Source organism: Lactobacillus sp. UMNPBX6 (assembly GCF_002553975.1).
Taxonomy (GTDB): Bacteria; Bacillota; Bacilli; order Lactobacillales; family Lactobacillaceae; genus Lactobacillus; species Lactobacillus gallinarum.
Window position 1 is genome coordinate 1 of sequence record NZ_PCZD01000001.1, and the last position, 57,671, is coordinate 57,671.

Below are 57,671 nucleotides of genomic sequence, written 5' to 3' on the forward strand. Positions count from 1 at the left end.
AATGGACTTTTTTTAATATTTGAACGAAGTGTTCAATTTGATTTTACAATCCGCCAAAATAAAAATTAAAATTAATTTCATAAAACTATTGAAAAACTAATATATCGTGGTATTATTTAATCATCAACTTGATTCAAAGATTATTAATAAAAAACATAAAAGATGTCCTAGATGGAGAAATAATTATATGAAATTAGCAAAGATTTTAGGTTCTGTAGGAGTAGTTTCCGCAGCCGCATTAGCATTGGCTGCTTGTGGTCAAAGCGGTAGCAGTAATAACCAAGGAGCAAAGGATGCTAAGAAGTTTCCAGATTCAACTCCTAAGAAAGCTACCAAGCAAGGTGGTACCGTTTCTGTAGCATTGGAAACTGATACTCCATTTACTGGAATCTTTTCAGATGAATTATCAACCTCCGCACTTGACTCAAGTGTAGCTGCACCTGGTGAATAATCATTATTCGATACTGATGATTATTACAGAATTAACAATAAAGGTGCCGCAACTATGAAACTTGACCGTAAGGCCAAGACAGTAACCATCACTGTTAAGAAGGGTGTTAAGTGGTCAGACGGTAAGCAAGTAAATGCTAAAGACCTTGAATATCCATACGAAATCTTGGCAAACAAGAAGACTCAAGCACAACGTTACGATTCAACTCTTGAATCAATTCAAGGTATGAAAGAATACCACGAAGGCAAGGCTAAGACTATTTCCGGTATTGAAATGCCAGATGGTGAAAATGGCCGTACAATTGTAATTCACTACAAACAAATGAGACCAGGTATGTACTTCTCAGGTAACGGCTACTTCTGGGAATCAGCTGCACCATACCACTACTTAAAGAATATTCCATTTAACAAGCTTCAATCATGTGACCAAATCAGAAAGAAGCCATTATACTTTGGTCCATTTAAGCTTGATAAGCTTGTTCGTGGTCAATCAGTAACTTGGGTACCAAACAAGTACTACTGGAGAGGTAAACCAAAGTTAAACAAGGTTGTAATCCAAGTAGTTAGCCCTAACTCAGCTTCACAAGCTATTAAGAGTCACAAGTTCGATATCACTGGCGTAATTAACTCACAATGGGATCAAGTTAAGAACACCAAGGGTGTTAACTGGGTTGCTCAAGTTCCATTGGCATACAGCTACGTTGGTTTTAAGATGGGTAAATGGGACGCTAAGACTGGCAAGAATGTCATGGATAAGAACTCCAAGGTTGCCAACAAGTCATTGCGTCAAGCTATTGGTTACGCAATGAACATTGATGCCGTTAACAAGCGTTACACCCAAGGCTTGAGCTTCAGAGTTAATACTTTAATTCCTTCAGGCTTCGGTGCATACCACGACAGCAGCATCAAGGGCTACAACTACAACTTGAAGAAGGCTAACCAATTATTGGACAAGGCTGGCTACAAGAAGAAGGGTAAGTGGCGTGTACAACCTAACGGTAAGCCATTAGTACTTCACTTTGCTACTATGTCAGGTTCACCAAACGCTGAAGCTATTGCTCAAAACTACTTACAACAATGGCACAAGATCGGTTTGAACGTTAAGCTTACTGGTGGTCGTTTGATGGAATTCAACTCATTCTACGACAAGGTTCAACACGATTCTAAGGATATCGACTTCTTCCAAGCAGGTTGGAGCTTAGCTTCTGAACCATCACAAGGAAGCATGTACGGTGAAACTTCACCAATGAACTACGAACGTTTCGTAACTCCAGAAAACAACAAGTTGCTTGCTGAAATGGACTCAGAGAAGTCATTTGACACTAAGTACCGCGTAAAGGTCTTCCACCAATGGCAAAAGTACATGTACGATGAAGCCTTTGTAATCCCAACCAGCAACTCATACAGTATCAATGCTGTAAACAACAAGATCACCGGTTACTCAACTAAGCCATCACAAAACAACAACGGGCACCAATTATGGTACCAAGTAGGTTACGCTAAGTAATTAGGCACACTAGTAAAAATCTCCAAAATTCTAAACAATAAATAATCCTTTACATAAACTTTCATATTATAAAATCTAATAACTAACATAAAAAAGCGACAGATATCTTAAAAAAGATACCTGCCGTTTTCATGCTGTTGTAACTTTTTTGTAATAGTGATATTATGGATAAGTCAACTTGTTCCAAGTTATGGAGGATTTTTACTAATGAAAAAGGCAAAAGTTTTTGCTGGCATTACACTTTTATCAGGTGTTGCCCTTACACTAGCAGCTTGTGGTAAATCTGGCTCTAATGCCAATGAAGCTTCTAACGCCGCTAAATTTAGCCAAGCTGTTCCAACTAAAGCCACTAAAAATGGTGGTACAGTAAAGGTTGCGGTTGAAACTGATACACCATTTACTGGAATTTTTAATGATGAACTTTCAACTTCTAATACTGATAGTGAAGTTATGCAATATGGTGCTGAGAGTCTTTTTGGTACCGATGATCACTATGTGTTCAACAATAAGGGTGCAGCTACTATTAAGATTGATCAAAAGGCTAAGACTGCAACTATTAACATTAAGAAGGGTGTTAAGTGGTCAGATGGTAAGCAAGTAACCGCTAAAGACTATGAATATGCTTACGAAATCATTGCTAACAAGGATTCTAAGTCACAACGTTACACTGCAAGTTTAGCTGACTTGGTAGGTTTGAAAGAATACCACGAAGGCAAGGCAAGCACTATTTCTGGTCTTGAAATGCCAGATGGTGAAAATGGTCGTAAGGTTGTTCTTCACTTTAAGACTATGAAGCCAGGCATGAACACTAGTGGTAACGGCTATATTTGGGAAGCAGCTGCACCATACCACTACTTAAAAGATGTTAAATTCAAAGACTTAATGTCTAGTGATAAGATTCGTAAGAGACCGTTGTTCTTTGGTCCATACAAGTTACAAAAACTTGTTCGTGGTCAATCAACCACTTGGGTTCCTAACGAATATTACTACAAGGGCAAGCCAAAGATTACTAAGATTACCGCTACTGTAATCAACCCTAACTCAGTTGCTCAAAGTATTAAGTCAAACAAGTTTGACGTTATCCAAGTTATCAACTCACAATGGCCAAACGTTAAGAATACTAAGGGCGTTAACTTCATTGCTACTGTTCCACTTTCATACTCATACCTTGGCTTTAAGGTAGGTAAGTGGGACGCTAAGAAGGGCGAAAACGTAATGAACCCTAAGTCCAAGATGAACAACAAGGCTCTTCGTCAAGCCATTGGTTACGGTATGAACGTTAACCAAGTTGCTAAGCGTTACTCATACGGCTTAAGCTTTAGAATTCCTACTTTGATTCCTAAGCAATTCGGTGATTACTTCGATAAGGATGTAAAGGGCTACACTTACAACCTTAAGAAGGGTAACGAAATTTTGGACAAGGCAGGCTTTAAGAAGAAGGGCAAGTATCGTGTACAACCAAATGGTAAGCCTTTAACTATCCGTCTTGCAGCTATGACTGGTACTTCAAACCAAGAACCAATCGTTCAAAATTACATTCAACAATGGAAGAAGATGGGCTTGAATGTTAAGTTGACCGGTGGTCGTTTAATTGAATTCAACTCATTCTACGATAAGGTTCAACATGATGATCCATCAGTAGATATGTTTATCGGTGCCTGGTCACTTTCAAGTGAACCATCACCAAACGACCTTTACGGTGAAAAGTCACCAATGAACTATTCTCGTTTCGTAACTAAGAAGAATACTCAACTTCTTGATGAAATGGACTCACAAAAGGCATTTAATCACAAGTACCGTGTAGATAAGTTCCACGAATGGCAAAAGTACATGGATGACGAAGCTTACGTTCTTCCTGTATCAAACAGTTACACTATTACTGCAGTTAACAAGAAACTTACTGGCTACTCACTTAAGCCATCAGCTTCAATGGGTAACGGTTTCCCTAACTGGTACAATGTTGCTTATACTAAGTAAAATTAAGCTTAAAAACGAAAAGTCACTTCTAATTCTAGAAGTGACTTTTTTGCATTCAAAATATAGCACTAAAACTGGTATAATTTAAAGGTATAAAAGGGGCAATTTTATGGTAAGTACAAAATTTCTAAAAAAATTAAAAGATGAATATAATATTGAATTTAATAATGAAAAGCTATTAGAAGAAGCATTTACGCATTCCTCATATTCAAATGAGCATCCTAACGATGGAATTCGTGATTATGAAAAGTTGGAATTTTTAGGTGATGCCGTTCTTGAATTGGCTGTTTCTGATTATTTATACCGTCATTATCCTAAATTAAATGAAGGAGAATTAACACGGTTAAGATCTAATATTGTTAGAACTGAAGGATTCTCTGAATTTGCGATTGAATGTGGTTTTCAAAATGAAATTCATTTAGGTAATGGTGAGGAAAAAGCTGGTGCTCGTAATCGTAAAACATTGTTGGAAGACGTTTTTGAAGCATTCAATGGCGCTTTATTCCTTGACCAAGGGATGCCAGCAGTTGAACATTTTTTGCATTTAACTGTTTATCCATTGATTGATAAAGGCGAATTTGATGATTCACGTGATTATAAGACCGATTTGCAGGAGTTATTACAACAAAATGGTCCAGTAAATATTGAATATTCGGTACTTAGTGAATCACAATTGCCATCACATTTTGTAGTTGAATTAAAGATTAATGATCAAGTTCAAGCACAAGGTGAAGGTCATAACAAGAAAGCTGCAGAACAACAAGCCGCTAAAGCAGCTTTACAAAAATTAGAGTAAGGGGATTTAAAAAGGTGCCATTAACAGAATTAGTGCTCGATGGTTTTAAATCATTTGCTGACAGAACAACTATTCATTTTAATGATGGAATAACTGGTATTGTTGGTCCTAATGGGAGTGGTAAAAGTAATATTACAGAAGCTATTCGTTGGGTAATGGGTGAATCCAGCGCTAAGTCTCTTCGTGGAACAAACATGAAGGACGTCATTTTTGCTGGTAGTCAATATCGTAAGCCATTAAATAAAGCTGAAGTTACCTTAATTTTTGATAATCGCAAACGTGAATTAGCATTTGATACGGACGAAGTTTCAATTACTAGAAATATTTTACGTTCTGGCGATAGTGAGTTTTTGATTAATGGACAGCAAGTCCGCATGCGTGATGTACGGACGCTTTTTCTTGATTCTGGTATATCGCAAAATAGCTTAGCCATTATTTCTCAGGGACGAGTTGATCAAATCTTAAATTCACGTCCGGAACAGCGCCGCGTAATTTTTGAAGAAGCTGCGGGTGTGCTTCACTTTAAACAGCAAAAAGAAGCAGCTCAAGGGCAACTTAATAAGACTCAAGATAATTTGATTCGAATTAATGATTTAGTAAAAGAACTTGAGGGCCGCTTAGAGCCGCTGCATGAACAAAGTTCGCTAGCCAAAGAATATAAGTTTCAAAAGGCTGGTTTAGATAAAGAACTAAAGAGTTTATTAGCATTTGAAATCGAAGATATTAATAAGCAAAAAGAAACTATTCAAAAATCAGCTGATAAGAATAAGATTTTATTATCAAAATTAGATGCTGAAGTTAAAGAATCTCAAAATGCGGTCTCAGAAAAAAGAGCAGAGTACCAAAAAATTCGGGATGAACGAGAAAAAGTTCAAAATGAATTATTAAAATTAAGTCAGCAATTATCAGATTTGAATGCTAACTTGCAAATGGCTGAACAATCACGTCAATTTGATGATGCTACTAAGATCGAATATCAAAATCAAGTTGAAACGCTGAAGAAGAGCCTGGTACAACTGAACGCTCATTTGGAAAGTTTACAAAAAGATCAAGCTAGCCTTAAGAAGCAACAATCGGTTTTACAAGAAAAGCGGGATAAGCTTACAGGTGAATTGAGTGAAAATCCAGAAGAACTCAATAAGAAACTGGAGGATTGTCGTAACGACTACATTCAATTATTGCAAGATCAAGCTGCGGTTAACAATCAAGTAATTAACTTGAATACTGAGCTAAAACGTAGTAAGGCTGACACCACTTATCAAAGCAATGATGTGGGTAAACAACTATCTGAAGCTAAAGCAGAACTGGAAAAATTACGAGCCGAAGGTAAAGATCTAACTGCTAAACGTAAAGACAAAAATGCGGCTTTTGCTGAAGCCAGTGATCAAAGTAATGACTTGAATGATCAAATTAGGCGTCTGCAGCAAACAGTTAATGATGAGCGGAATAAACTGGAAAAGATCGAAGCCCGTCATGAAGCTTTAATTAATATTCAAAAACGTCATGAAGGTTATTACTACGGTGTCCGTAACGTCTTGAATCATTTAAATGATTTCCTTGGCGTAATTGGTGCCGTAGGTGAGTTGCTTACTTTCCCAGCTGAACTTGAAGCAGCGATGACTACAGCTCTTGGTGGCGGCGTTCAAGATTTGATTACAGATAGCCGTAATAGTGCTAAAAATGCAATTAATCAGTTAAAACGCAGTAGAGCTGGTCGTGCCACATTTTTGCCATTAGATGGGTTACGCCAATATACCATTCCACAATCTACAGTAACTACCTTGAAGTCCTTTAATGGATTCAAGGGAATTGCCAGTGAGCTAGTAGAAAGCAAAACGGATCATAATATTACTGCCGCAATTAATTACTTGTTAGGCAGTGTTGTGATTGTCGATACAATCGAAAACGCAATGGCAATTTCTCAACGAATTGGACGTTACCGAATAGTTACTTTAGATGGGGATGTTGTTTCACCGGGTGGTTCTATGACCGGTGGACAAAAGAACCTGCGCAATAATTCACCATTGCAAACGGCAACTGAAATTAATCAGTTAGAAAAGCAAATCAGTAGTTTAACTAGATCATTTAAGGAAGACCAAGCACAATTAAAAGATTTGGTTGATCAAAGCGTTAAAGTAGAAAATAAGTTGCAAAAATTGCATGATTCTTTGCAAGAAATTAATCAAACGATTAATGAAGCAGCTATTTCTTTCCAAAATCAAGAAAAAGAGGTTAAGCGACTTCAAGATGCTAATACTTTATATGAATCACGTGTGAAGCAGCGGAATGATCATATAGTTGAATTGCAAAAGCAGATTGCAGAAGCAAATGATAAGCAGGCTCTTTTATCTAAACAAGGTGAAGAGAAAAAGAGCCAAATGAATGAATTGCAATCGCGTATTAAGAACTTTAATAATTTAAGTCAACGTGTGCAAAGTGAATTATCCAAGCTTGATCCACAAATTGCAGTTTTTGCAAATAAATTAGAAAATCTAGCTGTTCAAGAAAAAGATAAACGCAATCAAATTGATAATAATAAAAAGCAGGCTGCTGATTTAAAGGAGAAATTAACAGATCTTAATCAAAATGGAGAACTTTCTGTTAAGAAGAACACCGATTTAAAGAAGCAGAAGGAAAAAATTAAACAAAAGAACGAACAACTGCAAAATAAATTAAATGAGCTTAGTTCACAACTTGGACAATTTGATGCGCAAATTAATCAGTTAGATCAAGTTGCTAGCCGAAATTATGATTTGCGTAAGGATGCGGCAATCGAACAGGAAGATTATTCTGTTAAAATTGCAAAGTTTAATAGTTTGATTGATCAACGCTTAGAAACTTTGCGTGATGATTATGCATTAACATTTGAAGCCGCTATTGCTCAAGCTGAAGGTCAAAATGATCAAGAAACTCGAGAAAAATTAGCTAAAAGTGTTAAACTGCATCGAATGTCACTTGAAGACATTGGCCCAGTTAATTTGGATTCTATTCAAGAATATGAAGATGTTAAAAAGCGTTATGACTTCTTGAATGGTCAACAAAATGACTTGCTTAAAGCTCGTGATGACCTTGAAAAATCAATGAATGAATTAGATGAAGAGGTTAAGAGTCGATTTAAAGCAACATTTGAGGCAGTGGCTGAAAGCTTTAAGCGGATTTTCCCACTTGTCTTTGGCGGTGGAAAGGCTAAGCTTGAATTAACTGAACCAAATAATTTATTAGAAACAGGAATTGAGATTATCGCTCAGCCACCTGGCAAGAAGTTACAGCGTTTAAGTTTGCTCTCTGGTGGTGAACGGGCATTAACTGCGATAACATTATTATTTGCAATGTTGCAGGTAAATCCAGTACCATTTTGTTTACTTGATGAGGTTGAAGCAGCGCTTGATGATGCAAATGTCACACGTTTTGCTCAATTTTTGCTTAAATATAATTTAAAGACACAGTTTATTGTGATTACTCATAGACGAGGAACAATGAAGCAAGCTGATCAATTGTATGGTGTGGTAATGCAAGAATCTGGTATATCTCAAGTATTGTCAGTATCATTAAAAGAAATGAAAAAGAAAAACGGGGTGAAATAATTGGGATTATTTGATCGAATTAAAAAGTCTCTCTTTGGTAAAAAAGATGACGAAGAAGAGAAAAAAGAAGAGCAGGAAAAACAAGAAGAAGTAGAGCAAAAACAGGACGATAGTGAAGCAGTTGCTCAAGAGGAACAATCTGAAGAATCTGCTGAATCTGACAAGCAAGAAGAAACAGAACCCATTGAAGAGGATAACGAGTCTGAAGCTTCAGGAGAAGTAGCAGAGGATGAAGAAAAGCCTGAATCTGAAGAAACCGCTGAAATTGAAGAGGAACAGGAAACAGAACCTCAAGAATCTGAAACTACTGAAGAGGCGGAAACCGAAACAGACGAGGAAGAACCTGAAACTGAAGAACTAGAAGAAGATGAAGATTCCTCACAAGAAGAACTTTATGAAAAAGGTTTGGAAAAAACCAATAAAGGTTTTGGTGCTCGACTTAATGCATTCTTTGCTAAATTTAGAACTGTTGATGAGGACTTCTTTGATGATTTGGAAGATTTATTGATTGAATCTGATGTAGGTTATGAGACAGCAGAACAATTAACCGATGAACTTCGTGAAGAAGCCAAATTGCAAAATGCCAAATCTCGTGATGATCTGAAAAAGGTTATTGTTGAAAAATTGGTTGACTTGTATGACAAGGGTGGCAACAGTGAAGATGAAAAGTTAATTTATCACCCTGAAGATAAGCCTAATGTTTATCTCTTTGTCGGCGTCAATGGTGCAGGTAAAACTACTACTATTGGTAAGCTTGCAAAACGCTTTAAAGATGAAGGTAAGTCAGTTATCATGGCTGCAGCTGATACCTTCAGAGCCGGTGCCGTAGAACAATTAGTTGAGTGGGGCAAACGCGTTGATGTTCCTGTAGTAACTGGAAAAGAAAAAGCTGATCCTGCTTCTGTTGTTTATGATGCAACTGAACGTGCAATTAATGAAAAAACTGATTACTTGTTAGTTGATACTGCTGGCCGTTTGCAAAACAAAAAGAACCTCATGGCTGAGCTAGAAAAGATTCAAAGAACTATTAAAAAGCTTCTGCCTGACCAACCAACTGAAACATTATTGGTTCTTGACGGTTCAACCGGACAAAATGCCTTGCTCCAAGCTAAAGATTTTGATAAGACAACCAAATTAACGGGTCTGGTTTTAACTAAGCTTGATGGTTCATCTAAAGGTGGGGTAGTCTTGGCTATCCGTAATGAGATGAACTTACCGGTTAAATTGGTTGGACTTGGTGAAAAAGCTGAAGATTTGGCTGATTTTGATGCCGCAAATTATGCAATTGGTCTTTTCCATGGCTTAGTCTAGTGATAAAGTTTAAGTGTATATAGTTTTATAAGGAGAATTTTATGAAAGAATATAGTGCATGTACTACTATCTTGGTAGGTAAAAAAGCCTCAATCGATGGTACTACTATGATTGCTCGTAATGATGATACATTCCGTCCAATCACCCCACAAAAGTTTATTATCGAACCAGCTCGTCATGGTGAAAAGAAACACATTAAGTCATGGCTTAACAAGTTTGAAATGGATTTACCAGAAGACGCTCAACGTGTTCCAGCTGTTCCAAACGTTGATTACAAGCATCGCGGTTATTACGACGAAAGTGGTATTAACGAAGAAAACGTTGCTATGTCATGTACTGAATCAACATATGGTAATGAACGTACTTTAGCATTTGATCCACTTGTTAAAGATGGTTTGGATGAAGACTGTATGCAAACTTCAGTTTTGCCATATATTCATTCCGCTAGAGACGGTGTTAGATACTTAGGTAAGTTGATTGCTAAGTATGGTTCACCAGCTGGTAATTCAGTTCTTTTCAGTGATAAAGACGAAATTTGGTACATGGAAATTGTTACTGGTCACCATTGGGTTGCAGAACGTATCCCAGATGATTGTTATGCAGCTACTGGTAACCGTGTGGCAATTGAACAAGTTGATTTTGATAATCCTGATTACTTCATGTGGAGTGAAGGAATTCAAGAATTTGTTGAAGAACATCATTTAAATCCTGATCATGAGGGCTGGAACTTCCGCCACATTTTTGGTACTTACACCGAACAAGACCGTCACTACAACACTAATCGTCAATGGTACATTCAAAAGTTGTTTAACCCAGAAATTGAACAAGATCCACAAGATGGTGATATTCCATTCATTCGTAAGGCTGCTAAAAAGATCACTAAAGAAGATATTCAATTTGCTTTGGGTTCACACTACCAAGACACTCCATATGATCCATTTGGCAAAGGTACTGAAGAAGAAAAGCACCGCTATCGTCCAATTGGTTTGAACCGTACCCAAAATGCCCACATTTTGCAAATTAGAAGTGATGTGCCAGAAGATCGTGCAGCTATTATGTGGCTATGTATTGGTGGTCCAACCTTTACTCCATTTGTTCCATTCTTTGCTAATATGAATGATACTGATCCTTCATATAACAATACTTCAATGGATTACAACATGAATGATGCATGGTGGTACTACAAGTCATTTGCTGCACTTGTTGAAAGTCATTACCCACAATTTGTTCAACTTGACACTACATACTTAACTGAACTTAACCGTTACTTCAGAGATCGTGTTGAAGAAATTATTAAGGGTGCTGATGGCAAATCAGGTGAAGAATTAACTGATTACTTGACTAAGGAAAACCAAAAGACAGTTGCTCATACTCGTGAGGAAACTGAAAAGCTTTGGGGTCAAATGATGATTGATTCAATTAACATGTCTAAGTTAACCTTCAACATGGATGAGAACCTTTAATTTAAAATTCAAAAAACAGTTCAACATTGTTGAGCTGTTTTTTCTTCGGCTAGTATAATTGAGTTAATGAATTGAAAGAATCTGAAATGATGACAGAAAGTACTATTGGATCATTTTTTACTAGAATTAGCAATGAAGTAGAAAAGCAAATGGATGCTGATTTAAAGAGTTTTAATATCAGTGCAAATGAATTAGAAGTTTTGATTGAATTGGAACACCATAAGCATGGCAAGACATATGACAAATTAGCCAAGGAGCTTCATGTAACTAAGGATAAAGTTGAAGAATTAGTAAAAAGTTTAGTTGCTAAAGATTTAGTTACTGATGATAATGCCACCGTGATTTCTACTGAAGATGGTAAGGAAGTTTGCAAGAAAGTAGAGAAGCACCGCAGAGAGACTGATCAAACCATTACTCAGATGCTTAGCAAAGATGAGACTATAGGTTTAGTTAATGTTTTAAAGAAAATGCTGGAAAAAGAAGAAAATTAGGCAAAAAAAGATCAACTGCTGCAATTTACAACAGTTGATCTTTTTTATTAAAAATTATTTTTTCTTATCTAGGACTGAATGGTGAATACCATAGCAGAAATAAATAATTAAACCGAAGATAAACCAAATACCAGCGTAGAGCTTAGCTTGATAATCTAAGCCTAAGAAAACGATTAATGCAGCTAAGAAGCCTAGAGCAGGCAATACTGGATAAAATGGCATCTTGAATGATGGATCATCAATATCTTTACCTTCACGTGGACGTAATTTATAGATACCAAGTGATACAAACATGAATGCGATTAAAGTACCAGCTGAAACTAATTGAGACAGCATAGAGAATGGGAAGAAAGCACCAAGCAAAATACTACCGATAGTCAAAGTCCAAAGTGCATTGTTAGGACGACGGTCAGAATTTAATTTGCCCAACCATTTAGGTAACATACCATCACGACCAAATGAGTAAATTAATCTAGATCCAGCCATTCCCATACCGATCAAGGCGGTAAACATACCTAAAACAGCAATAGTTTGAACGACGACAGCAACTATTGGGTGCCCAGCATAACGTAAAGCCAAACCAACAGGTTCTGCAGAGTTAGCATACATCTTGTAAGGCATCATACCGATCAATACCAAACTAACACCTACAAAAAGTGTAACGGCAATTGCTAATGAGCCTAAAATTCCACGAGGCATTGTCTTTTGCGGATTAATAGCTTCTGCCGAATTAGCAGCAATTGAATCAAAACCGATGTAGGATAAGAAAATCATTGATACACCAGCATAAATTCCTTGCCAGCCACCAAATGGTCCGTGAGTAGTAGGACGATATTTAGGAATAAATGGTGTAAAGTTAGCGCTTTTAATGGCTGTTAATCCAACTACGATAAAGATCAAGATGGCTAAAACTTTAAGTATAACTAATCCATTTTCTACTCGAGCAGCTCTTGAGACCCCATGCCCAATTAAAAGAGCGACTAATAAAATAGAAACAAGTGAAATTGCATCAATAACTCCACCATTAGTACCAAAAGCGTTGGACAAAGAAGCAGGTAATTTTAATCCTATAGGTGCAATTAATGCCCTGAAGTTAGCAGAAAGTCCAGATCCTACGAATGCTAAAGCAATAAAGTATTCAGCTAAAAGAGCCCATCCGGCTACCCATCCCCAAAATTCGCCGAATACCACATTGATCCATGAATAAGCGGATCCTGCAAATGGCATGGCAGCGGCCATTTCGGCATAAGCAAATGCTACTAAACCGGCAGCAATTGCAGCTAAAATAAATGAAATTGCAACCGTTGGTCCAGTATGTAATGCAGCAACTTCACCGGGCAAGGTAAAGATTGAAGCTGAGACGATCGTCCCAACCCCTAAGGCTAAGAAATCTTTAACCTTTAATGATCGAACCAGGTGTCCATCTTTATTTTCATAAACACGTGGATCTTCTTTTTTGTTCATTCGTTGCCAAAGATTCACAATACAATTCCCCTTTATGTTAAAAATAAGATTACTTAATTATAATTAAAAATACGTTAAAAAATCAACCGTAAGTAGTTCAAATTTCGTATTTTTAATGAGAAAAAAGATAGATTTTGTCTTCATGATTTAAATGATAATTAACATTTTTGGTAGTATCATTTTTTTGATATACTAAAGACTGGTGAAAATTAATGGATGAATTAACTAAAAATGAAGAATTAGGCGACCTATATGCCTATTATGGTTCTTTATTAACTAAAGGACAGCAATCTTATTTTGAAGATTATTATTATAATGATCTATCATTAGGAGAGATTGCGGTTAATCATAATGTATCTCGGCAAGCTATTTATGATAATTTAAAACGCTCCACTAAAATTTTGAAAAATTATGAAGCCAAATTACATATGCGGCGTGATAATAATCATATTGAAGATGTGCTAGCAGATGCACTTTTGTCGATAGATAATAATGATAGTCAAACTGCTAAAAAAGAAATAACCAATTTATTAAATCAATTGAGGGGAGAGTAAACCCATGGCTTTTGAAAATTTAAGTGAAAGAATTCAAAAAGCATTAAAAAATTTAACTGGTAAAGGTAAAGTTTCAGAAGAGGATATTAATAAGGCTAGTCGTGAAATTCGACTTGCATTGTTAGAAGCCGATGTTAACTTCAAGGTTGTTAAGGACTTTATCAAGACTATTAAAAAAGAGGCCCTTGGCAAAGAAGTTCAAGAAAGTTTAAATCCGGGCCAACAAGTAATTAAAATCGTTAATGAACAATTAACGAAGATGATGGGTGAAGAAGCAGTTCCTTTAAACAAGTCTAAGCATATTCCAACTATTATTATGATGGTTGGTTTGCAAGGTACTGGTAAGACTACCACTGTTGGTAAATTAGCATATCATTTACAAAAGACGCAAAAGGCTCGTCCGCTTTTGATTGCTGGAGATATTTATCGTCCTGCCGCTGTTGACCAATTAAAGCAAATTGGTGAACAATTAAAGGTGCCTGTCTTTAGCGAAGATGGTGAAAAAGATGTTGCTAAGATTGTACAGGATGGTTTAGCTGAAGCTGATAAAAACAAGAATGATTATGTTTTAATCGATACTGCCGGTCGTTTAGAAATAGACGAACCATTAATGGAAGAATTGGAACGTGTTAAGAAAGTTGCACAGCCAGATAACATCCTTTTAGTAGTTGATGCCATGACTGGTCAAGCAGCTACAGACGTTGCTAAAGGCTTTGATGAGCGACTTGATGTTACCGGAGTAATTTTAACTAAGTTAGACGGTGATACTCGTGGTGGTGCTGCACTTTCAATTCGTGCAGTTACTGGTAAGCCAATTCTATTTACTGGTCAAGGTGAAAAACTAAGTGATTTGGATGTCTTCCACCCAGATCGAATGGCTTCCAGAATTCTTGGGATGGGTGATATGCTTTCCTTAATTGAGAAGGCACAACAAGATTACGATGCCAAGGAAGCTGAAAAAGTCGCTGAAAAGATGCGAGAAAATACTTTTGACTTCAATGACTTTGTTGATCAAATGAAGCAAGTGCAAAAAATGGGTCCGCTTGATCAAATTATGAAGATGATTCCTGGGATGGCAAATAATCCACAGTTGAAGAACTTAAATGTTGATCAAAAGCAAATTGATCATACAATTGCCATTGTTTATTCAATGACTGAAGCAGAACGTGAGGATCCAGATTTGTTGAATCCAAGTCGCAGAAGAAGAATTGCTGCCGGTTCTGGTCGCCCCGTTGTCGAAGTTAACCGTATGATTAAACAATTTAAACAAATGCGGGAAATGATGAGCAAGATGACTAAGGGCAATATGAAGGGATTAAGCAACTTGCCAGGGATGGATTCACCAATGGCCAAGATGGCTATGCGTCGTTTAAATAAGAACTTTAAGAAGAACAAAAAGAAGCGTATGCGTAAGATTAAGAGATTCCATTCTTAAAAAAATAAAGGTGTTAAGGAAAAACACTTTACACCCATTTATTTTGGTGGTATATTATTAATCGTTAAGTTTTAGGAGGAAATTAATTTATGTCAGTTAAAATTCGTATGCACCGTGCTGGTGCCAAGAGAAAGCCATTCTACAGAATCGTTGTTGCAGACTCACGTATGCCACGTGATGGTCGTTTCATCGAACAAGTTGGTTACTACAACCCAGTTTCACAACCAAAGGAATTGAAGCTTGATGAAGACAAGATCTTTGATTGGTTACAAAAGGGTGCACAACCTTCAGACACTGTTAGATCACTTCTTTCAGGTGCTGGCTTGATGGCTAAGTTGCACGATGCAAAATACAACAAGTAATTTTGCGATTATTTAAAAGCTTGATGCCAAGTGCTTCAAGCTTTTTTTATTACTTAAAAAGGAGCATGCATGGAATATTTTGACGTTGCACGAATTTTAACAACTCATGGATTGAATGGTGAAGTCAAAGTTAACGTGATTACGGACTTCCCAGAAGAGCGTTTTGCTGAAGGGATGCATTTATCACTTAGAAGCGATACTAAACGTGTATTGACTATTGAAAAAAGCCGTCCATTTAAACAATTTTGGTTAATTCAATTTAAAGAAATTACAGATATTGATCAAGCAGAAAAATTACGAGGCCAAATCCTGGTAGTAAGCGAAGAAGATCGTGGCGAATTACCTGACGGTGTTTATTATTATAAAGACATCTTTGATTGCGATGTGATTGATGAAGAAACTGGTAAAAATATCGGTAAAATCGTTGATATCCAATCTCCAGGTGCAAATGATATTTGGCTTGTACGTGAAGATAGTGGCAAGGAATATTGGATTCCAAACATTGCCGATGTTGTTAAAAAAGTTGATGTAGCTGCCAAAAAAGTTTATGTAGAATTAATGGAGGGGTTACGAGATGAAGATTAATGTATTGACGCTTTTTCCCGACATGTTTACACCTTTGAAAGTATCGATGTTAGGACGTGGTTTAGAAGATGGTAAGTGGGATCTCAATTTAGTTAATTTCCGTGATTTCACAACAGATGTACATCACCACGTAGATGATACTCCTTATGGCGGCGGCGCTGGTATGGTACTCCAAATCATGCCAATTAAAAAAGCACTTAATTCTTTATCTTCTACTGGTAAAGTTATTATTACCGCTCCACAAGGAAAAACTTTTAATGAACAAATGGCACAAGACTGGGCAAAAGAAGATGAATTAACTTTTATTTGTGGTCACTATGAAGGCTTTGATCAAAGAGTCTATGACTTAGCCGATGAAACTGTTTCAATTGGAGATTATGTGCTAACTGGTGGGGAATTACCAACTATGAGTATGATTGATGCTACTGTTCGACTTTTGCCTGGTATTTTAGGTAACGCTGCTAGTCCAGTAGAAGAAAGCTTTTCACATGGCTTATTAGAATATCCGCAATATACTCGCCCAGCTGATTTTGAAGGTCAAAAAGTGCCTGAAGTATTAACTAGTGGCAATCACCAAAAAATAGCTGAGTGGCGACACAAAGAAGCGCTTAAAGCAACTTATCTTCATCGTCCTGATATGTTAAAAGATCGTCAGTTGACTATTGAAGAAAAGAAAATGCTAGAAGAAATCAAATCAGAGCTTGATTAAGCTGGCTTGATTTGTTAAACTATTCATCGTGGCAAGTGTCACTAATTAAAGTTATGGGTGTTCCGCTGACGCTGGTGCGTGGATGAATGCCGAAGAAGGAGAAAAATATATTATGGATCCATTAATTCAAGAATTGACTAAAGAACAAATTCGTGACGATATTCCTGCTTTCCGTGCAGGTGATACTGTTACTGTTCACGTACGTGTTGTTGAAGGTACTCACGAACGTATTCAGTTGTTCGAAGGTGTTGTAATTAAGAAGAAGGGTACTGGCATCGGTGCTACTTACACTGTTCGTAAGATTGCTTCAGGTGTTGGTGTTGAAAGAACCTTCCCAGTTAACGACCCACGTGTTGCTAAGGTTGAAGTTAAGCGTCATGGTCGTGTGCGTCGTGCTAAGCTTTACTACTTACGTGAACGTCACGGTAAGTCAGCAAGAATTGCTGAAGCACGTCGTTAATCATAACGTCGATATAGAAAAGCTAGTTCCAAACGGAACTAGCTTTTTTGTTTTGATAAATATTTTTAAAGTAATTTATATATAAGTGACAATCATTTAATAATATATTCGTAGTTTGTGAATAATAATATCGTGGAACTCATGTGAAACTGCAAATTAAAATCACAAAGTCACTTTAATATGCAGTGATAGCATTGATAATATAATAAATCTGAATTGTGAAGTAAATTTCACAAACAGAGATATTGAGTGTGGAATTAAAGCGAAAGCCGCCATTTATCCACAATGGCGGCTTTTAATTGATATTAAATTGATTACATTATACTATATTTAATTTAGATGTAAAATAATTTTGACTAATATTATAATTAATATATCAGAAATAGAAACAGGTGAGATGATTGAATTATCCTAAAGAATTACTGGCAGAAGTAAAAGAGAGATCAAAGGGCATGCGTTTAGAAGGAATTAATTCAGGAAGTGGCCCAAGACATCCCTTGCTAATGATCGTAGGCGAAGCGCCAGGACGCAATGAAATCGTTAATAATATTCCATTTAGTGGTGACGCCGGAAAGGAACTGGATAAATCACTAAAGCAAATTGGTTTATCACGAGATCAAGTTTATATTACTAGTGCTGTTCGTAGCCGCCCTTTTAGTGTGAAAAAAGTTTTTAGTAAACGAGAAAATAAAGAAGTAATTAAAAGACCAAATCGTAAACCTACTAAGAAAGAAGTGTTAGCACATGCTCCTTTTTTAGACTATGAAATGCATTACGCAGATCCACAAGTCATTGTTGCTTTAGGTAACACCGGATTAGAGCGACTGCTTGGCCCAGGTCATAAGATTTCTGCTGAACATGGTAAGGTTATTGAGAATACACCAATTCTTGAACTTAATGAAGCTAAAGATGGATATGTTTGCTCGAAAAAGAAATATACGGTTATTCCAGAATATCATCCTGCGGCTGTATTTTATAATCGTAAATTAAGTGATGATATTGTAAAAGATTGGGAAGCAATAAAACCTTACATCGATAAAGAAAGAGAAAATAATGAGTAATGAAACTTTTTTAATCCCTATTAGACAAAATAATGATTTATCCGATATTGCTCTTAATGAGTTGCGAATGGATTTGGATGAGCATCCCTTGCACCAAAGAGCTTATGCAGAGCTAGCCTATTTACCGGGTAACAGCCGTAAATATAGTCTTAACAGTGTAAAAACAATTGATAGCCCATTAAGAAATAAAAAGATCTTATTTTTAGGTTCTTCTGTCACATTTGGTTTTGGTGCATTAGGGGAATCTTTTGTAGACTACTTATGGAAAAAAGATGGCATTGCTGCTATTAAAGATGCAGAAAATGGCACTACTTTGGTAGATCAAGATGCCAGTTATCATGGTGATTCTTATGTTGTTCGTTTTAAGGAAAATCTTAAAACATCAATTGATATGTTGGTTTTGCAACTTTCTACTAATGATGCGCGTACAAACCAGAAGCTGGGAGAAATTAGTCAAAATGACCATTTTGATGTAAAAACAATTATCGGTGCGATGGAATATATTATTAGTCAAGCTCTGACTACATGGCATTGTCCAATTTTGATCTATACAAATCCTTATTTTGAAAGTGATTTGTATAATCAGATGGTAAAAGCAACACATCAATTAGCTAAAAAATGGAATATTAAAGTTCTGGATTTATATAATGATCCGAATTTTAAAGACCAACCTGCTCTTTATATGGCAGACGAAATTCATCCGACCCGTGCAGGTTATTTAGAAAAATGGCTGCCAGTTTTTGAAAATAAATTAACTGAAATTTTGACGAAAAAATAAACCCAAGCTTTTTGCTTAGGTTTAAATATTAATCGATATTATTTCTGTAAAGGCCAACTACTTTACCTAAAATACTTACTTTGGATAAGATAATTGGTGCCATTGTATCATTTTCTGGTTGTAAACGGTAGTGATCGTTCTCTTTATAAAAGCGTTTAACTGTAGCTTCATTTTCATCAGTCATGGCTACGACAATTTCGCCGTTATTAGCGGTATTTTGCTTTCTGACAATGACGCTGTCACCGTTTAAAATTCCCGCATTAATCATACTCTCACCGTGAACTTTTAACATGAAGAGTTCACCAGCATCGTTTTCAAGATCAGGTGGAAGTGGGAAATATTCATCTATGTCTTGAACTGCTAAGATAGGTTGACCAGCAGTGACCACACCAACAACTGGGATTTTCTTTGGCTTAATGCCCAATTCCTTTTTACCTTCATCGGTAATTTCAAGTGCACGAGGCTTAGTTGCATCCTTGATTAAAAGACCTTTGCGTTCTAAGCGGGCTAGATGACCGTGAACAGTAGATGTAGAAGAAAGTTTGACCGCAGCACAAATCTCTCGCACTGTTGGTGGAAAACCACGGCGTTCTACAGTATCATAAATATAGCGTAAAATTTCTAGTTGTTTAGTATCGTTGTTTTTCTTAGACATAATTTTTCTCCGTTATTGTAAAAAAGATAGTATTTATGATTATTTTAACAAATAAATAGCATAATCTCAAACAAATGTTCTATAAAAAGCATCTTTTTTTATTGTATAAAATACGGTAGACTAAAGATTGTTAATGTGAGGTGAATATAAAATGAATAAAGATGCAATGAGTAAAGAAGAAGAAAAAAAGGTAACTGATCGAATTAATGAACTTTACCATAAGAAAGAAAAGGAAGGCTTAACTCCCGAAGAGGAACAAGAACGTAAAGAACTTCACAAAAAATTCCTTGCCAACTTCAGAGCTGCATTTAAGCAAGACGTTGAAAATATGGTAATTATCGATAAAAACGGTAAAGAAGTAACCTCAGAAAGAGCAAAACGTGCTCAAAGAAGAAAAGGTCTTAGAAAAGATTAATTAAGCCTTTTAAAAAAGTGAAAAATTATGTAAGATATTATTGTTAGTTAGATGGAGGATATAATATGAATTTAGGTTTAGCAATATTTTTGATTATTATTGCACTTTTAGTTGGTGCAACAGCAGGTTTTTATGGTGCAAGAGCATACATGAAGAAATACTTTAAGGAAAATCCTCCTATTAGTGAAGATATGATCGTTGCTATGATGTCTCAAATGGGACAAAAGCCTTCTAACAAGAAGGTTCATCAAGTAATGAACATGATGAAGCATCAACAAAAGTAATTATTAGATTATTTTGTGTTGTTAAGGCGAAGGATTATTCCTTCGTCTTTTTCGGTGTTCTTTTTAAAGAATGGAGTGAGTAAATGAACATATTTAAAAAACTGGGTTGGTTTTTTAAACAAGAAAGGAAACGTTATATTATCGGAATTACTTTTCTTGCTTTAACCTCTTTGGCCAACTTAATTCCGCCAAGAGTATTAGGACTGATGGCGGATCAGCTGGATCAAGGTCACATCTCGTGGGGGCAATATGGGATGTTGATTCTAGCTGTTTTGGCTGCCGCCTTCGTTTTATATATTTTGCGCTACTTTTGGCGTAAGCAAATTTGGGGCGGGGCCGCAGAACTAGAACGACAAGTGCGTTCTAAACTGTTCGACCACTTTATGATCATGGACAGAACATTTTATCAGCGCCACCGAACCGGTGACTTGATGGCCCATGCAACTAACGATGTGACTTCTATTCAAAACGTAGCCGGTGATGGCGTTTTAACTTTAGTCGACTCTCTTGTCATGGGATTATCAACTATGATTGCCATGATCATTTTCGTTGATTGGAGACTGACTATCGTTGCTTTATTGCCACTGCCATTTTTGGCACTAGGTGCTTGGAAGCTTGGGGGTCGTTTGCATGATGCTTTTGATAAGTCACAGGCGGCTTTTTCACGTTTGAATAATAAGACCCAAGAATCCGTTTCAGGCATCAAGGTGCTGAAGACCTTTGGTCAAGGAAAAGAAGATACTCAGGCCTTTGACAAAATGGTCGATGACACAATTAATATCAATAAAAAAGTGTTTGTATGGGACTCCTTATTTGATCCATTGGGTACGGCAATTATCGGTGCAACCTATGTAATTACCATTATTTATGGTGGACTTTTAGTTACAAATAAAGTGCTATCGATTGGTCAGCTCGTTTCCTTCATTGCCTATATTGCCAACATGGTTTGGCCGATGTTTGCGATTGGTTATTTGTTCAATATTTTGGAAAGAGGTAGTGCGAGCTACGACCGTGTAGAAAAGCTACTTTATGAAAAGCCTTTAATTACTGATGCCCACGCTGATCAAAGTATTAGGGCTCAAGACTTACAAGGTGATTTGCATTTTGATATTAAGTCGTTTGCTTATCCTGATGAAAAGGATATTCCAGTATTAAAGAACATCGATTTCACCTTAAAACCTGGTCAAACTTTAGGTTTAGTAGGTCGTGTAGGTGCTGGTAAAACGACAATCATTCAGCTGCTATTGAGAGAATTCGACCAATATGACGGTGAAATCACCTTAAATGGCATCAATATCAAGAAAATTCCGCTTAAAGTTTTACTTAGCCAAATATCTTATGTTCCCCAGAACAACTTCCTCTTTTCAACGAGTATTGGTAGAAATATTGCTTTCTCAGAGGCAGATGCAGGCAAAAATGAGATTGCGGTAGCTGCTAAGAAGAGTGATTTGCACGATGATGTTTTACAAATGCCACAGGGCTATGAGACTTTAGTCGGTGAAAATGGACTTTCACTTTCTGGTGGTCAACGTCAAAGAATGTCCATTGCCCGTGCTTTGCTTAAAGATAGCCAAATTTTGATTTTGGATGATGCTTTATCAGCGGTTGATGCAAAGACTGAAACCGAAATTCTAACTTCTTTGAGAAATGAAAGAAAAGATAAGACCACGATGATTGCGGCACATAGATTGACATCGGTCATGGATGCCGATTTGATCTTAGTCTTAAAAGACGGTCAAATTATTGAACGAGGCAATCACCAAGATCTGCTCAAAGAAAATGGCTGGTATGCGGAAATGTGGCGTAGACAAGAATTGCAAGCAAAGGTGGGTGAAGATGTAGATGAATAATGAAGAAAAGCAAGAATCAGTGTGGTCTAAGGCAATCCCATTTAAAGAGCAGGTAGCGATTTTTAAACGTTTGATGGGCTTTGTTAAACACTTCAAGTTTGAAATGACCATTGCCTTGATTGGCGCCTTCTTAGTCAGCATTATCAATATTTTGCTTCCGCGTGGATTGCAATATTTCTTAGACAACTTTTTGCTTAAACAAAGTGCAACTGTCCAAATTATTCTGTTTGCGGGTTTGCTTTATGCAGTAGGTTCCATTTTAAAAGCGGTCATTCAGTTTACTTACCAATATTTCTTTGCTTTGGGTTCTGAAAAGACCTTGGAAAGCATTAGAAGAGCGCTTTATCGAAAATTGCATAAGTTAGGGATGCGCTATTTTGACCAAACTCCTGCCGGTTCAATCGTTTCAAGAGTTACTAACGATACGATGACTCTTAGCAACTTCTTGACTGTGCTTTCAACTGTAGTAATTGGTGCTTTTTCTGTGGTTACAGCATTGGTCGCAATGTTTACTACGAACGTGATTGCGGGCTGGATTGTTTTAGCGTTTGTGCCAATTTTGCTCTTTGTTATTTGGCTCTATTCGCAAAAGAGTTCGCGGCTTTATCGTAACTATCGTGAACGGTTGAGTAGAATTAACGCTAACTTGAATGAGTCAATTGAGGGCGTCTCGATTATTCAGCAGTTTAACCAAGAAAAGAGAATGACCAACCAATTTGAGGGTGAAAATGGTGGGTTGATGAATACGCGTTTCAACATGATCCGTATTAACTCATTGCTGCTTTCGCCTTTGACTAGTTTGCTTTATTCATTGGCTTTAGCCGTAACGTTGATGTATTTCGGTTTTCCATTGCAGGCAACATTTGTGCCAGCTGGTGTGGTATATGCTTTCTCACAATACTTATCACAATTGTTTAATCCAATTTCAACTATGATGGACCAGATGACATTCTTCCAAGATGGTATCGTAGCCGGTAAGAGAATCTTTGCGATTTTAGATGATGAACAATATGAGCCAAAGCAAGATGCACAAGAAGGGCTTACTATTAGCCGCGGTAAGATTGAATTTAAGCATGTTAGTTTTTCTTATGACGGTAAAAATGAAATCTTGCATGATATTTCATTCGTAGTAAATTCAGGTGAAACTTTAGGTATTGTGGGTCATACTGGCTCTGGTAAAAGCTCGATTATCAATGTAATGATGCGCTTTTATGAATTTGGTAAGGGCGAGATCTTAATTGATGATATAGATATCAGAAAATACCCTAAAGAAGAATTGCGTAAAAAGCTGGGGCTTGTTTTGCAGGAACCATTCATGTTTTATGGTGATATTTCTTCTAATATTCGTTTATATAATAAGAATATTACCGATGAACAAATTAAAGACGCAGCTAAGGCAGTTCAAGCAGATCAATTTATTGAAAAGATGCCAGGTAAATATCACGCAAAGGTAATTGAAGGCGGCGAAGAATTAAGTCAAGGTCAGCGTCAATTAATTTCTTTTGCTAGAACATTGGTTACAGACCCTAAAGTTTTGGTATTGGACGAAGCCACAGCTAACGTTGATACCGAAACTGAAACTATGATCCAACAGGGACTTAAACGTTTACGTAAAGGTAGAACAACTTTAGCGATTGCTCACCGTTTGTCTACAATTGCCGATGCGGATCAAATTATCGTGTTAGACAAGGGGAGAATCATTGAACGTGGTAACCATGAACAGCTTCTTGCTAAGAAGGGTTACTACTACAATTTGTATACTCTGCAGAACAATGAAAATAAAGAGTAGTTAATAAAAGACGTTTTCCATGATTGCAAACGTCTTTTTGTTATAATGATTAAAAAGAATGAAATAATTATTAATATTCATAGGAGGAAAAATGAGAAGATTTTACGCTGTTCGCGGTGGTGCGGGCGATGTTGCAGAACCAGATGTTAATGCTAAGCCACAAGATAATTTATATTTGGCTGTTAATTCAAATTGGCTTTCTAAAGCTGAAATCCCTGCTGACCGTACTTCAACTGGTGTCAACTCAGAACTTGACATTAAGATTGAAAATAGAATGATGAAGGACTTTGCCGATATTGCTGCAGGCAAGGAAAAGATGCCTGATATCAAGGAATTGGATAAGGCAATTGCTTTGTATAAGATTGCTAAGAATTTTGAGAAGAGGGATGCAGAAGAAGCAAACCCTATTCAAAATGACTTGCAAAAGTTATTATCATTAACTGATTTTGCCGACTTGGGTAAAAAAGCAAATGATTTATACATGGGTCCATATATTTTACCATTCGTTTATGGCGTCGATGCCGATATGAAGAATACCGATGTCAATGTCTTATACTTCGGTGGTCCAAGTACCTTCTTGCCAGATACAACAACTTATAAGACAGAAGATGCTAAGAAGCTATTAGACATTTTGCAAGATCAAAGCATTAACTTGCTAATGATGGCAGGTATTGGCAAGACCGAAGCAAGAGTATACGTTGATAATGCATTGGCTTTTGATGCAAAAGTTGCCAAGGTTGTTAAGTCTACTGAAGAGTGGGCCGACGATGCTGCTATTTATAACCCAGTTTCATATGACAAATTTATTGCTAAGTTTAAGTCATTCGATATGACAAAATTCTTAGATGAACTTTTACCTGAAAAACAAAAGCGTGTAATTGTGATGGAACCACGCTTCCTTGACCATGCAGAAGAATTAATCAACGCTGAAAACTTTGACGAAATCAAAGGCTGGATGCTAGTTAAATACATTAATAGCGTAGCTAAGTACTTGTCACAAAAGTTTAGAGAAGCAGCCTTTCCATTTAACCAAGCAATTACTGGCGCACCAGAAATGCCATCACAAATTAAGCAAGCCTATCGTATTGCCAACAGTGCCTTTGATGAAGTAGTTGGTATTTTCTATGGTAAGAAGTACTTTGGCGAAAAGGCTAAACATGACGTTGAAGATATGATTCACAACATGCTTAAGGTTTATGAAGAAAGAATCAACCATAATACTTGGCTTTCTGATGAAACTAAGAAGAAAGCAATTGTTAAATTAAATGCTTTGGTTCTTAAGATTGGTTATCCAGAAAAAATTGAAAAGATTTTTGATTTGTTACAAGTAGATCCTGAAAAGAGCTTATATGAAAATGAAGCTGCTATGGATAAAGTACGTACCAAGTACGAACTGGATAAATTAACTAAGCGGGTTGATCGATCTGTATGGCTTATGCCAGGTAACTTGAACAATGCTTGCTACGATCCACAAAGAAACGATTTAACTTTCCCAGCTGGAATTTTGCAAAAGCCATTCTATGATATTAACCAATCAAGAGGTGCCAACTACGGTGGTATTGGTGCTACTATTGGTCACGAAGTTTCTCACGCCTTTGACAACAACGGTGCCAAATTTGATGAAAATGGTAATATGAACAACTGGTGGACCAAGCAAGACTTTGCCGAATTTAACAAGCGTGTGGGCCAAATGATCGACATTTTCGATGGTTTGCAATATGGTCCAGCTAAGATTAATGGTAAGCAAGTTGTTTCTGAAAATATTGCTGACCTTGCTGGTTTAGCTTGCGCCGTTCAAGCAGGCAAAAATGATGGTGCAGATTTGAAGGATTTGTTTGAAAACTACGCTAGAAGCTGGATGGAGAAACAACGTCCAGAGGCAATTAAGACTGAAGTTCAAACCGATGTTCATGCGCCACAACCAACTAGAGTAAATATTCCGGTTCAATGCCAAAATGAATTCTATGATGCATTTGGCGTTAAGAAGACAGATGGTATGTGGCTTGATCCAGAAGATAGAATTACAATCTGGTAAAAATAACAAGAATCTATATTGGCCTAAGTGAATAAGATGAAGATAACCCATTAGGTTATGTAGCATTGACCTTTGATAAGCTTAACCACCAAATTTTAGGTGGGGCTGGAATGTCTACTTATGATTTAACAGGTCAAGGAAATGTCCTTAGTTTAGCTATTAGCCATAGACTTACTTTAGAAGATTTTGCAGAACAAGATTTCTTCTTCTCACCAAGTTTTGACCGTCAATGGAGTATACTTAACTTGGCGGCCCAACATACCTTAGGCTGGGCTAAATTTTAATTTAATGAAAGTAGGTCTCAATATGAAGTATCCAGAAACAAAAGAAAAGTTAAATGAATTAGTCATTAATTTATTGCATATGCATATGATTGTTCGCCGTCACCATTGGTATATGCGCGGCAGTCAATTCTTGAAGTTGCACCCATATCTTGATGACTTAATGGATGAACTAGATGATCAGATTGATGGTCTTGCAGAAAGACTAATTACCATCGATGGTTCACCTGTTGCCACTTTAAGGGAAGTTGTTCAATTAAATAAAATTCCTGGTGAAAAGGGGAGTTGGGACTTCACTAATACACAAAGACTTGAAAAGATCATTTCAGGCTATCGTTATTTAGATAAGCTCTATGAAGAAGCGCTTGAAGCTTCTGATAAAGAAGGAGATTACTCTACTAATGATATTTTGACTGGTTTCCATACAGATCTTGAAAAGCGGCTTTGGATGTTAACGGCTGAACTTGGTCAAGCTCCAGATATTGATGCATAAGTCGTAAATTTAGAGAAAATAGCGAATCTGTAGTGGTTCGCTATTTTTTATGGCAAAAAGCTCTATCACAATTTACGTAAGCACCTGAAATTTGGACTGTAATTTCGAGGCTTTTGTTATGTCTAAATTATCTGAACGAGACATTAATTATTTCTGAAACTTGCGAACTCTGTTCGCGGGTGTGTCATTGTTTCATAGCTTCTGCTTTAGTTTTACGCTTTCCTTCAGGTCTTTGTCTGTGCTGCAGGTTTATCCATCATTTGGCCCGACTAGACATCTATACGCGCACACGAAAAAATTGATGGTCAATTCCTTCATTAATAACGTCACTATTAGTGATACACAAGAAAAATGCTACCAAATCAGTCAGATTTAGTAGCATTTTTTTAGATTAATTAAAGTAAATTTTAGAAAAGATATTTATTAGGCAAGACAGTTAGGTAATGTTTATTTTACAAACCCTGCACTAAACCAGTTAGTTGCGCTTGGTTTAACTGACCATCCAGTTACTTTTTTATTAACAGCGGTTATTGAATATGAATTAGTGGTAGGTACAACATAGGCCTCATTGTACATCCATTTTTGCCATTTTCTGAATGCGTCAACACGATACTTATGGTTGAAAGCTTTTTCTGAGTCAATATCAGCTAAAAGCTTACTTTGTACAGGGGAAACAAAACGTGCCATATTATATGGTGCAGCAGCACTATAAAGATCATTAGGAGAAGGTTCACTTGAAAGTTGCCAGCCACCTTCAAAGACATCAATTTTTGGATCATCAGATTGAACTGCTTGTACCCAATTGTTAAATTCCATTGGACGACCGCCAACAAACTTAACGTTCAAACCGATTTTCTTCCATTGTTGGATATAATTACGCCATACGGGCTCTGCGGTAGTAGCATTGTTTCTAACAGCTAAATTAATAGTAAGCTTCTTTCCGTTAGGTTGAACTCTGAATTCGCCTTTCTTTTTATATCCGGCTTTATCTAGTAATTCGTTGGCTTTCTTCAAGTTATATGGGTAACCTTTAATTGAACTATCGGAAAAGTCACCAAATTGTTCTGGAATCAAAGTATTAACACGGAATGCTAATCCTTGGTAATAGCGTTTAGCAACAGCATCAATATTCATTGCATAGGCCATTGCTTTACGTAATGCTGGATTATTCATCTTGGCATTCTTATTTTCAACATTCTTTCCTAGCTTCTTATCCCATTTACCAACTTTAAAAGCTAAGTAGTTATAATTAAGTGGAACTTCACCAATAAAGTTAGTATCAGTTGCATTCTTAGTTTGATCCCATTGTGTATTAACCACATCAGCAATATCAAATTTATGATTTTTAATGGCTTGGGTAGCAGAACTGGAGCTGACAACAGATGCAGTTACTTTTTCAAAGTTTGGTGTACCACGCCAGTAATAAGGATTACGCTCCCAAGAAACAGATTGACCACGAACAATATTAGATACACGGAATGGTCCAAAAAATAGTGGGGATTTTCTGACCTTGTCACTAGATAAAAGCTTTGAAAAAGGTACATCCTTTAAGTAATGATAGGGCTCAGCATATTCCCAGAAATATCCATTACCTGATTGAAGCATACCAGGCTTCATTTGCTTGAAATGGAGTACGACTTTGCGTCCATTTTCACCATCAGGCATTTCAATTCCAGAAATTTTCTTGCTTTTGCCTTCATGATATTCAGCTAAGCCAACAATATCAGCTAAAGATTCAGTATATCTTTGTGATTTAGAGTCTTTATTTGCAATAATTTCATAAGCAAATTCAACGTCTTTAGCATTCACTTGCTTACCATCTGACCACTTAACTCCTTTTTTCACTTCGATTGTGATAGTCTTAGCTTTCCGATTTAGTTTAAAAGTAGCAGCTCCTTTATTATTGATCTTATATTGATCATCTGTTGAAAATAAAGTTTCTAGACCTGGGCTTTGTACCTCACCATCAATTGTAGTATCTGATAATTCTGGTAAGAAAATACCAGTGAATGGACTGTCTGTTTCAAGAGCATAGGTTAAAGTTCCCCCTTTTTTAATACTTTTTACGGGAACAGTTTCGCTAAACTTATGATTAGTTTTATTTGCATTACTACTGTTTGTATGTTTGTTATTACCACATGCAACTAAACTTAAAGTTGCTCCAGAAATAAGTGCTAATGCACCAAAATATTTTCTTGCTTTAGTCATGATAAAGCGTACCTCCAAAGAAATTTTATTAAATTATATTTTAATTTTATTATATGATTATTAAAAAAGCAAATCGTTTTTTTTATTTTTGTTAAAAAATATAAATAAAATTAAAAAGATTAGATCTTAGGATACCTAAAACATAATAGAGATAAGTCAGATCCCTGAACTCTATATAGCAGAATATGCAAAGTGCTAAGGAACATAACGATCGTAAGTTGATGAAAATTAGGAAAGATAAATGAAAGTATTTTTTCACTTTTAGCTTATTATAATGCGGAAAATAGAACACGCATTTTAGTAGGATTTCAAACTGCTTAGAAATGACAATATTAACATATAATGGTGTATTGATGGACAAGCTTTAATTAGCACCAAGCGTACATCTTATTACTACAATTATGATAGTATCAAGACAGTAGAAAAACCATACTCCGATAAAATATTGAAATATGGTTTTAAAATAGAGTGATCTAAAATATGTCCCAAATTTGGCGTTCGCATCAAATTCAACTAGCCTTAAATTTAAATTAATTATTTGAATTTTATTCTTCTGGTGCAACAGCCAAGTTTGGCATAGTTGCAATGTCGTTCATATCAATGTATGACTTTTGACCCTTAATGCCGTATAAAATCAAAGTTTGGTCGCCATTTTTAATAGTCTTAGTGCGGTCAACACTAACTTTGCTACCAGCAGTTAATTCTTGGCTAACTGTTTTACCTTCGGCATCGTAAACAGGGACTTTAGATTCATTGCTATGCTTATCTAAAGTTACAGTTTGGTATGCAGCATATAATGGTTCATTATTTACGTAACTTACATTAGATACGCGGATATATGCGTTTTTACCGATGCTGTAATATTGGTGGCCCTTAATAGTCTTAGTTGATAAAGCCATCTTTTTGCCATCATTTACTAAGAAACGGTATGCATCACTAGCAGCTGTTTTAATCGAGCCGGTGTAGTTTACAATTTGAGATCTACGCAATAAGACACGCTTAGAGTTCTTAGTTACGTGCTTACCATTTTTGTCGTAAACATATGAATTATTAGCAATATATAAGACGCTCTTGCCGTTTAATGTTGAAATTGCGGAAGTCGGAACGTACTTGTTTTTAGCGATCTTATAAGTATATTCATAGTTGATTAACTTAGGAGCACCGTAGTATTTAAAAGTAGTGCCGTTCTTAATCTTTTGATTCTTTTGTTTGCCAGCAGCATTGTAGACACCGATTACACTACTATTGTTATTGCCAACAGTAATTGTGCCAGTTGACTTTTTAGTAGCAGCTTGAGCAGTAGTGGTTGATGGATTTACAAGTGCAATAGCTGGTGATGTTAAAGATAATGCGGCAGCAGCTAAGCTGATTGATTTAATGAGTTTCATGGATATTCCTCCCTTGAAAATATCAATATTTTATTTACTATTATTATACGCTTGGTGCTAGTTAAATTGTTTTAGTTAACAAAAAAAGTCCAATCTTGTTAGACTCGACTTGTAAACATATTAATAGAAAAGAGTCTGATCTGATTGAACTACCCTAAGCTTAAGCGTTTTTCTCATCCTAACACAAGTTAGTTTTAGTCGTTTAAATATAATTTGTTGCTGTTTGTACAAACTTTATGCCCCAGATGCATTAAAGCAAAGACGGAATATCAATCGATGTAAAATATCTGACAGTTCTATTCTGGCCTTGCTTATTTGGCAGGCTTCATTGAGCGTTGAATCTCAAAGAAGATTTTGTGAAAAGCTTGTTAATTTATCTCACTCTCGCTTTAATCGCAGAGCACGCATGCTTTTGCCATTGATCTATTTAATTCGACATGGCCTTAATGAGGAAGTAGATCTGTCAGGCGACATTTTGATTATTGATAGCTTTCCTGTGCCAGTCTGTCAGCCAATTCGCAATCGTCGAGTAAAGATCTTTCGCGGCTATGCCGATATTGGCTATAAGGCAACCAAAAAATCTATTATTATGGTTTTAAGGTTCACGCTATTGTTAGCGACGACGGCTACTTGCTAGATTATATCGTAACCAAGGCCTCAGTTCATGATGCTAAGGAAACAGTAGAACTGATTACTAATGCTCCTCCTGACAATCGTTACCTTTTGGGCGATGAAGGATATTTGGGCAAAAACCTGCATCAACGCTTAGAGCAAATGGGTTATACGCTTTGGACACCATATCGTAAAAATATGAAGAATGCTCAAAAGCACAATAAGCACTATTTAATGGCACTCAGAAGGACCATCGAGAGTGATTTTTCGCTTTTGTCTTACTACAACGCTGAAAATAATCGAGCTAGAAGTTTAGCAGGTTTTCAAGAGAGACTCGAAGTTGCCATTTTAGCTTATAATATGGCATATTGTCTAGAACGATTTAACTAGCACAACGTGTATTTGAATATATAAAAAACCCCATCTTAGCATGAACTGGATGGGGTTTTAAGATACTTCAGTTTTTGACGCTTACTTTTCTGTTTTAATTACTTAAGCATGTAATTTCTAGTCATTGGTAAGTTCTTGCCAGAAGGGCCCTTGGTAAGCAAGTATTGGATGACATCGATATTGCCTGATTCAAATGAAGCAGCACAAGCATTTAAGTACATGTCCCACATACGAGTGAAACGTTCACCCATTTTATCTTCAACTTGATCGCGAACAGCGTTGAAGTTCTTGTCCCAAATTTCAAGAGTTCTTTGGTAGTGACGACGAAGAGCTTCCATATCAGTGATTTGCAAGCCACTGTCAACGATGTCGCCGACAATTTCTTGCAAACCTGGAATGTAACCACCTGGGAAGATGTATTTGTTGATCCAAGCGTTAGTAGCACCGCCTTGTTGACGAGTAATACCGTGGATCAAAGCAATACCATCTTTGTTTAAGTACTTGTAAACATCTTGGAAGTATTTAGGTAAGTTTTCTGAACCAACGTGTTCAAACATACCAACTGAAGTTACGTAATCCCAGGTTTGATCACCAAGTTCACGGTAGTCTTCAAGTCTAACTTCAGCTACATCTTGCAAGTTTTCATCGTAGATACGCTTTTGTACTAATTTGTATTGTTCTTCACTCAATGTAACGCCGGTAACCTTAAGACCATATTCCTTAGCAGCAGTGAGCATCAATGTACCCCAGCCACAACCGATGTCGAGTAAAGTCTTGCCTTTTTGTGGGTTTAATTTGTTTAAAATGTGGTGAACTTTAGCAATTTGAGCTTGTTCAAGATCATTTTCATTACCATCTTCAAAGTAAGCACAAGAGTAAGTCATAGTAGGATCAAGCCATAACTTGTAGAAGTCGTTACCGATATCGTAGTGGCTTTGTACGTCTTCTTCACTTTGCTTTTCAGTGTGCTTTTGCTTTGGTAAAAATTTGCGGAACTTTGAGGAACGCATGAAACTGTCGGCACTTTCGTAAGCACCAAAAATTAATTTTTGAATATCCCCATGGATTTCAATTTTCTTATCCATGTATCCTTCACCAAGTGCGAGTGAAGCATTTCTAGTAATGTCGCCCATAGGGATTTTTTCGTTAAAGACAATTTCGATTTCAGGAGTACCATTACCGTAGACTTCGCTTTTACCGTCCCAGTAGGTTACTTTAACGGTAAAAGGGAAGGACTTGCTAAGCATCGTTTTATAAAAAGTTTTTTCTAACAATTGCTTTTTCCTCCAATATTTAAAACCTAAAAGTATTTTAACACTTCTTTCTTTTTATTTGCTAATGGGATGAGAGCAAAATAAAAAACAGCTAATAGCTGTTTTATTTGGCAACATAATGGAAATTAGGGTCTAATTCTTTATCCAAGCTATTCCAGGCATCTTCAAGTTGCTTGAATAAAATTTGTTCATTTTCATGAGTTAATTTAGTTTTACGATCAATTGTAATTGAATCACCAAAGTTAACTTCTAGGGGTTTGCGCTTAAGCAGTCCTTTAAAAGTTAATGGACCTTGATAAACGACGGGTACCATTGGCTTTTTGGACATTTTAGAAATTAAAAGTACGCCACCTTTTAATTCAGCTGAATGACGGGTTCCTGAAGGAAAAATAATCAATGAGAGTTTTCCTTTTCTAAGACCTTTAACTGGAATTTTTAAAGCCGATGGTCCGGGATTTTTTCGATCAACTGGAAAAGCATGAGCATGATTAAGAATAAAGCGCAAAATTGGATTTTTAAATAGTTCGATTTTAGCCATGAACATAAATTCCATTGGACTAGCACCTAAGGCAAACAAGATAGGTTCCCACCAGGTACGGTGAGGTGCAACTAAGATATAGTTACCTTTAGGTAAACGATTCTTGTGATGAATATGTAAGTGTCCATTTAGTACCCATACGATAAAGCGGGCAATCGGACGAATTATTTTATAAAACATCTTTTTGTTCCTCCAATTGTTGTAATATTATAAAAATAGATAGACAAGAAAGGCAAATATTTTTATGGTAGAACTTAAAGATAATGAACGAATTGATTATATGTACAGTGATGATTTGCGGATTATCCAAGATAAAACTGCCTTTAGCTTTTCTATGGATACATTGCTTTTGGCTTATTGGGCTAAGAATCAAATTCGTGATCGCGATAAAGTAGCAGATTTATGTGCGGGAAATTGTGCTGCAACGATTTATATGGCTTACTTCAATCGTGCGCACTATGATGCAATTGAGATTCAAGACGAAATATATTCGCAAGCTAAGCGTTCTATTGAACTTAATCAAATGGAAAATCGTATAGCAGTGTATAAGGATAATGTACTGAATGCCGCAAAATTTTTGCGTAAGGATAGCTACGATGTAGTAACAGTTAACCCACCTTACTTTAAGGCCCCTGAAGGGCATGAGGTAAACCCAGATAGAAAAAAAGCAATTGCTCGTCATGAATTGTTAATTAATTTAGAGCAAATTATTGAAGTTGCCAGTGGCTTATTAAAAATGAAGGGGAAGATGTTTATGGTGCATCGACCTGAGCGATTAGGCGAGATTTGTTACTACTGCATGAAGCATGATTTGAGTGTAAAATTAGTGCAACCATTTGTGTCTCACCGCGGAGATGATGCAAATTTAATTATCGTTGAAGCCGTAAAGCACACTGGGACAGATGGAACTGAACTTAGGGATGCAATCGAAGTTCATGACAAAAATGATGAATTTAAGCCATTAATTCAAAGAATAGTTCGAGAGACCCCTGAAGATAAAGCTAAACATGACGCCCGAGGTAAATACTATTTTTACGTTTTGCTTTGTAATGATGGTAGTTTTTATGGTGGCTTTACTAATGATTTAGATCATCGCCTGAAAATGCATAATTCTGGCAAAGGCGCTAAATACACCAAATCTAGGCGACCAGTTCGTATGATTTACCATGAGCAATTTGACGATAAAAGATTAGCTTTAAAAAGAGAGTATTGGTTTAAGCACCATTCACGCGCTTGGAAAGAAAATTTTTTAAGAGAGCATAATATTAATTTTTAGCTTGAAAAATAAAATTATTTTTTGTAAAATAGGCGAGTATGCTGTGTTAGCATATAATTTTTAAAACACATCAAGAGCGATCATCATCGTGGTGCCCTAGGTAGTGGTTTGATGATGAAATGAACGCTTGAGAGGATATAAAACCATAGGAGGAATATAAATATGGCAGACGTTGTTACAATGAAGCAATTGCTTGAAGCTGGTGTCCACTTTGGTCACCAAACTAGAAGATGGAACCCAAAGATGGCTCCTTACATTTTTACTCAAAGAAATGGTATCTACATCATTGACTTGCAAAAGACTATCAAGATGTTAGATGATGCTTACAACTTTATGAAGGCTGTTGCCGAAGACGGTGGCGTATTCTTATTTGTAGGTACTAAGAAGCAAGCTCAAGACTCAATTGCTGAAGAAGCAACTCGTGCAGGTCAATACTACGTAAACCAACGTTGGTTAGGTGGTACTTTGACTAACTGGACTACTATCCAAAGCCGTGTTAAGAGATTAAAGCAATTAAAGGAAATGTCACAAGACGGTACCTTTGATGTTCTTCCAAAGAAGGAAGTTGCACTTTTAACTAAGGAAATGGACAAGCTTGAAAGATTCTTAGGTGGTATCGAAGATATGCCAAGAATCCCAGATGTATTGTTTGTAGTAGACCCTAAGAAGGAAAAGATCGCTGTTCACGAAGCAAACATTTTGGGTATCCCAGTTGTAGCTATGGTGGACACTAACACTGATCCAGATCCAATTGACGTAGTTATCCCATCAAACGATGACGCTATTCGTGCTATCCGCTTAATCGCTGGTGCTATGGCTGACGCTATCGTTGAAGGTAAGCAAGGTCAAGATGACGAATCTGTTGAGGTTGACTTTAAGGAAAATGCTGATGGTTCAGAAGAAATCGTTAGCGCTGAAGAAAATCCAGAAGACTAGTTTTTACTGTTAGTTCCGTAGGAGGATCTATTAATGGCACAAATTACTGCAAAATTAGTTAAAGAATTACGTGAACGTACTGGTGCTGGCGTTATGGACGCTAAGAAGGCATTGGTAGAAGTTGAAGGTGACATGGACAAGGCTATCCAATATCTTCGTGATAAGGGTATGGCTAAGGCTGCTAAGAAGGCTGACCGTGTTGCAGCTGAAGGCTTGACTGGTGTTTACGTTAATGGTAATGTAGCAGCTATCACCGAAGTTAACTCAGAAACTGACTTTGTTTCTTCAAATGATAAGTTTGTTAACTTAGTAAAGGACGCAACTAAGACCATTGCTGAAGGTCAACCTGCTGATATGGAAGCAGCTAAGGAATTAAAGATGGACGATGGTTCAACTTTAGATCAAGCATTCGTTAATGCAACTGCTACCATTGGTGAAAAGATTGTTTTACGTCGCTTCGCTTTGGAAAAGAAGAATGATGATCAAGAATTTGGTGCTTACCAACACAATGGTGGCCAAATCGGTGTTATTACCGTTTTAGAAGGTGCCGATGCAGCTACTGCTAAGCACTTGGCAATGCACATTGCAGCTATGAAGCCAAAGGTTATCTCACCTGACGAATTAGATGATCAATTTATTACTGATCAATTAGCTGTAATGAACCACAAGATTGATCAAGACAATGAAAGTCGTGCATTGGTACACAAGAAGCCATTGCCACACCTTGTTTATGGTTCAGAAAAGCAATTAACTGATGATGTTTTAGCTAAGGCTAAGGAAGACATTAAGGCTGAACTTAAAGAAGAAGGCAAGCCAGAAAAGATCTGGGACAGAATTATCCCTGGTAAGATGCAACGCTTTATCGATGATAACACTCAAGTAGATAAGCAATTTGCAGTCTTATCACAAGACTACATCATGGATGATAGCAAGACTGTTGGCGAATTCTTGAAGGATAAAGGCGCTAAGTTAGTTGCTTTCCAACGTTTCGAAGTTGGTGAAGGTATCGAAAAGAAGCAAGAAGACTTTGCTGCTGAAGTTCGCGAACAAATGAAGTAATTTAAAAATTACATTATGATAGAAAGGAGGAGTACATTAAGTGCTTCTCCTTTTTATTTTTTATTATGATTGTTTTTACTATCAAGACATTGTTGAGTTAGATATGGTAGAATAATTAAAGCTATTAGAGGAGGTCACTATGAGTCAAGTTAAATATAAACGTATCATTTTAAAAATATCAGGTGAAGCTTTAGCAGGTGATAAGGGAAATGGAATTAATCCAACTGTAATTGGTCATTTAGCTAAAGAAATTAAATCTGTTCATGATTTAGGTGTTGAAATCGGCATCGTATGTGGTGGCGGTAATATGTGGCGCGGTGAAACCGGTGCTAAGTTAGGCATGGAACGTGCACAAGCCGATTACATGGGTATGCTTGCTACCATTATGAATGGATTAGCATTACAAGATGGTCTTGAAAAAGTTGGTGTTCCTACTAGAATGCAAACTTCAATTGAAATGAGACAAATTGCTGAACCTTATATTAGAAGAAGAGCACTCCGTCATCTTGAAAAGGGGCGCGTAGTTATTTTTGGTGGTGGTACAGGTAACCCATACTTCTCAACTGATACTACTGCTGCTCTTCGTGCTGCTGAAATTGGCGCTGATGTAATTTTGATGGCCAAGAATGGTGTAGATGGTGTTTACTCAGCTGATCCTAAGACTGATCCAACAGCTACTAAGTTTACTGAATTAACTCAACTTGATTTGATTTCAAAAGACTTGAAGGTTATGGATAGAACTGCAAGTTCACTTTCAATGGATACTGAAATTCCATTAATTGTATTTAACGTTAATACTCCAGGCAACATTAAGAAGGTTGTTATGGGTGAAAATATTGGTACTGTTATTAGAGGTGACAAATAATGAATAACGAAACTATTAAAAAAGCACAAGATAACATGGATAAATCTATTAAGGTTTATCAAAAGAGATTAGCTTCAATTCGTGCCGGTGTAGCCAATGCTGCTCTTCTTGACAATGTTCAAGTTGAATATTATGGTGCACCTACTCCATTGACTCAAATGTCAAGTATTACTATTCCAGAACCACGTGTTTTGCTTATTACTCCATATGATCAAAATAGTTTGGATGATATTGAACATGCTCTTTTAGCTTCTAATTTAGGCTTAACTCCAGCCAATGATGGTAAGGTTATTAGATTAGTTATTCCTCAACTTACTGGTGAAAGAAGAGAAGAAATCGCCAAAGAAGTTGGAAAATACGCTGAGGATGCTAAAATCGCCGTTAGAAATGTTCGTCGCGAAGCTATGGACGCTTTGAAGAAAGAACAAAAAGACGGCAATATTACTGAAGATGAACAACGCAATTTAGAAAAGCAAGTTCAAAAGGTAACTGATGATTCTACTAAAAAGATTGATCAACTTGCTGATGAAAAGCGTAAGGAAATTACTCAAGGTTAAGCATGAGCAAGACGGATAATGAATTAAATCATTTAGCCATTATCATGGATGGTAATGGACGCTGGGCTAAGAAAAGGCACAAGCCTCGTTTCGTAGGACATCGTGAAGGCATGGATAATGTTGAGCGAATTACCCTAGCAGCTAATAAGTTAGGAATTAAAGTGCTAACTTTATATGCTTTTTCTACTGAAAACTGGGCTAGACCTAAAGAAGAAGTAGCTTATTTAATGAATCTTCCCGTGCGCTTTTTCGACAAATACATGCCTACTTTGATGGAAAATAACGTTAAAGTAAACATTATGGGTTACTTAGACGAATTGCCAGAAAAGACTTATAAAATAGTACAACGAGCAATGTCAGAAACTGCTCATAATACTGGCTTAATTCTTAATTTTGCTTTTAATTATGGCTCTAGAAGAGAAATAACGACTGCAATGAAAGAATTAGGTGGCATGATTGAAGCTGGTGCACTAAAAAGTGAAGACATTACCGAGAAAATGATCTCCCAGCACTTGATGACCAAAAATTTTGGCAAGTATCAAGATCCTGACCTGTTAATTAGGACATCAGGAGAACAAAGAATATCTAATTTCTTATTGTGGCAATTAGCTTATTCAGAGTTGGCTTTTAGTGATAAAAATTGGCCAGATTTTGATGAAGATGATTTAAGAAAATTTGTAAATGATTTTAAGCACCGTAATCGGCGCTTTGGTAAGGTAGACGAATCGGATAGTTAAATATGAAACAACGTGTAATTACGGCAGTTATTGCCTTGATTTTATTTATTCCAATTGTGCTTGCAGGTGGCCTTTGGATGGATTGGTTGACTGTATTATTTGCTGCAGTCGGCATTAGTGAGATCTTTTTAATGAAAAAACAGATTTTGGTCTCATTTGATTTCTTGCTAGCATTGCTTGCAACTTTGACATGGACAGTGCCGGATGCATTTTTTAAGGCATTCCCACCTAATATAACCAAATTCGGAGTATTCTTTGGAATTGTTATGCTGTTCTTAACCTGGACAGTACTTTCTAAAAATAAGACTACTTTCGATGATGTTGGTGTTTACATCTTGGCATCACTTTATATAGGGATTGGCTTCCACTACATGGCAGCCATTAGAGCTTACCCGCAAAATGGTTTAGCTTTATTGGGTTACGTGTTTGTAGTTGTTTGGTCAACTGATATTGGTGCTTACATGATCGGTCGTAAGATTGGTAAACATAAGTTATGGCCAGTAATTAGCCCTAATAAAACTTGGGAAGGATCAATTGGTGCCGTTATTTGTGCATTGATTTGTAGTGCAATTTACCTAGCAATTTTGAGTCACTTTAACATTGTTTTTGGAGTTTCCGAATTAACTATGGTAATTTTGGCATTCTTCCTTTCAATCGTAGGTCAAATGGGTGACCTAGTTGAGTCAGCATATAAGCGTTTCTACGGTGTTAAAGACTCTGGTAAAATTTTACCAGGACATGGTGGTATTTTAGACCGATTTGATAGTATGTTATTTGTTTTACCTGTAGTAGCTGCTATCTTAGGTATTGTTCACTAGGAGAATTTTATTGAAAGGTATACTAATCTTTTTAATCGTTTTTGGCTTATTAGTTTTTGTCCATGAATTTGGACATTTTATTGTAGCCAAAAAATCAGGTATACTTGTGCGAGAATTCTCAATTGGTATGGGACCTAAGTTATTTCAGATTAGAAGAAATCCTACTACTTATACTATCAGGTGGCTACCACTTGGTGGTTATGTTCGATTAGCAGGATCTGATGATGAAAGCAAATTAGATCCGGGCATGACTGTAATTTTGCAGTTAAATGATCAGAATGAAGTGGTTAGAATAGATGCTTCTGAATCTGACATGCCAATAGAGGGTATTCCCGTTCAAGTTACTAAGGCAGATTTAGTAGATAATTTAGTAATTGAGGGCTATGAGAATGGCGATGAAAATAAACCGGTAACTTACCATGTTAATCATGATGCAACTATCATTGAAAAAAATGGTACCGAATTAATCATTGCACCTCGTGATACTCAATTTAATGAAGCAAAGGTCTGGCAAAAGTTAGCAACTAATTTTGCTGGTCCTTTTATGAATATTTTATTAGGTTTTGTTGTGTTCTTAATCTGGACATTTACGGTGCCAGGTCCAGCCACAACTACTATTCAATCTACTACGAATGGTTCACCTGCTCAGGTTGCTAAAATTGAACCGGGTGATCGAATTGTAGCGGTTAATGGTCAAAAGATTAATAGCTTTGAACAGGTAACTGAAAAAGTTAATCAAAGCAAAGGTAAGAGTCTTAAATTTGAATTAAGTAAAGATGGCTCTACTAAAACTGTAATAGTTAAACCAAAGGCTCATCGAATTCAGAAGCAAAAAATTTATCAAATAGGTATTGTTGCTAAAAGTAATGAAAATGCTGGCGTAAAATTAAAAAGAGGTTGGGATACAGCTGTTTCTACAACCGGTTTGATTTTTAATGCAGTAGGTAACTTATTTAGACATTTTAGTCTTAATAAATTATCTGGTCCTGTAGGAATTTACTCGCAAACTTCGCAAGTTTCACAAATGGGCTTTACATATGTATTAGCCTTTTTAGCAATGATCTCAATTAATTTGGGAATTGTTAATTTAATTCCAATTCCAGGTTTAGATGGTGGTAAACTTTTATTGAACTTAATTGAATTAGTTCGTGGTAAACCAATTTCAGAAGAACATGAGGCAATTGTTGAATTAATTGGCTTTGGTTTATTATTAGTATTAATTATTGCAGTTACAGGCAATGACATTTATCGCTATTTTATAAAATAATTAATAATAGTTAGTTTTGTTTTTACTTTAGGAGAAAGTAATGCGTCAATCAAAATTTTTTATGCCAACTTTAAAGGAAGCTCCATCAGATGCTGTGGCAGAAAGCCACAAGTTGATGATTAGAGGGGGATATATTCGTCAGGTTACTGCTGGTGTTTATGCTTATCTTCCATTAGGTTATCGTGTATTACGTAAGGCTGAAGGAATTATTGAAGATGAAATGGAAAAAATCAATGTTCCTGAAATGATCATGCCTCATTTATTACCAGCTACTTTATGGCAAGAATCAGGTCGTTACAAGAAGTACGGTGCTGAAATGTTCAAATTGAAGGATCGCCATGGTCGTGAAAGTTTGCTTGGACCTACCCATGAAGAGACTTTTACTGAAATTATTGCTAAGAACATTAAGAGTTATAAGCAAATGCCATTAGCTTTGTACCAAATTCAAACTAAATTCCGTGATGAAAATCGTCCTCGTTTCGGTTTACTCCGTGGTCGTGAATTTGTCATGCTTGATGGTTATAGTTTTGCCGCAACTCGTGATCAATTAGATGAGCAATTTGATGATCAAAAGAGTGCATATAAGCGAATCTTTAAGCGTGCCGGTGTTACTGTACACCCAGTAATTGCTGACTCAGGTACAATGGGTGGTAAAAACTCAACTGAATTCCAAGCACCAGCTGCTATTGGTGAAGATACTATTGCTACTAATGAAAAGGGAACATATGCTGCTAACCTTGAAATGGCTAAGAGTATTGATACCTTTAAACAAGAACCAGAAGATGCCAAGGAACTTACTAAAGTAGCAACTCCAGATTGTGATACAATCGAAAAATTAGCTAAGTTCTTGAATGTTCCAGCAACTAGAATTGTTAAGAGTATTCTTTATATTGCGGATGATCAAAAAGTTTTGGTTTTAATTCGTGGCGATAAGCAAATCAATGAAGTAAAACTTGGACATGTTCTTGACGCTGATGAAGTTCATGAAGCAGACACTGCTGATTTGAAAGAAATTACTGGTAGTGAAAAGGGCGGCGTTGGTCCTGTTAATGCTGATTGGGCTGACAAGATTATTGCAGACGAAACTGTTAAGAATCTTTACAACGTAGTCGTTGGCGCTGGTGAAACTGATTACCAATTTGAAAATGCTAACTTGGATCGTGATTTTAAGGTTGATGAATTTGCTGACATTAGAACAGCAAACGAAGGCGAACCAGATCCTGTTGATCATTTGCCACTTAAGTTCACAACATCAATCGAAGTTGGTCATATTTTCAAGCTTGGAACTTATTACACTAAGACTATGGGTGCTGATTTCTTGGATCAAAATGGTAAGGCTAAGCCTGTTATCATGGGTTCATATGGTATTGGTGTTACCAGAATGCTTTCAGCAGCTGTAGAACAACACTTGACTGAACACGGTGTTGCTTGGCCAAAAGAAATTGCACCATTTGCAATTCACATTGTTCAAATGAAAATGAATAAAGAAGATCAAACCGAATTAGCTGAAAAACTTGAAAAGAAGTTCAGTGAAAAGTATGATGTTTTATACGATGACCGTAAGGAACGTGCTGGTGTTAAGTTCGCAGATGCAGATTTAGTCGGTGCACCTATTAGAATTACGGTTGGTAAGAAGGCTGTTGATGGTATCGTTGAGGTTAAGAGACCTACTGATGATAAGGCAACCGAAATGTCAATTGATGAATTAGATAAGTTTGTAAATCAAGAGTTAGGATAATTTTTGTGGCAAATAAAAATGATCTTTTCTTAAAATTGCTCAAACAAGTTCATTTCCCTGATAGTTTTGAAGATAATGATCTTCTTCAAAAGGGAAAGGTTGAAAACGTGGATGTTTACGCTAAAGAACATAGGTGGGATATCCATGTTTTTTTTGATACTCCTTTGAAATATGACACTTATGTAGCATTAAGAAAAGCAATAGAAGAAACTTTTTCAGCATTTGTAAATGTAAGATTTTTTGTTGGTACAGGTGATGGTTCTGACCAATACTTGCCAGATTACTGGCATTATGCGGTACAGAATTCAAATACTTTATCTCCCGTCGCTAGAGAATTTTTAGCTGGACAAAAACCTAAAAAAGAAAATGGTCGTTGGGTTATTCCAGTAGATAACAATGTAATTGATGGATTAATCGAACAAAAGGCTTTAGATGATTTGGCTGAAGAGATGCGTGACTTTGGTTTCTTTAATTTAAAATTTATAACCGAAGTCGATCAAACTAATTTACAAAACAGTTTAGAAAGTTTGCAAGAGCTTCAGCATGAACATGAAAAAAGTATGCAGGAGGCTTTTAACAATACTCCGGAAAAGCCGAAGCCTAAACCAAAGCAGCAGTACCAAACCAAGCGTACTAGTTATGGCAATCGAAAACTAGATGAAAATGCTCCGATTACGCAAATTCAAGATGTTGAAGATGGTACTCGAAATGTTGTAATTGAAGGTAATATTTTCAATATTGAAAGTAGAGAATTGAAAAACGGTTCAGTAATTTTTACAGGTGAAATTACTGACTATAGTGATTCAATTGCGTTTAAGAAATTTGCTTCAAATAAGGAACAAATTGAGCAAATGGCTGCAATTAAGCCTGGTACTTGGGCTAAAATGCAAGGTTCAGCAATCGATGATCAATGGGTACATGATGTAGTATTCAACATTAGCAGCTTTGAAACAGTTGAACATATCGGACGAACGGAAAAATATGAGGGTGAGCAAAAGAGAGTAGAACTTCATTTGCACACTAATATGAGTCAATTAGATGCAACTAATGCACCAAGTGATTTTATTAAAACTGCTAAAAAATTTGGTCAGAAGGCTATCGCTATTACAGATCATGGTGATGTTCAGTCCTTCCCAGAAGCTTATAGTACAGGTAAAGCTACAGGCACAAAAATCTTATATGGTGTTGAAGCGAATATGATAGATGACCATGCATTATTGGTTATCAATCCAGCTCCAATGACTTATGAAGATCGTGAATTTGTTATTTTCGACGTTGAAACTACTGGTCTTTCATCTGTTTATGACACTATTATTGAAATTGGTGCTGTTAAGATGAAAAACGGCGAAGTTATTGAACGTTTTGATAAATTCATTAACCCACACCATCCTTTGAGTGAACAAACCATTAATTTAACTTCAATTACGGATGAGATGGTTAGTGCTGCTGATGATGAAGATGTAGTTATTAAGCAATTCCAAGACTTTTATGGTGATCGTCCTTTATGTGGACACAATGTTCAATTTGATGTCGGCTTTGTTAATGCCGCTTTAAGAAGATCTGGTCTTAGTGAAATCACACAACCAGTTGTCGATACGCTAGAAGTTTCTCGTTTGCTTCACCCTGAACAGAACCGTCATACTTTGGATTCATTAGCCAAAAAATATAATGTTTCCTTGGAACATCACCATAGAGCTAATCAAGATGCGGAAGCAACTGGTTACTTAATGTATAAGCTGCTAGATGCATTTAAGAAAAAATATAATGAAGATAATTTGAATAACTTAAATGGTTATGCTGCACATGGTGAGGTTTATAAGCGAGCTCGACCATCTCACATGACGATTTTGGCTAAAGATCAAAAGGGATTAAAGAATTTATACAAACTAGTTTCAATAGCAAGTACGAAAGACTTTTATCGAATTCCGCGTACTCCTAAATCAGATTTAGCTCGTTTGCATGAAGGTCTGTTTTATGGCTCAGGTTGTTGGCAAGGTGATGTCTTTGTAGCAATGATGCAGAAAGGTTATGACGAGGCTAGAGAAAAAGCTAAGTTTTATGACTTTTTGGAAGTACAACCTCCTGCAAATTATTCTCAATTAATCGAGGATGGATTAATTAAAGATGAAGCACAACTTGAAGAAATTATTGGGAATATTTATAAGTTAGGTAAAGAATTGAATAAGCCTGTTGTTGCAACAGGAGATGCACACTATGTTGAACCACATGATGCTATTTACCGAACTATTTTAATTTCAGCGCAACGATCTAATCCAAATAGAAATAAACCGCAACCTGATTTGCACTTTTATTCAACTCAGGAAATGCTTGATGCATTTAGTTTCTTAGGTGAAGATGTAGCCAAAGAAATCGTTATTGATAATACAAATAAGATTGCTGATGAAATTTCTGAGATTCAGCCAATTAAGGATGGATTATATCCACCTCATATTGAACACGCTGATGAAGAAATGAAAAAGTTAACTTATGATAAGGCGTATGAACTTTATGGCAAGCCGTTGCCTAAAATCGTAAAAGACAGAATTGATCTAGAATTAAATTCTATTATTTCTAATGGATATGCGGTTATTTACTTGATTTCTCAACGTCTGGTGGCCAAGTCAAATAAAGATGGTTACTTGGTAGGTTCTCGTGGTTCTGTAGGTTCCAGTCTGGTAGCTACTATGTCAGGAATTACGGAAGTTAATCCACTTGCACCACATTATCGTTGTCCTAAGTGTAAATATTCGCAATTCTTTGAAAATGGTGAATATGGTTCTGGATTTGACTTACCTGATAAGAATTGTCCAAAATGTGGAACGCCTTTAGTTAAAGATGGACAGGATATTCCGTTTGCGACTTTCCTAGGCTTCCATGGGGATAAAGTTCCTGATATCGATTTGAACTTCTCAGGAGACTATCAACCAGTTGCGCATAACTTTATTCGAGTAATGTTCGGTCCAGATAATTCTTATCGTGCCGGAACTATTGCGACAGTTGCAGATAAGACTGCATATGGTTATGCAAAACACTTTGATGAAGAGCGTGATTTGAAAGCTAGAAATGCGGAATTGGATCGCCTGGCTAGTGGTATTCGTGGAGTAAAAAGAACTACAGGTCAGCACCCTGCTGGTATTGTTGTAGTTCCTGATGACATGGATATTTATGATTTTACTCCTGTATCTTATCCAGCTGATGATGTTAATGCAGCATGGTTAATTACACACTACGACTTCCACTCAATTCACGATAATATTTTGAAGTTCGATATTCTGGGTCACGATGATCCAACCATGATTCGTCACTTGCAGGATCTTTCAGGAATTGATCCATTGACTATTCCACCGGATGATCCTGGTGTTATGTCTCTTTTCTCAAGTCCTAAAATTCTAAGAGTAACACCAGAACAAATCCAATCAGAAACAGGTACTTTAGGTGTTCCAGAATTTGGTACACGTTTTGTTAGAGGGATGCTTGAAGAAACTAAACCAACAACTTTTGCGGAATTATTGCAGATTTCTGGTTTGTCACATGGTACCGATGTATGGTTAGGAAATGCAGAAGATTTAGTCAATAACGGTACTTGCAAATTAAAGGATGTTATTGGTTGTCGTGATAACATTATGATGGACTTGATTCACTGGGGAGTTAAACCAGAAGTTGCCTTTTCAACTATGGAGTCTGTTCGTCACGGACGTGGTATTAGTGATGAAAATATGGCAATTTTGAAGAAGAATAAAAATATTCCTGATTGGTATATTCCTTCTTGTTTAAAGATTAAGTACATGTTCCCTAAAGCTCACGCCACTGCTTATATTTTAATGGCTTTACGTATCGCCTGGTTTAAAGTATATTATCCAGAAATTTATTACACTGCTTATTTCTCAGTGCGTGCTGATTTATTTGATTTAGTTGCAATGAGTCATGGTAAAAACACTGTTAAAGCTGCAATGAAAGAAATTCAAGATAAAGGAAACGATGCTTCAGCCAAAGATAAAAGTTTATTGACAGTTTTGGAAATTGCTAACGAATGTCTTGAACGCGGCATTAAAATTAAAATGGTTGATATTGATCAATCAGAAGCTACGGATTTCAAGATTTTAGATAAGCATACTATTTTGGCACCATTTAATGCGGTTCCTGGTTTAGGTGACAATGCGGCTAAGCAAATTGTCGCTGCGCGTGCTGAAAAGAAATTCTTATCTAAAGAAGATTTAGCAAAACGCGGCAAAGTTTCACAAACAATCATGAATTATTTCGAAGACAATGGCGTACTGGAAGGTATGCCCGATGAAAATCAATTATCACTTTTCTAGGAGTTATTATTACATTGTTATGTAAAACATGGTATACTAATAGAGGAGTTCGAATAGGTAAATTCGAGTGAGCAGTAATGCTCACTCTTTTTATTACGGAGGAAATTTTTTGTCTAAAGTTATAGATCTTGTTCGTCCAGTTGTCGAAACAATTATTGACGAGCATGGCGACATGTTAGTTGATATGGAATACGTTAAGGAAAAAGGTCAAAACTATTTACGAATTTATGTTGATCGTCAGCCCAATGGTATCGATATCGATGAAATTGCGGCTTTAAGTGAATTGGTTTCTGAAAAACTTGATACAATTGATCCTGATCCGCTTCCTGATCCATATGTTTTAGAGTTATCATCTCCAGGTGCTGAACGCCCTATTAAGACTGAAGCTGATTGGGAGAGAGCACTGAATGATTATGTTCATATTGGTCTTTATCAAAAAATTGAGGACAAAAAAGTGTATGAAGGTACGCTTAAATCCTATAATAATGATGAGATTGTATTAGAAGTAAAAGATAAAACAAGACGAAAGAAATTAACTATCCCTCGTAAGTTAATTGCAAAGATTCGTTTTGCAATTGAATTTTAGAAAGGTTGATCAAAAACTTATGTCTAAAGAAATGCTAGAAGCGTTTGCTACCTTGGAAAAGACCAAGGGCATTAAACAAGATGTTATTGTTGATGCAATCAAGGCCGCTTTGGTAGCTGCATACAAGAAAAATTATAATCAAGCACAAAACGTTGAAGTTGACTTCGATGAAAGAAGAGGTAACTTCAAGGTAATGGCTGTTAAGACAGTCGTTGATGAAGTACAAGATGACCGTCTTGAAGTTAGTTTGAAAGACGCCTTGGCAATTAATCGTGCTTATGAAGTTGGGGATGAAATTCGATTTGAAGTTACACCAAAGAACTTTGGTCGAATTGCTGCTCAAACTGCTAAGCAAGTTATTATGCAACGTCTTCGTGAAGCAGAAAGAAGTCATATTATTGACGAATATTCTCAATATGAAGATGAATTAGTTACAGGTACTGTTGAACGACGTGATAATCGTTTTGTATATGTTAATATTGGCAATGTTGAAGCTGTGATGCCTCAACGTGACCAAATGCCAAATGAAGTTTACAACCCACAAGATCAAATTCGTGTACTTGTAACTCATGTTGGCTCAGATTCTAAGGGTGCACAAATCGTTGTTTCAAGAACTGCACCTGATGTTGTCAAGCGATTATTTGAACAAGAAGTTCCTGAAATTTATGATGGAACTGTTGAAATTGTATCAATTGCCCGTGAAGCTGGCGACCGTACTAAGATGGCTGTTAAGTCAAATGACCCTAACATTGATCCAGTTGGTACTTGTGTAGGTCAAAAGGGTGCCCGTGTTCAAAATGTTGTTAATGAACTTGGTGGCGAAAATATTGATGTCGTTAAGTACGAAGAAGATCCTTCTGACTTTATTGCTAATGCATTGAATCCAGCAGAAGTAATTGCTGTTCAATTTGGTGATAATGAAGAAGAAAAGAGTGCATTAGTAATTGTTCCAGATTACCAATTGTCACTTGCTATTGGTAAGAAGGGACAAAATGTACGTCTTGCTGCTCGCTTAACAGGCTATAAGATTGATATTCGTCCAGAATCTGAAGTAGAATTTGTTGATGAAGAGTCAGACACTGCAGCCAAATCTGCTGATACTGAATCTGATGAGGATAGTTCAGTTGATACAGATAAAGCAGCTACACAGGTAGAAGAAAGTTCAAGCGAAGATAATACTGAAGAATAGGTGATTTTTTGAAAAAAAGAAAAATCCCAATGCGGAAGGATTTATTAACCGACACTATGCAACCTAAAAAAGAGTTGGTACGTGTCGTAATCGATAAAGAAAAGAATATTGCTGTTGATCCTACTGGCAAAAAAGCAGGACGCGGCGCATATGTTTCACTTGATCCAACCAAGATTAAAGCCGCTAAAGAAAAGCATATTTTAGATCGTAGCTTAGGGGCTAAGGTTCCAGATAGTTTTTATGACGAGCTTTATTCATATGTTGATCATCAAAAAGCAAGAAAAGAATTGTTTGGTGATAAATAAGTTTGCAAAATAGACAAAAAGCGATTAATTTGTTAGGTTTAGCACAGCGAGCTGGTAAATTAATTACTGGGACAGAAACTGTGATTGCCAAGCTTAACAAAGGAAAAATCACCGCGGTCATCATGGCGTGTGACGTTCAAGACAACACCGCTGAAAAAGTTGATCGTGCTGCCAGAAAAGTTAATGTTCCTATAATAAACTTATTTTCAGCTGATGAGATTTCCAAAGCTATCAGCAAAAAACGTAAAGTTTTAGGATTAACCGATGTCGGTTTTACCAAGGCATTGATTAAAAAAATAAATGAAGGAGTGTGATTGGATGGCAAAGAAAAGAATTTATGAAGTCGCAAAAGAAGTGGGCGTCGATAATAAAGTTGTAGTCCAAAAAGCAAAGGAATTGGGCTTCGATATAAAGAACCATATGTCATCAATAGATGATGCACAAGTTGCAAAATTAAAAGGTAGTTTCCAAAACTCCGCTCCCGCTGAGAAAAACAATAAAATAAAGATCTCTGTTTCTTCTATTCGTAAGAACGAAAAGAAACAAGAAGATAATGCAGGTTCAAAGAAGCCTAGAAGACGTAACAATAAGCGTCGTCAAAATAATAATGATCGCAATCGCAAAAATAGAAATGATCGCGATCATAACTCAAATTCAGGTAAGCCAAAAGCAGCTGCTTTGTTGCAACAATTTAAGCAAAAGCAACGTGCAGAGGAAGGCCTGCTTAATCGAGAAGCACAAAAAGCTAAAAAAGAATATCACGAACAATTGAGACATCCGAAAAAAGAACAACCAGTGAATAATAAGAAGAAAACTAACAAAGAAAACAATACTAAGAAGTCAGAATCAGTAGAGAAAAAAATTATTGGTCCAAAGATTTTGAAACCATCTCCAGCACGTTTGAAGAAGAATCAACCTTCAACAAATGATAAGCCTGCAGTGAAGGTTTCTATTCCTGAGCCTCCTAAAGATGAAAAACGTGGCAATGGTCGCGGTAAGAATATGGGTAAGCCAGGACGTAAAGGTAAGAACCAATTCTTTAATAATCATAATGAACATTCTGATCGTTCAGAAAGAAAACGTCGTAAGAATAAGAAACGTCAACAAGAACAAAAGCCAAAGAAGCAACCTACTAAGCGTAAGGAACGTCCATTACCAGAAACTTTAATATATGAAGAAGGTATGAACGCTCAAGACATTGGTAAGTTGATTCACCGTGAACCAGCTGAAATTGTTAAGAAATTATTCATGCTTGGTGTGATGACTAACCAAAACCAATCTTTGGATAAGGATACCATCGAATTATTAGCAGCTGAATACGGTATTAATGCTAAGCAAAAGGTTCATGAAGATATTTCTGATATTGATACTCTTTATGACAAGAGAATGGAAGCTTCTAAGAAGTCTAAGAATCAAGTTAAGCGTCCACCTGTAGTTACTATTATGGGGCACGTTGACCATGGTAAAACTACTTTGCTTGACCGTTTGCGTCATACCCATGTTTCAGCTCATGAAGCTGGTGGTATTACCCAGAAGATCGGTGCTTACCAAGTTCGTCTTGATGACCGCTTGATTACTTTCCTAGATACTCCTGGACACGCAGCCTTCTCAAACATGCGTGCACGTGGTGCTGAAATTACTGATATTGTTGTCTTAGTTGTTGCAGCCGATGATGGTGTTATGCCACAGACTGTTGAAGCTATTGACCACGCTAAGAGCGCCAATGTTCCAATTATTGTAGCAATTAACAAGATGGATAAGCCAGGTGCTAACCCACAACACGTAACTGAAGAATTGATGAAATATAATTTAATTCCTGAAGATTACGGTGGTGACACCATCTTTATAAATATCTCAGCTAAGACTGGTCAAAATGTTGATGATTTATTACAAATGATCTTGCTTCAAGCTGATGTGATGGAACTTAAGGCTAACCCAACAGAAATGGCAATTGGTACTGTAATTGAAGCTCGCTTATCACGTGGTCGTGGACCAGTAGCCGACGTTTTGATTCAACAAGGTACTTTAAATGTTGGTGATCCAATTGTTGTTGGTGATACTTTTGGCCGTGTTCGTACTATGACTAACGATCGTGGTCGTCAAGTTAAAAAGGCTACTCCATCTGAACCAGTTGAAATTACTGGTTTGAATGACGTTCCAGAATCAGCTGATAAATTAGTTGAATTTAAGGATGAAAAGACAGCACGTTCAGTTGGTGAAGCTAGAGCACAACAAGCTTTGCAAAAGTCTCGTGAAAATGTTCAACATGTCACTCTCGATAACCTCTTCGATACTATGAAGAAGGAGAATATGAAGGAAGTTGACATTGTCTTGAAGGCTGATGTTCAAGGTTCTGTTGAAGCTTTGCAACAATCTCTTGAAAAGATTGAAGTTGAAGGCGTTCGTGTTAACATCATTCACTCAGGTGTAGGTGCTATTAATGAGTCAGACGTAACCTTAGCCGGTGCTTCTAATGCATTTATCATTGGATTTAATGTTCGTCCAACTGCAACTGCTAAGAGTCAAGCTGAAACTGAAGGCGTCGACATTCGTTTGTACAGTATCATCTACAAGGCAATTGATGATGTGACTGCAGCCATGAAGGGTATGCTTGAACCAACTTACGAAGAAAAGGTTATCGGTAACCTTACTGTTCGTGAAACTTGGAAAGTATCTAAGGTTGGTACTATTGCTGGTTCCTTTGTTGATAAGGGATTGGTTAAGAATAACGCCAAAATTAGAGTTATTCGTGATGGTATTGTTAAATACGATGGTGAAATTGCTTCACTTAAGAGATTTAAAGATGATGCCAAAGAAGTTAAGCAAGGTAACGATTGTGGTTTAACTATCAAAGACTACAACGATATTAAAGTCGGCGACGAATTCGAAGTTTACGAAATGCAACAAGTTGAACCTAAGTAATAATTTTTAGGAGGCAAACATGAAGCATAGAATTGGTCGTGTTGAAGGAGAAATTCTTCGTGAATTAACCAAAATTTTACAAAAGAATATTCGTGATCCTCGTTTGAGTGAAGTAACTATCACTGCAGTGGAATGTACGAATGATCTTTCATATGCAACTGTTTACTATAGTCTTTTAACTGAAAATGCCGATAAGGAAAAAGAAGTTCAAGAAGGACTAGAAAAGGCTAAAGGTATGATGCGTCACTTATTAGGACAAACTTTAACCGTTTATAAAGTCCCTGAATTAATTTTTAAACGAGACAATTCAGTAAAATATGGTAGTAAAATTGACCGTTTAATTGCAGAAGTTAAAAAGCAAGATGCTGAACGGGCAAGTAAATAAAAAAAGCGCCGTTTAGGCGCTTTTTTCGTTTAGATAGAAAAGGATTATTTATGTTAAATGGAATTTTAGTTATCGATAAAGATAAAGGGATGACTAGTGCTGATGTAGTTTATCATTTACGCAAAGCTCTGCATATCCGAAAAATTGGACATGCGGGTACACTTGACCCCGAGGTAACAGGTGTATTACCTATTGCAATTGGACAAGCAACTAAACTGATTGAACTTATGCATACTAGACCTAAAGAATATATTGGTAGTGGTCTTTTTGGATATGCCACTGACAGTTATGATTCAACTGGCACAGTTTTGAAAAAGACCAAGTTAACCAAGGCATTTACTTCTGAAGATATTCAGAATCATATGAATGAGTTTTTAGGGGAAATAGAACAAGTACCACCAATTTACTCAGCCGTAAAGGTAAATGGTAAGCATTTATATGAGTATGCTAGAGAAGGTATTGAGGTAGAGCGACCAAAACGTAAAGTTGATATTTTACAATATGATTTAACCAATAAACCTACATTCAATGAAAAAGATGGACAAGAAGAATTTGATTTTAAAATTAAATGTAGTAAAGGTACATATGTTAGATCCTTAGTAAATGATTTGGGCGAGAAAATGAATTGCCCAGCAGTTATGACTTACTTAAGAAGAGTAGCTAGCTCAGGTTTTGATATTTCTCAGGCCGTTAAGTTAAGTGAAATTGAAGAGAATCCTGAAAAAGCTGCAGAATTGATTCAACCAATTGACGCTTTCTTTAAAGACTATCCTCAAGTTGATCTAAGTGAAGGAAAATGGCTTAAAGTGAAAAATGGAGCAGGTATTTCGTTAGAAATAGATGCTAAAAAAGTCGCATTAAGGTACAATAAAAAAGTCAAGGCGATTTATGAGAATAAGGGAAAATTATATCGCCCAAGTTTAATGTTGATTCAAAATGAATAACTGAAATGAAGGGATTAGTTGTGAAAATCATTCATTTAACTTATCCAGTTAGCGAAAATATCATATCTTCAAAAACTATTCTAGCCTTAGGTTTTTTTGACGGCGTTCATTTAGGTCATCAACGCTTAATCAATAAAGCCAAAAAAATAGCTGATCAAAAGAAATTACCATTAGTAGTATTAACTTTTGATCGTCATCCGAAGGAAATTTATGCTGCCAAAAAAGACTTTAAGTATTTAGAAACTTTAGATGAAAAGGCAGATAAAATGGCAGAACTAGGTGTAGATTATCTAGCCGTAATGCCATTTACTAAAAAGTTTAGCGAGATAGATGCACAGAATTTTGTAGATAATGTAATAATTAAACTCAATGCAGATACAGTAGTAGCTGGATTTGATTATACATATGGTCCTAAAGAGACTGCTAATATGAAGAATTTACCAAAATTTGCGAAGGATAGATTTGAAATTGTCGTTATGCCTAAGCAGATTTTTAATGGTAAAAAAATAGGTTCAACTGAAATTAGACAGGCAATTAGGGAAGGTAAGATGGAATTAGCTTTTCAATTAATGGGTCACCATTATGTGATGAGCGGGATCGTTGGTCATGGTAAAAGAAATGGCCATAAATTAGGCTTCCCAACAGCTAATTTAGTTTGGGCTAGTCATAAGGTAATTCCGAAAATAGGAGTATATGCCACTAAAACGCAGGTAGCTGGAAAGTGGTATGAATCTATGACTAGTGTCGGTTATAATGTAACGATTGGCCAACCTGAACAAATTTTTATTGAATCATATATATTTAATTTTAAACAGGATATTTATGATCAGCCAATAAAAATTAAATGGTATAAATATACTAGAGGCGAAATTAAATTTAGCGGCCTTGAAGAATTGAAAAAACAATTAGAGAAAGACCAAATAGAAATTGAACATTATTTTGCACAAGAAGCACGAAGTAATGCGTAACGAGAAGCTGAAGAACTTAGCAATTTTGAACGAAGTTCTTCAGTTTTTATTTTTTAAAATAATTTGAAGAAATTTTAGCACTCCTCTTGTTTTTCTGCTAATTTATAGTATCATATTAATTGTTAGCACCTGAGAATTACGAGTGCTAAAAGTGAGGGCGATTATTATGTTGACCGAGCGTCAAGAGCTTATTTTAAAAACAATTATTACAGACTTCACACAAACGCATGAGCCTGTTGGCTCTAAGACGGTGATGAAGCAGTTACCAATTAAAGTATCAAGCGCTACTATTCGAAATGAAATGGCGGTCCTAGAAGATCAAGGCTTAATTGAGAAGACACACTCTTCTAGCGGAAGAATTCCGTCAAGTGATGGATATCGTTATTATCTTGATAATTTAGTTGAACCGCTTCAGTTGCCAGAGTCTGTTTATAACACGATTGGGACACAATTAGATCGACCTTTTCATCAGGTGAATGAAATCGTACAAGAAGCAGCACGCATTTTATCTGATTTAACTAATTACACTGCTTTTGCTGAAGGACCTGAGAGTAGGGATGTTAAAATTACAGGTTTTAGGATTGTTCCCCTGTCTTCTAGACAAGTGATGGCAATTCTAGTGACGAGTGATGGCAATGTCCAAAATCAAGTTTATGCTTTACCACATAATATTCATGGTGAAGAAATTGAAAAAGCGGTTCGAATGATTAATGACCAATTAGTTGGCAAGAGTTTAAAGGAAATTAATGTTTCATTGCTAAGTGAACTTGCTAAAAACGAATTAGGTAGTGATCATGCTAACGAATTATTTAGCTTAGTTGAAGACGTGTTAAAAGATGCGGCTAGTGAGCAGATGTATGTTGATGGACAAATTAATCTATTGAACAATACAACTGAGAATAATGTAAATGATATACGTTCACTCTATGAATTAATTGATCGAGATAATTTGTTTTCTAATTTGATGAATATTAAGGCTGATCCTAAGACTGAAAAATACCCAGTTAAGGTAAAGTTAGGATCTGAATTGCCGAATGATTTATTAAAAAATTATAGTTTGCTGACAGCTGAATATAGTGTCGGCTCCCATGGTAAAGGAACAATAGCTTTACTTGGGCCAACAAATATGCCGTATTCTCAAATGATAGGGCTTCTAGAATACTTCAGAAATGAATTAGCCAAGAAGTTACTTGATTATTACGGTAAATTTCAATAATAGAGGAGGTTAGCCGTGAGTAAAGAAGAGTTTCCTAGTGAAAAGAATTTAGATGAAAAAGAAAATGCTTCAACACCTAAGGATGTTAAGAAAAAGGCAACTGAAGGTAAGGAAGCAAAAAATGATAAACATGATGAAAAATTAGCTAAAGAATTGGCTGATTTAAAAGATAAGAATAAGGAGCTTGAAGATAAGTATCTTCGTAGCGAAGCAGAAATTCAAAATATGCAAAATCGCTATTCAAAAGAAAGAGCTCAACTTATTAAGTATGAATCTCAAAGCTTAGCTAAAGATATTTTGCCTGCTGTAGACAATTTGGAGAGAGCTTTAAGCGTAGAAGCCGATGATGATGTTTCCAAGCAACTGAAGAAGGGCGTTAAGATGACGCTTGATTCATTAGCTAAAGCATTGAAAGAACATGGCATCGTTGAGATTGAAGCTGAAGACGTAAAATTTGATCCGACATTGCATCAAGCTGTTCAAACTGTAGCAGCCGAAAATGATGATCAAAAAGATCACGTTGTTCAGGTTTTACAAAAAGGATATCAATATAAAGATCGGACACTAAGACCAGCAATGGTTGTAGTTGCTCAATAGGAGAGGAAGTTTATACATGTCAAAAGTTATTGGTATTGACCTCGGAACTACTAACTCAGCAGTTGCAGTTCTTGAAGGTAAAGAACCAAAGATTATTACTAACCCAGAAGGTAACCGTACTACTCCATCTGTAGTAGCTTTTAAAGATGGTGAAATTCAAGTTGGTGAAGTAGCTAAGCGTCAAGCTATTACTAACCCTAACACTATTGTTTCAATTAAGCGTCACATGGGTGAAGCAGATTACAAGGTTAAGGTTGGTGACAAGGAATACACACCACAAGAAATTTCTGCATTTATTTTACAATACATCAAGAAGTTCTCAGAAGATTACTTAGGTGAAAAGGTAACTGATGCAGTTATCACTGTTCCTGCTTACTTTAATGATGCACAACGTCAAGCTACTAAGGATGCTGGTAAGATCGCTGGTTTGAATGTACAAAGAATTATCAACGAACCTACTGCTTCAGCATTAGCCTTCGGTTTAAACAAAGACCAAGATGAAAAGGTCTTAGTTTACGACCTTGGTGGTGGTACTTTCGATGTTTCCGTTCTTCAATTAGGTGACGGTGTCTTCCAAGTATTATCAACTAACGGTGATACTCACCTTGGTGGTGATGACTTTGATAACCGTATCATGGATTGGTTGATCAAGAACTTTAAGGATGAAAATGGCGTTGACTTGTCTAAGGACAAGATGGCTATGCAACGTTTGAAGGATGCTGCTGAAAAGGCTAAGAAAGACTTGTCAGGTGTTTCTTCAACTCACATTTCACTTCCATTCATTTCTGCTGGTGAAGCTGGTCCATTACACCTTGAAGCTGACCTTACCCGTGCTAAGTTTGATGAATTGACTAGTGACTTAGTTGAAAAGACTAAGGTACCATTTGACAATGCATTAAAGGATGCTGGTTTAACTGTAAACGATATCGATAAGGTTATCTTAAACGGTGGTTCAACCCGTATTCCTGCAGTTCAAAAGGCTGTTAAGGAATGGGCTGGGAAAGAACCCGACCACTCAATCAACCCTGACGAAGCTGTTGCCTTAGGTGCAGCTATCCAAGGTGGTGTTATTTCAGGTGACGTTAAGGACATCGTTTTGCTTGATGTTACTCCATTGTCACTTGGTATTGAAACCATGGGTGGTGTCTTCACTAAGTTAATTGACAGAAACACTACTATCCCAACTTCAAAGAGTCAAATCTTCTCAACTGCTGCAGATAACCAACCAGCAGTAGATGTCCACGTATTGCAAGGTGAACGTCCAATGGCTGCAGATGATAAGACCCTTGGTCGCTTTGAATTAACTGATATTCCACCAGCACCACGTGGTGTTCCACAAATTCAAGTTACCTTCGATATCGATAAGAACGGTATCGTAAATGTATCTGCTAAGGATATGGGTACTGGTAAGGAACAAAAGATTACTATTAAGAGTTCATCCGGTTTGTCAGATGAAGAAATCAAGCGTATGCAAAAAGACGCTGAAGAACATGCTGAAGAAGACAAGAAGCGTAAAGAAGAAGTTGATCTTAGAAATGAAGTTGATCAATTAATCTTTACTACTGATAAGACTTTGAAGGACACTAAGGATAAGCTTTCTGATAGTGACCGTAAGCCAGTTGAAGATGCTCTTGAAGCTTTGAAGAAGGCTCAAAAGGACAACAACTTGGACGAAATGAAGGAAAAGAAGGATGCTTTATCAAAGGCTGCACAAGATTTAGCAGTTAAGCTTTACCAACAAAACGGTGGAGCACAAGGTGCTGCAGGTCAAGCTGGCCCACAAGCCGGTCC

47 protein-coding genes and 4 pseudogenes (1 of these 51 running past the window's edge) are annotated in these 57,671 nt (G+C 36.5%); 45 read left to right on the forward strand and 6 right to left on the reverse strand.

Annotated features, from left to right (window positions below; translation table 11 throughout):
• Positions 1 to 187: 187 nt before the first annotated feature.
• The 7 genes and pseudogenes from CP357_RS00005 (at position 188) to CP357_RS00035 (ending at position 11,579) form a co-directional block, all read left to right on the forward strand.
• Positions 188 to 1,957 (forward strand): annotated as a pseudogene (locus CP357_RS00005) (oligopeptide ABC transporter substrate-binding protein).
• Positions 1,958 to 2,164: 207 nt separating this feature from the next.
• Positions 2,165 to 3,934, forward strand: coding sequence for an oligopeptide ABC transporter substrate-binding protein (locus CP357_RS00010; RefSeq protein WP_098036232.1), 1,770 nt, complete (start codon positions 2,165 to 2,167; stop codon positions 3,932 to 3,934).
• A 109-nt stretch (positions 3,935 to 4,043) separates the two neighbouring features.
• Positions 4,044 to 4,730 (forward strand): ribonuclease III, encoded by a 687-nt coding sequence (gene rnc / locus CP357_RS00015; RefSeq protein WP_025005830.1) that lies wholly within the window; start codon positions 4,044 to 4,046, stop codon positions 4,728 to 4,730.
• 14 nt (positions 4,731 to 4,744) lie between these two features.
• Positions 4,745 to 8,314 (forward strand): chromosome segregation protein SMC, encoded by a 3,570-nt coding sequence (smc, locus tag CP357_RS00020; RefSeq protein ID WP_098036233.1) that lies wholly within the window; start codon positions 4,745 to 4,747, stop codon positions 8,312 to 8,314.
• Entirely contained in the window at positions 8,315 to 9,625 is a 1,311-nt protein-coding gene (gene ftsY / locus CP357_RS00025; protein ID WP_098036234.1) for a signal recognition particle-docking protein FtsY, read from the forward strand. It abuts the gene before it with no gap.
• 41 nt (positions 9,626 to 9,666) lie between these two features.
• Positions 9,667 to 11,088, forward strand: coding sequence for a C69 family dipeptidase (locus CP357_RS00030; RefSeq protein ID WP_025005827.1), 1,422 nt, complete (start codon positions 9,667 to 9,669; stop codon positions 11,086 to 11,088).
• Positions 11,089 to 11,177: 89 nt separating this feature from the next.
• Entirely contained in the window at positions 11,178 to 11,579 is a 402-nt protein-coding gene (locus CP357_RS00035) for a MarR family winged helix-turn-helix transcriptional regulator (RefSeq protein WP_369822584.1), read from the forward strand.
• 54 nt (positions 11,580 to 11,633) lie between these two features.
• On the opposite strand, the gene CP357_RS00040 is transcribed toward CP357_RS00035, so the two are convergent.
• Positions 11,634 to 13,061 carry an APC family permease gene (locus CP357_RS00040; RefSeq protein ID WP_098036235.1) on the reverse strand — a complete coding sequence of 476 codons (1,428 nt, stop codon included), beginning with the start codon at positions 13,059 to 13,061 and terminating at the stop codon, positions 11,634 to 11,636.
• Between the two features lie 194 nt (positions 13,062 to 13,255).
• Between CP357_RS00040 and ylxM the strand changes: the two genes are divergently transcribed.
• The 8 genes from ylxM to CP357_RS00080 all read left to right on the forward strand — a co-directional run bounded on the left by ylxM (position 13,256) and on the right by CP357_RS00080 (position 18,987).
• A complete protein-coding gene (gene ylxM, locus CP357_RS00045) occupies positions 13,256 to 13,597 on the forward strand; it encodes a YlxM family DNA-binding protein (RefSeq protein ID WP_087176752.1) in 342 nt (113 codons plus the stop codon).
• A gap of 4 nt (positions 13,598 to 13,601) precedes the next feature.
• Positions 13,602 to 15,032, forward strand: a complete 1,431-nt coding sequence (gene ffh / locus CP357_RS00050) for a signal recognition particle protein (RefSeq protein WP_098036236.1) — start codon at positions 13,602 to 13,604, stop codon at positions 15,030 to 15,032.
• Positions 15,033 to 15,121: 89 nt separating this feature from the next.
• A complete protein-coding gene (rpsP, locus tag CP357_RS00055; RefSeq protein ID WP_025006364.1) occupies positions 15,122 to 15,394 on the forward strand; it encodes a 30S ribosomal protein S16 in 273 nt (90 codons plus the stop codon).
• A 69-nt stretch (positions 15,395 to 15,463) separates the two neighbouring features.
• Positions 15,464 to 15,979: a ribosome maturation factor RimM gene (gene rimM, locus CP357_RS00060; RefSeq protein ID WP_025006363.1), complete on the forward strand. Its 516-nt coding sequence runs from the start codon at positions 15,464 to 15,466 to the stop codon at positions 15,977 to 15,979.
• Positions 15,969 to 16,688, forward strand: a complete 720-nt coding sequence (trmD, locus tag CP357_RS00065; RefSeq protein WP_025006362.1) for a tRNA (guanosine(37)-N1)-methyltransferase TrmD — start codon at positions 15,969 to 15,971, stop codon at positions 16,686 to 16,688. Before rimM ends, trmD begins: the two co-directional genes overlap by 11 nt.
• 112 nt (positions 16,689 to 16,800) lie before the next feature.
• Positions 16,801 to 17,148 (forward strand): 50S ribosomal protein L19, encoded by a 348-nt coding sequence (rplS, locus tag CP357_RS00070; RefSeq protein WP_003629071.1) that lies wholly within the window; start codon positions 16,801 to 16,803, stop codon positions 17,146 to 17,148.
• A 401-nt stretch (positions 17,149 to 17,549) separates the two neighbouring features.
• Positions 17,550 to 18,209: a uracil-DNA glycosylase gene (locus CP357_RS00075; protein ID WP_087176750.1), complete on the forward strand. Its 660-nt coding sequence runs from the start codon at positions 17,550 to 17,552 to the stop codon at positions 18,207 to 18,209.
• Positions 18,202 to 18,987, forward strand: coding sequence for an SGNH/GDSL hydrolase family protein (locus tag CP357_RS00080; RefSeq protein ID WP_098036237.1), 786 nt, complete (start codon positions 18,202 to 18,204; stop codon positions 18,985 to 18,987). The genes CP357_RS00075 and CP357_RS00080 overlap by 8 nt, the downstream gene beginning before the upstream one ends.
• Before the next feature lie 28 nt (positions 18,988 to 19,015).
• Here CP357_RS00080 and lexA read toward each other — a convergent pair whose 3' ends face one another.
• On the reverse strand, positions 19,016 to 19,642 hold the full coding sequence (lexA, locus tag CP357_RS00085) for a transcriptional repressor LexA (RefSeq protein WP_025006359.1): 627 nt from the start codon (positions 19,640 to 19,642) through the stop codon (positions 19,016 to 19,018).
• A gap of 151 nt (positions 19,643 to 19,793) precedes the next feature.
• On the opposite strand from lexA, the gene CP357_RS00090 reads away from it, so the two are divergent.
• The 7 genes and pseudogenes from CP357_RS00090 to CP357_RS00120 all read left to right on the forward strand — a co-directional run bounded on the left by CP357_RS00090 (position 19,794) and on the right by CP357_RS00120 (position 26,789).
• On the forward strand, positions 19,794 to 20,057 hold the full coding sequence (locus CP357_RS00090) for a DUF896 domain-containing protein (protein ID WP_081776580.1): 264 nt from the start codon (positions 19,794 to 19,796) through the stop codon (positions 20,055 to 20,057).
• A gap of 65 nt (positions 20,058 to 20,122) precedes the next feature.
• Entirely contained in the window at positions 20,123 to 20,341 is a 219-nt protein-coding gene (locus tag CP357_RS00095) for a YneF family protein (RefSeq protein WP_013438154.1), read from the forward strand.
• A gap of 83 nt (positions 20,342 to 20,424) precedes the next feature.
• Positions 20,425 to 22,191: an ABC transporter ATP-binding protein gene (locus CP357_RS00100; protein WP_098036238.1), complete on the forward strand. Its 1,767-nt coding sequence runs from the start codon at positions 20,425 to 20,427 to the stop codon at positions 22,189 to 22,191.
• Positions 22,184 to 23,980: an ABC transporter ATP-binding protein gene (locus CP357_RS00105; protein ID WP_198995827.1), complete on the forward strand. Its 1,797-nt coding sequence runs from the start codon at positions 22,184 to 22,186 to the stop codon at positions 23,978 to 23,980. Before CP357_RS00100 ends, CP357_RS00105 begins: the two co-directional genes overlap by 8 nt.
• A 91-nt stretch (positions 23,981 to 24,071) precedes the next feature.
• A complete protein-coding gene (locus CP357_RS00110; protein ID WP_098036239.1) occupies positions 24,072 to 26,015 on the forward strand; it encodes a M13 family metallopeptidase in 1,944 nt (647 codons plus the stop codon).
• A gap of 35 nt (positions 26,016 to 26,050) precedes the next feature.
• Positions 26,051 to 26,299, forward strand: a pseudogene (locus CP357_RS00115) (FAD-dependent oxidoreductase); the annotation flags it as partial.
• A 22-nt stretch (positions 26,300 to 26,321) separates the two neighbouring features.
• Entirely contained in the window at positions 26,322 to 26,789 is a 468-nt protein-coding gene (locus tag CP357_RS00120) for a DNA starvation/stationary phase protection protein (RefSeq protein ID WP_025006478.1), read from the forward strand.
• 447 nt (positions 26,790 to 27,236) lie between these two features.
• Here the strand turns inward: CP357_RS00120 and CP357_RS00125 are convergent, their stop codons facing one another.
• Complete coding sequence (locus CP357_RS00125; protein ID WP_098036240.1) at positions 27,237 to 28,997, reverse strand: oligopeptide ABC transporter substrate-binding protein; 1,761 nt, start codon at positions 28,995 to 28,997, stop codon at positions 27,237 to 27,239.
• A gap of 179 nt (positions 28,998 to 29,176) precedes the next feature.
• Between CP357_RS00125 and CP357_RS10415 the strand changes: the two are divergent.
• Positions 29,177 to 29,365, forward strand: a pseudogene (locus tag CP357_RS10415) (hypothetical protein); the annotation flags it as partial.
• Between the two features lie 177 nt (positions 29,366 to 29,542).
• Here the strand turns inward: CP357_RS10415 and CP357_RS00130 are convergent.
• Complete coding sequence (locus tag CP357_RS00130; protein ID WP_098036241.1) at positions 29,543 to 30,385, reverse strand: SLAP domain-containing protein; 843 nt, start codon at positions 30,383 to 30,385, stop codon at positions 29,543 to 29,545.
• Between the two features lie 144 nt (positions 30,386 to 30,529).
• Between CP357_RS00130 and CP357_RS00135 the strand changes: the two are divergent.
• Positions 30,530 to 31,387, forward strand: a pseudogene (locus tag CP357_RS00135) (IS982 family transposase).
• A gap of 98 nt (positions 31,388 to 31,485) precedes the next feature.
• On the opposite strand, the gene CP357_RS00140 reads toward CP357_RS00135, so the two are convergent.
• Both CP357_RS00140 and CP357_RS00145 read right to left on the reverse strand, forming a co-directional pair.
• Entirely contained in the window at positions 31,486 to 32,661 is a 1,176-nt protein-coding gene (locus CP357_RS00140; protein WP_098036242.1) for a cyclopropane-fatty-acyl-phospholipid synthase family protein, read from the reverse strand.
• Between the two features lie 103 nt (positions 32,662 to 32,764).
• Complete coding sequence (locus CP357_RS00145) at positions 32,765 to 33,379, reverse strand: 1-acyl-sn-glycerol-3-phosphate acyltransferase (RefSeq protein WP_098036243.1); 615 nt, start codon at positions 33,377 to 33,379, stop codon at positions 32,765 to 32,767.
• Between the two features lie 64 nt (positions 33,380 to 33,443).
• Here CP357_RS00145 and CP357_RS00150 point away from each other — a divergent pair, with 64 nt between their 5' ends.
• The 21 genes from CP357_RS00150 to dnaK all read left to right on the forward strand — a co-directional run.
• Positions 33,444 to 34,475: a GIY-YIG nuclease family protein gene (locus tag CP357_RS00150; protein ID WP_098036244.1), complete on the forward strand. Its 1,032-nt coding sequence runs from the start codon at positions 33,444 to 33,446 to the stop codon at positions 34,473 to 34,475.
• 162 nt (positions 34,476 to 34,637) lie between these two features.
• Positions 34,638 to 35,411 (forward strand): 30S ribosomal protein S2, encoded by a 774-nt coding sequence (gene rpsB, locus CP357_RS00155; protein WP_056945437.1) that lies wholly within the window; start codon positions 34,638 to 34,640, stop codon positions 35,409 to 35,411.
• 33 nt (positions 35,412 to 35,444) lie between these two features.
• On the forward strand, positions 35,445 to 36,470 hold the full coding sequence (tsf, locus tag CP357_RS00160) for a translation elongation factor Ts (RefSeq protein WP_056945436.1): 1,026 nt from the start codon (positions 35,445 to 35,447) through the stop codon (positions 36,468 to 36,470).
• A gap of 139 nt (positions 36,471 to 36,609) precedes the next feature.
• On the forward strand, positions 36,610 to 37,335 hold the full coding sequence (gene pyrH, locus CP357_RS00165; RefSeq protein WP_025005930.1) for a UMP kinase: 726 nt from the start codon (positions 36,610 to 36,612) through the stop codon (positions 37,333 to 37,335).
• Positions 37,335 to 37,892, forward strand: coding sequence for a ribosome recycling factor (frr, locus tag CP357_RS00170; RefSeq protein ID WP_025005931.1), 558 nt, complete (start codon positions 37,335 to 37,337; stop codon positions 37,890 to 37,892). Before pyrH ends, frr begins: the two co-directional genes overlap by 1 nt.
• Positions 37,893 to 37,894: 2 nt before the next feature.
• On the forward strand, positions 37,895 to 38,629 hold the full coding sequence (locus CP357_RS00175) for an isoprenyl transferase (RefSeq protein WP_025005932.1): 735 nt from the start codon (positions 37,895 to 37,897) through the stop codon (positions 38,627 to 38,629).
• Positions 38,630 to 38,631: 2 nt separating this feature from the next.
• Positions 38,632 to 39,447, forward strand: coding sequence for a phosphatidate cytidylyltransferase (locus CP357_RS00180; RefSeq protein ID WP_056945435.1), 816 nt, complete (start codon positions 38,632 to 38,634; stop codon positions 39,445 to 39,447).
• 10 nt (positions 39,448 to 39,457) lie between these two features.
• Positions 39,458 to 40,714, forward strand: coding sequence for an RIP metalloprotease RseP (gene rseP, locus CP357_RS00185; RefSeq protein ID WP_098036245.1), 1,257 nt, complete (start codon positions 39,458 to 39,460; stop codon positions 40,712 to 40,714).
• A 40-nt stretch (positions 40,715 to 40,754) separates the two neighbouring features.
• Positions 40,755 to 42,452: a proline--tRNA ligase gene (locus CP357_RS00190; protein WP_098036246.1), complete on the forward strand. Its 1,698-nt coding sequence runs from the start codon at positions 40,755 to 40,757 to the stop codon at positions 42,450 to 42,452.
• Positions 42,453 to 42,457: 5 nt separating this feature from the next.
• A complete protein-coding gene (locus CP357_RS00195) occupies positions 42,458 to 46,768 on the forward strand; it encodes a PolC-type DNA polymerase III (RefSeq protein ID WP_098036247.1) in 4,311 nt (1,436 codons plus the stop codon).
• A 109-nt stretch (positions 46,769 to 46,877) separates the two neighbouring features.
• Positions 46,878 to 47,354, forward strand: a complete 477-nt coding sequence (gene rimP, locus CP357_RS00200; protein ID WP_098036248.1) for a ribosome maturation factor RimP — start codon at positions 46,878 to 46,880, stop codon at positions 47,352 to 47,354.
• Positions 47,355 to 47,373: 19 nt separating this feature from the next.
• Positions 47,374 to 48,543: a transcription termination factor NusA gene (nusA, locus tag CP357_RS00205; protein ID WP_098036266.1), complete on the forward strand. Its 1,170-nt coding sequence runs from the start codon at positions 47,374 to 47,376 to the stop codon at positions 48,541 to 48,543.
• Positions 48,544 to 48,551: 8 nt separating this feature from the next.
• Entirely contained in the window at positions 48,552 to 48,848 is a 297-nt protein-coding gene (rnpM, locus tag CP357_RS00210) for an RNase P modulator RnpM (RefSeq protein WP_025005938.1), read from the forward strand.
• A gap of 2 nt (positions 48,849 to 48,850) precedes the next feature.
• Positions 48,851 to 49,162 carry a ribosomal L7Ae/L30e/S12e/Gadd45 family protein gene (locus tag CP357_RS00215; RefSeq protein ID WP_025005939.1) on the forward strand — a complete coding sequence of 104 codons (312 nt, stop codon included), beginning with the start codon at positions 48,851 to 48,853 and terminating at the stop codon, positions 49,160 to 49,162.
• A gap of 4 nt (positions 49,163 to 49,166) precedes the next feature.
• Positions 49,167 to 51,770, forward strand: coding sequence for a translation initiation factor IF-2 (gene infB / locus CP357_RS00220; RefSeq protein WP_098036249.1), 2,604 nt, complete (start codon positions 49,167 to 49,169; stop codon positions 51,768 to 51,770).
• A 19-nt stretch (positions 51,771 to 51,789) separates the two neighbouring features.
• Positions 51,790 to 52,155: a ribosome-binding factor A gene (locus CP357_RS00225; protein WP_025005941.1), complete on the forward strand. Its 366-nt coding sequence runs from the start codon at positions 51,790 to 51,792 to the stop codon at positions 52,153 to 52,155.
• Positions 52,156 to 52,205: 50 nt separating this feature from the next.
• Positions 52,206 to 53,099, forward strand: a complete 894-nt coding sequence (gene truB / locus CP357_RS00230; protein WP_098036250.1) for a tRNA pseudouridine(55) synthase TruB — start codon at positions 52,206 to 52,208, stop codon at positions 53,097 to 53,099.
• Between the two features lie 5 nt (positions 53,100 to 53,104).
• Positions 53,105 to 54,067, forward strand: coding sequence for a riboflavin biosynthesis protein RibF (gene ribF / locus CP357_RS00235; protein ID WP_198995825.1), 963 nt, complete (start codon positions 53,105 to 53,107; stop codon positions 54,065 to 54,067).
• A gap of 166 nt (positions 54,068 to 54,233) precedes the next feature.
• Positions 54,234 to 55,283 (forward strand): heat-inducible transcriptional repressor HrcA, encoded by a 1,050-nt coding sequence (gene hrcA, locus CP357_RS00240; protein ID WP_025005944.1) that lies wholly within the window; start codon positions 54,234 to 54,236, stop codon positions 55,281 to 55,283.
• A 15-nt stretch (positions 55,284 to 55,298) separates the two neighbouring features.
• Positions 55,299 to 55,880: a nucleotide exchange factor GrpE gene (gene grpE, locus CP357_RS00245; RefSeq protein ID WP_098036252.1), complete on the forward strand. Its 582-nt coding sequence runs from the start codon at positions 55,299 to 55,301 to the stop codon at positions 55,878 to 55,880.
• 16 nt (positions 55,881 to 55,896) lie between these two features.
• Positions 55,897 to 57,671 carry the 5' portion of a molecular chaperone DnaK gene (dnaK, locus tag CP357_RS00250; protein ID WP_087176039.1) on the forward strand. Its footprint extends 85 nt past the window's final position, so only the first 1,775 of its 1,860 coding nucleotides appear in the window; it begins with the start codon at positions 55,897 to 55,899; its stop codon lies beyond the right edge, outside the window.

Excerpts from the sequence above, each read along its gene's own strand:
- CP357_RS00145 (WP_098036243.1), bottom strand. The coding sequence starts at position 33,379 with ATGTTTTATAAAATAATTCGTCCGATTGCCCGCTTTATCGTATGGGTA.
- CP357_RS00130 (WP_098036241.1), bottom strand. The coding sequence starts at position 30,385 with ATGAAACTCATTAAATCAATCAGCTTAGCTGCTGCCGCATTATCTTTA.
- truB (WP_098036250.1), top strand. The coding sequence starts at position 52,206 with ATGTTAAATGGAATTTTAGTTATCGATAAAGATAAAGGGATGACTAGT.
- CP357_RS00100 (WP_098036238.1), top strand. The coding sequence starts at position 20,425 with ATGAACATATTTAAAAAACTGGGTTGGTTTTTTAAACAAGAAAGGAAA.
- CP357_RS00190 (WP_098036246.1), top strand. The coding sequence starts at position 40,755 with ATGCGTCAATCAAAATTTTTTATGCCAACTTTAAAGGAAGCTCCATCA.
- nusA (WP_098036266.1), top strand. The coding sequence starts at position 47,374 with ATGTCTAAAGAAATGCTAGAAGCGTTTGCTACCTTGGAAAAGACCAAG.
- hrcA (WP_025005944.1), top strand. The coding sequence starts at position 54,234 with ATGTTGACCGAGCGTCAAGAGCTTATTTTAAAAACAATTATTACAGAC.
- lexA (WP_025006359.1), bottom strand. The coding sequence starts at position 19,642 with ATGTCTAAGAAAAACAACGATACTAAACAACTAGAAATTTTACGCTAT.
- ribF (WP_198995825.1), top strand. The coding sequence starts at position 53,105 with ATGAAGGGATTAGTTGTGAAAATCATTCATTTAACTTATCCAGTTAGC.
- CP357_RS00150 (WP_098036244.1), top strand. The coding sequence starts at position 33,444 with ATGGTAGAACTTAAAGATAATGAACGAATTGATTATATGTACAGTGAT.
- CP357_RS00035 (WP_369822584.1), top strand. The coding sequence starts at position 11,178 with ATGACAGAAAGTACTATTGGATCATTTTTTACTAGAATTAGCAATGAA.
- ylxM (WP_087176752.1), top strand. The coding sequence starts at position 13,256 with ATGGATGAATTAACTAAAAATGAAGAATTAGGCGACCTATATGCCTAT.
- CP357_RS00180 (WP_056945435.1), top strand. The coding sequence starts at position 38,632 with ATGAAACAACGTGTAATTACGGCAGTTATTGCCTTGATTTTATTTATT.
- rpsB (WP_056945437.1), top strand. The coding sequence starts at position 34,638 with ATGGCAGACGTTGTTACAATGAAGCAATTGCTTGAAGCTGGTGTCCAC.
- CP357_RS00090 (WP_081776580.1), top strand. The coding sequence starts at position 19,794 with ATGAATAAAGATGCAATGAGTAAAGAAGAAGAAAAAAAGGTAACTGAT.
- CP357_RS00030 (WP_025005827.1), top strand. The coding sequence starts at position 9,667 with ATGAAAGAATATAGTGCATGTACTACTATCTTGGTAGGTAAAAAAGCC.
- CP357_RS00080 (WP_098036237.1), top strand. The coding sequence starts at position 18,202 with ATGAGTAATGAAACTTTTTTAATCCCTATTAGACAAAATAATGATTTA.
- trmD (WP_025006362.1), top strand. The coding sequence starts at position 15,969 with ATGAAGATTAATGTATTGACGCTTTTTCCCGACATGTTTACACCTTTG.
- rplS (WP_003629071.1), top strand. The coding sequence starts at position 16,801 with ATGGATCCATTAATTCAAGAATTGACTAAAGAACAAATTCGTGACGAT.
- CP357_RS00105 (WP_198995827.1), top strand. The coding sequence starts at position 22,184 with ATGAATAATGAAGAAAAGCAAGAATCAGTGTGGTCTAAGGCAATCCCA.
- CP357_RS00010 (WP_098036232.1), top strand. The coding sequence starts at position 2,165 with ATGAAAAAGGCAAAAGTTTTTGCTGGCATTACACTTTTATCAGGTGTT.
- CP357_RS00120 (WP_025006478.1), top strand. The coding sequence starts at position 26,322 with ATGAAGTATCCAGAAACAAAAGAAAAGTTAAATGAATTAGTCATTAAT.
- rimM (WP_025006363.1), top strand. The coding sequence starts at position 15,464 with ATGGAATATTTTGACGTTGCACGAATTTTAACAACTCATGGATTGAAT.
- rnc (WP_025005830.1), top strand. The coding sequence starts at position 4,044 with ATGGTAAGTACAAAATTTCTAAAAAAATTAAAAGATGAATATAATATT.
- infB (WP_098036249.1), top strand. The coding sequence starts at position 49,167 with ATGGCAAAGAAAAGAATTTATGAAGTCGCAAAAGAAGTGGGCGTCGAT.
- CP357_RS00225 (WP_025005941.1), top strand. The coding sequence starts at position 51,790 with ATGAAGCATAGAATTGGTCGTGTTGAAGGAGAAATTCTTCGTGAATTA.
- CP357_RS00095 (WP_013438154.1), top strand. The coding sequence starts at position 20,123 with ATGAATTTAGGTTTAGCAATATTTTTGATTATTATTGCACTTTTAGTT.
- rpsP (WP_025006364.1), top strand. The coding sequence starts at position 15,122 with ATGTCAGTTAAAATTCGTATGCACCGTGCTGGTGCCAAGAGAAAGCCA.
- tsf (WP_056945436.1), top strand. The coding sequence starts at position 35,445 with ATGGCACAAATTACTGCAAAATTAGTTAAAGAATTACGTGAACGTACT.
- frr (WP_025005931.1), top strand. The coding sequence starts at position 37,335 with ATGAATAACGAAACTATTAAAAAAGCACAAGATAACATGGATAAATCT.
- CP357_RS00125 (WP_098036240.1), bottom strand. The coding sequence starts at position 28,997 with ATGACTAAAGCAAGAAAATATTTTGGTGCATTAGCACTTATTTCTGGA.
- ffh (WP_098036236.1), top strand. The coding sequence starts at position 13,602 with ATGGCTTTTGAAAATTTAAGTGAAAGAATTCAAAAAGCATTAAAAAAT.
- CP357_RS00110 (WP_098036239.1), top strand. The coding sequence starts at position 24,072 with ATGAGAAGATTTTACGCTGTTCGCGGTGGTGCGGGCGATGTTGCAGAA.
- CP357_RS00175 (WP_025005932.1), top strand. The coding sequence starts at position 37,895 with ATGAGCAAGACGGATAATGAATTAAATCATTTAGCCATTATCATGGAT.
- pyrH (WP_025005930.1), top strand. The coding sequence starts at position 36,610 with ATGAGTCAAGTTAAATATAAACGTATCATTTTAAAAATATCAGGTGAA.